Raw genomic sequence first — 46,399 nt, 5'->3', positions numbered from 1 at the left:
TAGGGGCGGCGGCAGCGGCCGGGGCGGGCTCCGTTTGCGGCGCGGCGGGAGTCTGGGCGTAGGCGGCGGTGGCAAGCACGGTGGCCATCAGGGCGGTCATCAGTTTAGTCATCATCGTTTCCTTTTTAAGGTTCAGTTAAGCGAAGTGCAGGTTAAAGGTCCTGCCGACGCCGCTCTGTGCGATACATAACCAAGCTCGACAATTTCCTATCAGTATCACATCGCCGCCCGGCGCGCTTTTATGGCTGTTCCGGCCGCGAATAGAGGTCGATGATGGTGCTGATGGCGTCCTGGCACACGGCGCAGAACTGGTCGCTGCGGTCGAACATCATGCACTGCATCTGCGCCCGGTAGTAGCCGGTCGCTTCGTAATTGGCCCCTTCGTAGGCGCCCACCGCTTGCCGCTTGGGGGCGCGCGAGAACAGCTCTTCTTCATGCGCCAGTTCGCGCTTGAACAGGGCGCTCATTTCCGATTCGGGCCGCTGCTGCGCCCGCAGCGCGAGCCGCTGCTGCTGGATCTGGCGTGAATAGGCTTCGAATTCCGCCTTCGGCCAGGCCGTCGGCAGCGCCGTCCCCGGCGCCACGAACCGCTTCCATTTCACGTTGGCCGGGTCGCGCAGCGCGGTGGCGTTCGGCTCCCACGGTTCGATCCGCGTGCCGCTGGGCCGGTACACGGCCGGCGAGGTGTAGTACTCGTCGGCCAGGCCCGCGAAGTGGTGGCCGAATTCGTGGATGAACAGGTATTTGGCCCAGTCGCTGTTGGCCGCCGCCGTGCTGAACTGGCCGAAGATGCCGCCCCCGCCGTACGTGTCGTTGTTGACGATGATTTCGATGAATTCGTAGGGGGCGTTCTGGGCCAGTTCGCGCAGGGCGCGGTTGTCGGTGGCCAGCACATAGCGCTCGCTGCCGAAAATGTCGTAGCGCGTGCCAAGGCGCGAGGCGTGGTGCACGCCGGTGGAGGGACGCGAGACGCCCGATTCCGGCGTCGGCGCGGCCAGCGCCCAGACGTTGAAGTCGTTGGCCCGTTCGCGGAACGGGGAGACGGAGAACAGCTGCCGCGCCATGCGGCGCGCCGTCGCCTCGAATTTCTTCATCTCGCCGGCCGTGTAGCCATCGCCCAGGATCAGCAGGTCGACCTTGTCCGGCGACGGGCCGCTCACATGGATAGGAATGGGACGCAGGGCCGACGGTTCCTGCTTGCGCACCACGTCCTGTGCGGCCGGGTCCAGCTCCATGCTCCAGGCCAGCGTGAAGGCGTTGTTGTCGTCGCGCTTGAGGATGCGCACCGTGACGGGGTGTGCCGGCTGGGGAAAGCGCACCGATTCCTCGAAACCGCGGCTGGCCTTTTCCGCTTCGCCCGTCGAGCGCCATTCGTTGAACACGGTGGAAAAGCCGCGCGAATAGAACAGCTTGCCGCTGGCCTTGTCCACCACCTCGAACTTGTTGACGCCTCGGTCAGTGTCGTCCACCGTGCGCGCCATGTTGCCCGGCCACGGCAGCGGTTCGATCACCACCCGCTCGATGGCATATTGTTCGGCCGCCGCATTGCCCGTGTGCAGATAGTCGAGCCGCATGGTGGCCGGTGCCGATGCGGCCGACGATGCGGCGGCGGGTGCGGCGGCGGGTGCGGCCGTCACTACGGCCATGGGCGCGCTGCGCGACGCAGCGCCGCCCGTTCCGGCGACGGTGGCATAGGCAGGCAGTGCGCCGGCGCAGGCCAGCGCGGCGCCCAGCAGACGGCGGCGCACGGCGGAACGGGACAGGTGAAACTTCATGGCGGCTCCCAGGTAAGGAATTCAATCGGCAAGTGGGCCGTATTGTAATTCCGTTCCGGGCGCCGGGGCGGCGCAACAGGCGGTCGGCCGGAAGCGGCCGCCCTGCCTATTTGTACTGGTACAGCGGCAGCTGCAAATGAATGGGGCGGATGTCGAGGCGCAGGTTGTAGATCGAGTAGGCCTCGGCCATGGGCGACTGGTAACCCACGCTGTCGGCCGTCTTGGTGAACCGGAACTCGAAGCCCAGGTCCGGCGTGGCCTCGCCCGGCGCGCTCAGGGCCAGGCCCAGCGCCTCCTCCTGGCTGTTGTCGATCAGCTTTTCCATCAGGTCGATCACGGCATTGCTGCCCAGGATGTCGCCGCTGAACACGGGCACCTTCGAATAGGGACGCTTGGGATCGAGCTTGCCGGCTGCCTTGTCGGGCGCGGGCGTATAACGGCGCGAAGCCAGATTGTATTTGTCGCCATGGTCCAGATAGCTGATCACGACGTTCTTGACGTTGAATTCGGCGGCCGCATCGTCCGTGGTGGCGCGCGACAGGTCGATCAGCAGCGCGCCCGTGTAACCGACGATTTCCACTTCGCGCCGGCTGTCGATCACCATGGCCGTGTTCTCGTCCACCCCCAGCCCGATCTGGTAGCCCTTCTTGAGCATGGCGGGAATCATGCGGGCGAAGCGCCCCCGTACCAGCAGGTGCTGGTCGACGAACACGTCGTCGCCGATGAAGCCGAGGCCGGGCGCGATCTCGCGGCCTTCCGTCACGCCCTGCTTGAGCGTGGCCAGTACCGTCTTCGGTTCGTAGAACATGGTGCTGCTCATGATGGCGGCGCCGGCGCTGGTGCCGGCGATGACGCCACCGCGGCGGTACACCTCCCACACCGCTTCCAGCGTGGCGCTGCGCTGGCCGTCCTCGCGCAGCAGGGCGCGGGTGATGCGGGCCTGGTCGCCGCCGGCAAAGAACACACCGCCGGCACGGCGTACGGAATCGGCCAGATTGGCATCGTCGGCGGCCTTGCGGAAGTCGCTGTCGGCCAGCTTGACGGCCACCGGCACCAGGAAGGCATTGGCGCCATACTGGTCCAGACGCCTGATGATGGACAGGCCGGCCTGCTCGGGATAGGCCGAGGCCGACGGGAACACGGCGATGCGGGCCCCCTTGCCGCCGGCCAGCTGCACGATGCGCTGCCAGACCTCGGCGTTGTCGCCCCGCAGGCCGCCGCCGATGATGACCAGCGTGCCCTTGGGTGCAGCCGCCTCGTCGGCGTACAAGTTGCCCGTCGCGCAGCAAAACAGCAGTGCGCTCCCCAGATAAAACAGCAAAGTCTTGAGCACTCGCATATCTTGTCCGATCCAGGAAAACAGGCCGGGCCAGAATGCTCCCGCCTCAGCAGACAATATACCTGATTTGGCGGCGGGGTTTATGAGCGCGCAAATATATCCCCTTTTCCGCTCATGCCCGCAGGCGCAGGATGGCGGCCCGGGCGCCGGCGCCGGGCCGTCCGGGCGCCGTTCGGGGCGCGGGCGGCCCCGATTGTCGCCAAATTCCCCCGCCGCGCGCCCGTATCGGGCCCGATCCGCCCCTATTTATGCTGTGCCGGGCCATCCTTGTTTATAATCAATCAAATCATCCGGTCCACCTAGCCCCTTCTTATCACCATGACAGCACAACTCTCCAAAAAAAGCGAAGCCTGGTCTGCGCGTTTCTCCGAACCGGTCTCCGACCTGGTCAAGCGCTACACCGCCTCGGTCTTCTTCGACAAACGCCTGGCCAAGGCCGACATCCAGGGTTCGCTGGCGCACGCCGAAATGCTGGCCGCCCAGGGCATCATCAGCGCCGCCGACCGCGCCGAAATCGAGCGCGGCATGACCCAGATCGCCCAGGAAATCGAGGCCGGCCAGTTCGAATGGCTGCTGGACCTGGAAGACGTGCACCTCAATATCGAAAAACGCCTGACCGAACTGGTGGGCGACGCCGGCAAGCGGCTGCACACGGGCCGCTCGCGCAACGACCAGGTGGCCACCGACATCCGCCTCTACGTACGCTCGGCCATCGACGACATCCTGGTCCTGCTGGCGGCCCTGCGCGGCGCCCTGACCGACCTGGCCGAAGACCACGCCGACACCATCCTGCCCGGCTTCACCCACATGCAGGTGGCCCAGCCGATCACCTTCGGCCACCACATGCTGGCCTACGTCGAGATGTTCGGACGCGACGCCGAGCGCATGGCCGATTGCCGCAAGCGCGTCAACCGCCTGCCGCTGGGCGCGGCCGCGCTGGCCGGCACCACCTTCCCCATCGACCGCGTGCGCGTGGCCAAGACGCTGGGCTTCGACGACGTCTGCCACAACTCGCTGGACGCCGTCTCGGACCGCGATTTCGCGATCGAATTCACGGCCGCCGCCTCGCTGATCATGACCCACGTGTCGCGCATGTCGGAAGAACTGGTGATCTGGATGAGCCCACGGGTGGGCTTCATCGACATCGCCGACCGCTTCTGCACCGGCTCGTCCATCATGCCGCAGAAGAAGAACCCGGACGTGCCGGAACTGGCGCGCGGCAAGACGGGCCGCGTCTACGGCCACCTGATGGGCCTGTTGACCCTGATGAAAGGCCAGCCGCTGGCCTACAACAAGGACAACCAGGAAGACAAGGAACCGCTGTTCGACACGGTCGATACGGTGGTCGACACGCTGCGCATCTTCGCCGACATGGCCGGCGGCATCAGCGTCAAGCCGGAAGCGATGCGCAGCGCCGCCCTGCAGGGCTACGCCACCGCCACCGACCTGGCCGACTACCTGGTCAAGAAGGGCCTGCCGTTCCGCGACGCGCACGAAGCCGTGGCGCGCGCCGTGCGCGCCTGTGTCGACCAGGGCTGCGACCTGGCCGACCTGTCGCTGGAGCAGCTGCGCGCCTTCTCCGACCTGATCGCCGACGACGTGTTCGCCGTGCTGACGCTGGAAGGTTCGGTGGCCGCGCGCGACCACGTGGGCGGCACGGCCCCCAACCAGGTGCGCGCCGCCATCGCCCGCGTGCGGGCCCAGCTGGCCAAGTAAGCGACAAAACGGCCGCCGCGCGGGGGGGAGGGGGGGCGCCCCGCCCGCCCCGCCGCGCCGGCAGCGCGAGTACGCAGCACGCAGCACGCAAGACATTACCCCGGGCGCCAACGCAGCGCCCGGCCAGCAACGCCTATACCGAAACGAGGAGACCGGAATGTTTATGTCGATATCGCGGGCCATCGACCTGCTCAACGAAAAGATCGCGTCCGCGGTGGCCTATGCGCTGCTGGCGGCCGTCGTCATCTGCACCGTCAACGCCCTGGTGCGCTACATCTTCAACGCCAGCTCCAACGCCTGGCTGGAAATCCAGTGGTACCTGTTCGCGGCCATGTTCATGCTCGCTTCCAGCCACACCCTCAAGCGCGACGAGCATGTGCGCATCGACGTCATCGCCGGCCGCTTCTCCAAGCGCACCCAGGTCTGGATCGACCTGTTCGGCTTTGTGCTGTTCCTGATGCCGATCTCGCTGGTCATCCTGTATTTCGGCGTGCCGTTCGCGCTGGTGTCCATCCACAGCGGCGAGATGTCGAGCAACGCGGGCGGCCTGATCGTGTGGCCGGCCAAGCTGCTGGTGCCGGTCGGCTTCACGCTGATGGTGCTGCAGGGCGTGTCCGAGATCATCAAGCGCATCGCCTTCCTGGCCGGGAAGATCGACGGCCACGAATTTGCCAAGCACGTGGCCACGCCGGAAGAGGAAATCGCGGCCATCAAGGCCGCCAACAAGCTGCAGTAATCCCCCCTACCTATAAGAGAGCGGAACGCGAGACATGGAATTATTCTTGACAGCGAATCTGGCCCCGATCATGTTCGGCGCCCTGGTGATCTTCCTGCTATCGGGCTTCCCGGTGGCGTTTTCCCTGGCCGCCAACGGCCTGTTCTTCGGCCTGGTGGGCATCAAGCTTGGCCTGCTCAACATCGAACTGCTGCAGGCCCTGCCCAACCGCATCTTCGGCATCATGGCCAACGACACGCTGCTGGCCATCCCCTTCTTCACCTTCATGGGGCTGGTACTGGAGCGCTCCGGCATGGCCGAGGACCTGCTCGACACGATAGGCCAGCTGTTCGGCCCCATCCGCGGCGGCGTGGCCTATGCCGTGATCTTCGTGGGCGCCCTGCTGGCCGCCACCACGGGCGTGGTGGCCGCCTCCGTCATTTCCATGGGCCTGATCTCGCTGCCCGTGATGCTGCGCTACGGCTACGACAAGCGCCTGGCCTCGGGCGTGATCGCCGCCTCCGGCACGCTGGCCCAGATCATCCCGCCGTCGCTGGTGCTGATCGTGATGGCCGACCAGCTGGGCCGCTCGGTGGGCGACATGTACAAGGCCGCCTTCGTGCCCGGCCTGCTGCTGACGGTGATGTATGCCGGCTTCGTGCTGCTGATCTCCATCTTCCGGCCCAAGATGGTGCCGGCCCTGCCGCTGGAAGCGCGCAATCTGCGCGAACCGAACGGCGACAGCGGCGCCCGTTCGCTGCTGGCCCTGGTGGTGGGCGCCGTGGCCGCCTCGTTCGCCTTCGCCCGCTACTACGGCGCCGGCCATCCGGCCCTGGCGGCCGATGAACTGGGCATCTTCTCGGCCGGCGTGGGCATCGTCGGTTCGTTCCTGTTCGCGCTGGCCAACCGCCACCTGAAACTGGGCCTGCTGTCGCGCATGGCCGAGCGGGTGGTGTTCGTCATGATCCCGCCGCTGGCCCTGATCTTCCTGGTGCTGGGCACCATCTTCGTCGGCCTGGCCACGCCCACCGAGGGCGGCGGCATGGGCGCCATGGGCGCCATCATCCTGGCCATGCTCAACGGCCGGCTGTCGTGGAGCCTGACGCGCCAGGCCATGGATTCGACCACGCGCCTGGCCTGCTTCGTGATCTTCATCCTGATCGGCTCGACCGTGTTCTCGCTCGTGTTCCGCGGCGTGAACGGCGACCTGTGGGTGGAACACCTGCTCTCGAGCCTGCCCGGCGGCAGCACCGGCTTCCTGATCGTGGTCAACCTGATGTTCTTCCTGCTGGCCTTCTTCCTCGACTTCTTCGAGCTGGCCTTCATCCTGGTGCCGCTGGTGGGCCCGGTGGCCGACAAGCTCGGCATCGACCTGATCTGGTTCGGCGTGCTGCTGGGGGTGAACATGCAGACCTCGTTCATGCACCCGCCGTTCGGTTTCGCCCTGTTCTACCTGCGCTCGGTGGCCTCCAAGGAAGTGAAGACGTCCGACATCTACTGGGGCGCCATCCCGTTCGTGCTGATCCAGATCATCATGGTGGCCCTCATCATCAGCTTCCCGCGCCTGGTCTCGGTCGAGAAGAAGGTCGACATGCACGAGCAGCTGGAACTGAAGCTCGACACCCCGTCCAGCGAGGAGAGCGCGCCGCCGCCCACCGAACAGAAACCGGACGAGGAGGCGCCGCAGCTGAACTTCTCGAGCGACACGGACAAGAAATGATGCGCGACAGCCGCGCCGCGCCCCAGGCCCCGGCCCGCCGGCCGGCCCTCACCTACCGCAAGCCGCAGCTGGGGCGCGACTACTGGGTGGCCGATTACATCCTGCCCAACGCGGACCAAGTGTCGCGCCGCTGTTTCGCCAAGGCGGACTGGGAACTGGGCGCGCCGCACCGCCCCGAGCCGTGGCCCGGCATGCGCAGCGCCGGCGCCCTGCTGCCGGACGAACTGGCGCAGGTGGAAGCGTGGGTGAAACAGGTGACGGGCGCCAAACGGCTGTGGCAGGAGGCCACGCCGCAGGGCAGCACGCTCAATCACAACTACGTGCAGCTGGTGGGCGGCATCGAGTCGGGCGCCCGGCCGCATACGGATTCGACCAGGTTGTGCCGCTACGCGGCCGTGATCTACCTGTCGCCCGCACCGCTGCCGGCGGCCGGCACCTCGTTCTACCGCCTGCGCTACCCGGACGGCACGCTGGGCGGCAACGTGTGCAGCCTGCCGCACGCCAACCTGCGCGAAGCATTGGGCGTGACCAGCCTGCCGCCGCAGGCCTGGCAGGAGGAGCTGCGGGTGGACAATGTCTACAACCGCATCCTGCTGTACCGGGCCAACCTGGTGCACTCGGCCAGCAGCTACTTCGGCTGCGACCATGGCGACAAGCGCATGACGGCCGTGTTCTTCTGGATGGCTTGAGGTCAGGGAACGGTGCCGCGCGCCGCGCGGCCAGCGCCCGGCGGCGCCGGTAGCAAAGCGCTAGCGCAGCCCCGGCCGGGGCGGCGCCACGATCTTCGACAGCACGGAAAACGCGGCTCCCGTCTGCTGCTGCTCGAGCAGCAAGGTCAGCTCCGTATAGGTGCAGATCATGTTGACCAGGCTGATCTTGTCCCACGCCAGCTGCTTGAGCACGGCGTGGTAGATGCCCGGCGTGCGGCATGTTTCCGGATTCAGGTGCAGCGTCACCGCGTTCAGGTGTTCGAGCCGCGCCAGCAGGCGCTCGCCGGCGAACACTTGCTCCACCACGCCGATCAAGGGCCGGCTGCAGATCACCATCACCTCGTTGACGCCGCGCGTGACGGTCACGAAGGCGCCGCGCACCGGTTCCGTCTGCGCCAGCAGCTGGCGGTGGCATTCATGGGTGTGTTCCGAATAGCGGAAGGTGAATTCCGTCAGCTCGGTGCGGGTGGTCAGTTCGCCCGTCTTCTGGGCCAGCACGATCTGGCTCTCGCGCACGGGCGGCAGGCGCTCGGACACGCGCCGCAGCGCCATCACGACGGCCGCCTGGCCGACCGGCTTCCACAGGTCGCTCTCGAGCTGCGGCTGCAGCTGGCGCGCCAGTTCCGATAAATTGATCAGGCCACGGCCCAGCCCTTCGGTCAGAAACGCCGATTCCATGACGATGCGCTCTACTTTGGTAGCTATCGACAGCATAGTGCTCTCCTGCTTGCGTCGCCGCGCCGGCCCGCCGGGCACAGGCCCCGCGACGGCGAACATATCCGCTGAAATGACAGGACGCCGCGCCGCGCCCGGACGGGCGCGCGCAGGGCGCCGGGACTGCGCGCGCGGCGCAGACCGGAATTGGCTATGTGGGAGGGGGCAGCACTGCGCTGGGCACGTTGCGGGACATGCGATAGCGTCTTGCCAGACGTGGGTGAGCAGTCATGTTTTTCTTCCTGTGGTTCCCGATGTGCGCGATGGTGCCGAGGGTCGTGCCCCGCGCTTGTAGTATGCCGGCCGAAACGGTATTCCCGCCGTTGCGACCTAGTGTAAATCGCAATATTAAAATTTCGCAACCTTTACCTCGCGCCAAGACCACCGAAGTGTTGCGTAAGTCACGCATTTAGAGTGTTACACCTATTTCGTGGCGGATTTCACACAAAAACGACCTATCGTGCGCGATTCCCACCCCAAATTGCGGTAAAAGCGGCCGTTGTGATGCTTACAAGAATGTCCCATTTTGAACATTCTTCCCCGCTGCGACCAATTTTCCAAGTTTTTTGACTTGGCCCCGGCGAACGGCATAGTGTGCCCCTGCCCGCTGTTTCCGCCGTACCCAGCGCCGCCCGGCCACCCCGCCGGACGGACGCGGGAAGCGCCGGGCTGGCCACGTTACCCCCGGCCAGGCAACCCTTCAATCGAACGAACAATACCCCATGGAGAAGAGATGAATTTACGTAAGACCCTACTTGCCGCATCCATCGCCGCCCTGCCGGTGGTGGCGTCCACTGCTGCCCAGGCAGCCGGTCCCCTGATGGCAGCGCCCGTCGCCCTGGTCTCTCCACAAGAGAGCGCCAGCCTGGTGGCCAAGCTGAGCGCCAAGGACAGCACGCTGGGCCTGGGTGCGGAGCACAGCTTCCAGATCGCCAGCCAGCATCCGGGCGTGGCCGGCACCAAGATCGTGCGCGTCAACCACACCTACCAAGGCTTGCGCGTGTTCGGTTCCGAAGCCGTGGTCGTGACCAATGCGGCCGGCGACATCGTCAGCCAGTCCGTGTCCGAGCGCCGCCCCGGCGCCCATGTCGCCGACGCGCACGGCCGCGTGGCCATGGCCACGCCGGCCGCGCCCGACCTGACCCCGGCCCTGAGCGGCAGCGACGCCATCGCGCTGGTGGTCAAGCAGGTGGCGCCGCGCGGCATCCACCGCTGGACGCCCACCTCGGAGCTGCTGGTCTACCCCGTGATGAAATCGGTGCGCGTGGCCTCGGCCGTCAACAAGGCTGAATCGGCCCTCAACGCGCTCGACCTGGTGGACGTGATCGACCACTACGAGCTGGCCTACATGGTCCACACCCGCATGGCCGACGGCAACCGCCTGGTCTACCATGACACGGTGGTCAGCGCCAGGACGGGCGCCGTGATCGCCCAGTGGAAGGCGCTGCAGACCGTGGTCGGCACCGGCAACAGCCAGTACAGCGGCTCCGTGCCCATCAACACCACCCTGAGCGGCAGCACCTACTCGATGAAGGATGCCAGCCGCGGCGTGGGCGGCACCTACGGCGGCATGGCCATCACCAACGCCAACCACAGCTCGGCCAACAACCCCAGCCCGGGCAGCATCTACACCAACACCAGCAACACCTGGGGCGACGGCCAGAACTACAGCGGCGGCAGCACCACCAACGCCAACGGCCAGACGGCCGCCGTCGATTCGCTGTGGGGCCTGATGAACACCTACGACGGCATGAAGAACGTGCTGGGCTGGTCCAGCCTGGACGGCAACAACACGGCCACCTACATCGCCGTCCACGTCGACAATTCCTACGACAACGCCTTCTTCGAGCCGGGCTGCAAGTGCATGTACATCGGCGACGGCAGCAGCTTCAAGAGCCTCGACTCGATCGACGTGATCGGCCACGAGATGTCGCACGGCGTGACGGACGCCACCTCCAACCTGACCTACTCGGGCGAGTCGGGCGGCCTGAACGAGTCGAACTCGGACATCGGCGGCGAGATGATCGAAGCCTACGCCCACGGCGGCGGCACCGGCACCGTGGTGCCGGCCACCGGCAACGACTGGATGATGGGCACCGAGATCGCCAAGGATGGCCAGCCGCTGCGCTGGATGTACAAGCCGAGCAAGGACGGCAGCAGCCCGGACGCCTGGAGCAGCACCATCAAGAACCTGGACGTGCACCTGAGCTCTGGCCCCAACAACCGCATGTTCTACTTCCTGTCCCAGGGTTCCAATTCCAGCTCGACGAGCGACTACTACAGCCGCTACCTGGTCAAGAGCCCGGCCGCCATGACTGGCATCGGCAACGACAAGGCGTGGCGCATCTGGTTCAAGGCCAATACCACCAAGTTCACCTCGTCGACCAACTATGCCGACGCGCGCGCCAAGGTGCTCGCTTCGGCCGAGGAACTGTATGGCGTGGGCAGCAAGGAAGCGATCGCCGTGCAGCGCGCCTACGCGGCCATCAACGTGGGCAGCGACGTCGATGAAGTGGGCGGCGGCGGCGCGGTGAGCATCAGCACCCAGCCGGCCAGCATCACGGTGGCGGCCGGTTCGACCGCCTCGTTCGCCGTGGGCGCCAGCGGCGGCACCGCGCCGTACACCTACAAGTGGTTCCGCAACGGCGCCCTGATCAGCGGCGCCAACGCGGCCACCTACAGCTTCACGGCCCAGAGCACGGACAACGGCGCCGTGTTCAACGCCACCGTGACCGACTCCTCGGCCACGCCCGTGACAGCCACTTCCGGCAACGCCACGCTCACCGTCAGCAGCACCGGCGGCACCACCGAGCGCGTCACCAACGGCGGCTTCGAGTCCGGCGTCACGGGCTGGAGCGGCAACACGGGCGACATCGGCTCCTACAGCGGCGAGACGGCCTACGAGGGCACCAAGTTCGCCTGGATGGGCGGTAACGGCAGCGCCGTCACCGAGAAGCTGACCCAGGCCGTGGTGATCCCGTCCACGGCCACCAGCGCCACGCTGAGCTTCGCGCTGCACATCGACACGGCCGAAAGCGGCAGCACCGCCTACGACAAGCTGACGGTGAGCGTGAAGAACAGCGCCGGCACCACGCTCGGCACGCTGGCCACCTACAGCAACGTGAACGCGGCCGCGGGCTACCAGATCCGCAGCTTCAACCTGTTGCCGTACAAGGGCCAGACCGTGACGCTGTCGTTCTCGGAGACGGAAGATTCGTCGCTGCAGACGTCGTTCGTGATCGACAAGGTCAGCGTGCTGACCCAGTAAGCGCCGTAACGGACGGTTCCTCCGGGAGCCGTCCCGCCGCCGGCGGCGCTGTTGTATCGGCGTCGCCGGCCGCAGTGCAACATTGCCTTTTTTGCAGTGCCAGTCTAAGGTAGCGCAGGGCTGCCCCGACTGTTGAGATTTTTTGAATGCGATAGAACCATGCGTACACCGAATTTCCCCGCCGTGCCCTCCCCCTTGCCGTCGGCCGACGTCCGGGCCCGGACCTGAGATGCAGTTCCAGTTGCAGGTGCAAGGCGCCGGCGCGGCGCGCCGCAGCGTGGCGCTGGACGCGGCCAGCGAAGCGGAAGCGATACGGCTGGCGGCCCGCCACGGCTGGCGCGTGCTGGCCATCGCCCCCGGCGGCGGCGCGCACGCCACCGGCACCGCTGGCATGGCTGGCGCGGCCGGCGCGGCCACGGCCCGGCCCCAGCCCTTCCCCCTGCTGCAGTTCAGCCAGGAGCTGTTGGCCCTGCTCGAGGCGGGCCTGAACCTGGGCGAAGCCATGGCCACCTTGCGCAACAAGGAGGAGCGTCCCGGCGCGCGCGCCACGCTGGGCGCCATCGAACGGGCGCTGCAGCAGGGCCAGAGCTTTTCCGACACCCTGGCCGGCTTGCCCGCCATCTTCCCCGACATCTACGTGGCCACCGTGCACGCGGCCGAACGCTCGGGCAACCTGCCCGAAGCGCTGGCCCGCTACGTGGCCTACCAGCTGCAGTTCGACGCCATCCGCAAGAAGCTGGTGTCGGCCGCCATCTACCCGGCCATGCTGCTGGTGGTGGGCACCCTGGTCACCCTGTTCTTGCTGGGCTACGTGGTGCCCAAGTTCAGCGTCGTCTATGAAAGTTCGGGCCGCGAGATCCCGTGGATGTCGCAGCTGCTGCTGGCCTTTGGCCGCGCGCTGGCGGCCCACCCGTGGCTGTGCCTGGGCGCGCTGGGCGGCGCCGTGGCCGGCGTGGCGCTGGGCCTGGGCCACGCGCCGCTGCGCGCGCGCCTGATCCTGGCCGTGCTGCGCCTGCCGGTGCTGGCCGCGCGGGCGGCCGAATTCCGGCTGGCGCGCTGCTACCGCGCCCTGAGCCTGCTGCTGCACGCGGGCATCCCGCTGGCCAAGGCGCTGGCCATGACCAACGCCATGCTGCTGCCGGCCCAGCAGGCGCAGCTGGCCCTGGCGCGGCGCGCCGTCGAACAGGGCTTGCCGTTTTCGGCCGCGCTGGAACAGCACGGCCTGGCCACGCCCGTGGCCCAGTCGCTGCTCAAGGTGGGCGAGAACACGGGCCGCCTGGGCGACATGCTGGAGCGCTCGGCCAAGTTCCACGACGAGCAATTCGCGCGCTGGGTGGACTGGGCCTCGCGCCTGCTCGAGCCGCTGCTGATGACGGTGATCGGGGTGGTGATCGGCGGCGTGGTGGTGCTGATGTACATGCCCATTTTCGAACTGGCCGGGAGCCTGTCATGAACGCCCGCGAAGGCGCCATCCTCGGTCCCGCCCTGCTGCAGGCGGCGCGCGCGGCGGCCATGGAACAGGGCCGGCCCCAGCTGGCCGTGCTGCAGGAACTGGCGGCCCTCACGCCGGAGGAATTCACGCGCCAGCTGGCCGCCCTGTTCTGCTACCCGGCCTGGCCCATGGCCCGGCTGCAGGCGGCCCGTCCCGCCTTCGAGCTGCTGCCCTACACCGATTGCGCCCAGCGCGACTGCGTGCTGCTGCACGAAGCCGGGGCCGATGGCGGCCATGGCGCGCCGGTGCTGGTGATCGCCGACCCGCTGGCCGAGGACGTGCTGCAGTGGGCCGGCTTTGCCGTGGCCGTGCCGTTCACGGTGGCGCTGGCCCACGGCGACGACCTGACGGCCTACCTGGCCCAGCTCGAATCGGCCCAGCAAGCCATGGCCGGCATGCTGGGCGAGGATGGCGCGGGGCCGGGCGCGGACACGGACGTGGAAGACATTTCCCTGATCCGCATCAGCGAGGACAGCAGCCCGGTCGTCAAGCTGGTCAACTCGACCATCTACGACGCGCTCAAGTTCCAGGCCAGCGACATCCACCTCGAATGCGACGTGGCCAGCCTGGTCATCAAGTACCGGGTGGACGGGGTGCTGGTGCAGGCCGGCCAGGTGCAGGGGCTGCAGATGGCCGAGCAGGTGATCTCGCGCATCAAGGTGCTGGCCGACCTCGACATCGCCGAGCGCCGCGTGCCCCAGGACGGGCGCTTCAAGGTGCGGGTCAAGGGCAGCGAGATCGACTTCCGGGTCTCCATCATGCCCAACATCTTCGGCGAGGACGCCGTGCTGCGCCTGCTGGACCGGCGCGCCCTGACCGAGGCGGCGCAAGCGCTGCGGCTGGAAAGCCTGGGCCTGAACGGCGATGCCATCGCCCACATCCGGCGCCTGGCGGCCAAGCCGCACGGCATGCTGCTGGTGACGGGCCCCACCGGCTCGGGCAAGACCACCACGCTGTACGCGGCCCTGACGGAAATTAACACGGGGCGCGACAAGGTGGTCACCATCGAAGACCCGGTCGAATACCGGCTGCCGCGGGTGCTGCAGATTCCCGTCAACGAAAAGAAGGGCCTGACCTTCGCGCGCGGCCTGCGCTCCATCCTGCGCCACGACCCGGACAAGATCATGATCGGCGAGATCCGCGACGACGAGACGGCGCAGATCGCCGTCCAGGCGTCGCTCACGGGCCACCTGGTATTTACCACGGTACACGCCAACAACGTGTTCGACGTGGTGGGCCGCTTCCTGCACATGGGGGTGGACCCGTACAGCTTCGCGGCGGCCCTGAACGGCATCGTGGCCCAGCGCCTGCTGCGCCTGAACTGCGAGCACTGCGCGGTGGACGTGGCGCCGGACCCGCAGGAGCTGCGCGACAGCGGGCTGACGGCGCAGCAGGTGGCAAGCTGGCAGTTCAAGGCCGGCACCGGCTGCGGCCACTGCCGCGGCACCGGCTACAAGGGCCGCAAGGCGGTGGCCGAGGTGCTGGTGCTGAACGACGCCATGCGCGAAATGATCTGCACCCGCGCCCCCGTGGCACGCATGAAGGAGGAGGCGGCGGCCATGGCGTTCCGGCCCGCGCGCGAAGCGGCGCTGGACCTGGTGCGGCAAGGGGAAACGACTTTAACGGAGCTCAATCGTGTCACTTACTGATCGCCTGGGTATGCGCACGCTGCGCCTGCACCTGGCGCCCCAGCAGCTGCTGGCCGTGCTGTGCCGCGGCGGCCGGCCGCAGGCTGCCAGCGCCGTGCGGGTGGCCATCGCCAACCCGGCCGGCCACTGGCAGCCGGCCGTGGACGCGCTGCGCATCTGGCTGGCGCGGCCCGGCCAGCTGGGCGCCGGGCTGGCGCTGGAACTGAGCCTGGCGGGCCGCTGGTGCCAGCTGCTGGTGGCGCCGTGGAGCGACGCCCTGCTCACCGAGGCGGGCGCGGCCCGCTTCCTGCAGACCCAGCTGGCCGCCCTGTACGGCGAAGTGGCGCGCGGCTGGAACGTGGCGGCCGACGACGCCCCCTACGGCCAGCCGCGCCTGGCCTGCGGCATCGACGCGGCCCTGCTGGCCGACCTGCAGGCGGCGGCCGGCCCCCGCTGCCGCGCCATCGAACCGGCCGTCAGCGTGGTGCTGCGCGCGCTGCTGGCGTCGCGCCCGCAGGCGCTGGCCGTGGTGGAAGCGGGCCGGCTGACGCTGGCCGCGCTCGATGGCGGCCGCATCGCCGCCATCGCCTGCCAGCCCTGCGGCACGGGCTGGCATGGCGAACTGGCCCAGGCCTGGCAGCGCTGGACCCTGCGCGCGCCGGAGCTGGCGCAGCTGACCGACATCGCCGTCGTCGACCTGAGCGGGGCCAGCCTGCGCCTGGCCCGCGCGGGCGGCGCCGACGTGCTGCCGCCGCCGTTCCGGCTGGCCGACAGTCCGTTCGGCCCCCTGCCGCCGGCGCACATGCAGGAGGCGGCATGAACTTCATCCGCCGGGTGCGCGCGGCGCGTTCATCCCGTTCTGCCGGCCCTTCTTCGCCACCCGGGTCGCCGCCCGGGTCGCCACCGGGACCGCCATCGGGGCCGCCGTCCGGATCGCCCCTGGACGCATCGCCCGGGTCGCGGCCAGCCACGCCCATGGCGCGCCTGCGCCGCCGACTGGCGCGGCTGCTGCCGCCCGGCGCCGGCCATGTGAGCCGCATCTGCTTCGTGCCCGCGCCCGTGCCCCTGTCGGGCTGGCGTCTGGCCCTGCTGGCGGCCGGCCTGCTGGCGCTGGCGCCGGCCGCCATCAGCTGGAACGCCCGGCAGCAGGCCGTGGCCCGGCTGGAAAGCCAGCTGGCGCAGGCCCGGCCCCGCACCATCACCCGTCCCGCGCGCGCGCCGGCCGAGCAACGCGCGCTGGAGCAGCAGGTGAAGGCCGTGGCGGCCGCCGTGCGCCAGCTCAACCTGCCCGTGGCGCGCCTGATCAAGACCGTGCAGGCGCCGCGCGACGTGCGCGTGGCCCTGCTGGCGCTGGACCTGAACAGCCAGCCGGCCGCCGACGGCGGCGCCGTGCCCGCGGCGCCGGCCGGCGCCCTGAAGATCGCGGCCGAGGCGGAAACCATGCAGGACATGATCAACTACCTGGCCTTCCTCAACCAGCAGCCGCTGTTCCAATCGGTCTACCTGGTCAAGCATGAAATGAACGTGAACGCACCGGATCACCCCTACCGCTTCCAGATGGAGGCCCAATGGCATCAATGACGGCACCCAAGCTGACGCTGGCGCCCAACCTGTCGGCCCGCCTCGCGTGGCAGCTACGGCGCACCGTGCGCCGCACGGGCGTGCCCGCCATCGCGGGCGCGGCCTGCCTGGCGCTGGCCGCGCTGGCGTACTGGCATGGCACGCAACTGGAACAACGCCAGGCGGCGCTGAGCCGCCAGCTGGCCGTTGCCGCGCGCGCCGCCGCCACGCCGGCCGCGCCCGTGGTCACCGAGGCCGACGGCGTGGCCGCGTTCTACGCCTACCTGCCCGGCCACGACACCATTCCCGACCAGCTCGGCGAACTGGCCAGGGTGGCCCAGGCCAGCGGCGTGACGCTGGCCAAGGCCGAATACAAGGCGGAGCAGGACAGCCAGGCATCGTTCCTGCGCTACCAGATCACGCTGCCGGTGCGGGCTGAATTTACCAGCGTGCAGAACTTCATCGTGGGCGCCCTGCAGGCCGTGCCGGCGCTGACGCTCGATTCGGTGGCCTTCAAGCGCGAGCAGATCGAGACCGGCGAGGTGGAAGCGCGCATCCAGTTCGTGCTGCTGGTGCGCCTCGGCGGAGGGCGGCGATGAGGAAGATCGTCCTTGGCGTGGCGGCCGCCGCCACCCTGCTGGCCGCCTGGTTCGCGCCCGACCAGGATGGCGGCGTGGTGGGCCCGGCCGCCGCCACCACGCGCGAACCGGCCGCCGCACCAAGCGCCGACGGCGCAGGTAGCACCGGCCCCACCGTTGCGCCAACCGTGGCCGGTGCGGCGGCCGCTGCCAACGGCGCCCCGGCCACGCAATGGCTGGACCTGCAGATCCACCCGCGCGTGGCCGACGATGAACTGGGCAACCTGTTTGCCAAGCAAAGCTGGCAGCCGGAGGCGCCCAGGAAGGTGCTGCCGCCGCCAGTGGCCGAGGCGCCGCCGGCGCGGTCGGGCGCGGCGACCCAGCCGGGCGGCGCGCCGCCGCTGCCGTTCCAGTTCCTGGGCCGCTTTGTCGAGGATGGCAAGAGCGCCTACTTCCTGCAGGCGGACGGGCGCAACGTGGTGGCCCGCCCCGGCGAAAAGATCGACGACAACTACCTGCTCGAAAGCGCCGCCCACGGCGCGCTCCAATTCATCTACCTGCCGCTCAACGAGCGCCAGTCCTTAGCCGTAGGGGACAACAATTGAACCGTCACACCGCACTCGCCTTCCTGTCCCTGACCGCCCTGCTGTGCGGCTGCGCCGGCAGCCCCAGCTACAAGGAAGGCAACGCCCTGCTGGACGCGGGCCAGATCGACCAGGGCCTCGCCAAGCTGGAACAGGCCGTGCGCGACGACCCGCACAACGCCGAATACCGCATGGTGCTGCTGAACCGCAAACTGAAGCTCGTCAACGCTTACAACAGCCGCGCCGACCTGCAGCGCCAGCAGGGCGATGCGGCCGGCGCCGGGCAAAGCTACCAGCAGGCGCTGGCCATCGATCCGGCCAACAGCGTGGCGCGCCAGGGGCTGGCCGCACTGGCGCAGGACGTGCGTCAGCGCCGCATCATGGCCGAAGCGGAGCAGCTGTTCGCCCGCGGCGGCGACGCCAGCCTGGCCCAGGCCCAGGACGTGCTGCGCCCGCTGCTGCTGGAGCGCCCCAACCAGCGCGACGTGCTGCGCCTGAAAACGCGCATCGCCGACGCCCAGTCCCGGCTGCACCCGGCCGGCGGCCGGCTGGCGGCGGCCTACCGCAAGCCCGTCACCCTGGAATTTCGCGACGCGCCGATACGGGCCGTGTTCGACTTCATCGGCAAGGTCTCGGGCCTGAACTTCGTGTTCGACCGCGACGTCGATCCCAACCTGCGCGCCACCATCTCGGTGCGCGACGCCAGCATCGAACAGGCCATCTCCATGCTGCTGGGCGCCAACGGGCTGGAACAGAGCGTGACGGGCGAGCGCGCCATCACCATCTACCCCAACACGGCACAGAAGGTGAAGGACTACCAGCAGCTGGTGGTGCGCAGCTTCTTCCTGGCCAATTCCGACGTCAAGACGGTGGCCTTCACGCTCAAGACCCTGCTCAAGGCCAGGGACATCGTGACCGACGAGCGGATCGGCATGATCATGATGCGCGACACGCCGGAGATGGTACGCATGGCCGAACGCATCATCGCCGTGCAGGACGTGGCCGACCCCGAAGTGATGCTGGAAGTGGAGGTGCTGGAGGTCAAGCGCACGCGCGGCCAGGAGCTGGGCATACGCTGGCCCGACGGCGCCGGCCTGACCCTGCTCGGCCAGGGCAACAGCCTGCCGGGCAACCTGAAGGTGGCCGACCTGCACCGCATCAACGGCGAGAACATCGCGCTGGGACTGGGCTCGGTGGCCATCAACGCCACCGGCACGGACACCGATAGCAACATCCTGGCCAACCCGCGCATCCGCGTGCGCAACAAGGACAAGGCCAAGGTGCTGATCGGCGACCGGGTGCCCGTCATCACCGTCACCACCAACAACGGCGTGAGCTCGGACAGCGTCAACTACGTGGACGTGGGCCTGAAACTGGACGTGGAACCGAACGTCTACCTGGACGACGAGGTGGCCATCAAGATCAACCTGGAAGTGAGCAGCGTGGTCAAGGAGGTGACCAGCAAGTCCGGCACCCAGGCCTACCAGATCGGCACCCGCAGCGCCGCCACCGTGCTGCGCCTGCACGACGGCGAGACCCAGGTGCTGGCGGGCCTGATCAGCGACGAGGACCGCAAGACGGCCTACAAGGTGCCGGGGCTGGGCGAGGCGCCCGTGCTGGACCGCCTGTTCGGCAGCCAGAAGGACGACAGCACCCGCAGCGAGATCGTGCTGTCGATCACGCCGCACGTGCTGCGCGCCATCCAGCGCCCGGAAATGAGCGCGGCCGAATTCAATTCCGGCACCGAGACCGAGATCGGCGGACGCGGCGCGGCCGGCCTGGTGCTGGCCTCGGCCGGTGCAGTTACAGGCGCAGTTACAGGTACAGGCGCCGGCCAGCCTGCCCTGCCCGCGCGCGCCGCTTCGGCCATGACCGGTGGTTCGCCCATGACGGGCGCCGACGCGCCGCTGGCGCCGCCCACGGAGCCGGCCGCCGCCGGCGCGATGGGCACGGAGCCGGCCGCCGACAACGGCGCCCGTGCGGACGGCGATGGCAACGCCCCGCCGGCGTCGCCGGCCGTCAAGCCGGTGCCGCCGGGCGGCATTCCCTACGCGCCGAAGAAGGGGCAGTGAGCATGGCGGCCCGTCCCCCGCGCCAGCGCGGCTTCACCTTCATCGAGCTGATGATCACGCTCACCATCATGGCCACGCTGGCCACGGTGGCCGTGCCGATGGCGCAGGTGGCCCTGCAGCGCGACAAGGAACGCCAGCTGCGCGCGGCCCTGATCGAGCTGCGCGAGGCGATCGACGCCTACAAGCGGGCCGCCGACAACGGCCGCATCAAGCCGGGTCTGGGCGAATCGGGCTACCCGAAAAAGCTGGAAGAGCTGGTGGAGGGCGTGCCCGACCAGCGCAGCCCGCGCAAGCAGAATATGTACTTCCTGCGCCGCCTGCCGCGCGATCCGTTCGCCCCGCCCGGCACCAGCGCGGCGGCCAGCTGGGCCAAGCGCAGCTACGCCTCGCCGCCGGACAACCCCACCGAGGGCGAGGACGTGTTCGACGTGGCCTCGCGCTCGGACGCGGTGGGCCTGAACGGCGTGCCGCTCAAACAATGGTGACGGCCATGCACAGGCGCGCGCGGGGCGGCTTCACGCTGATCGAACTGCTGGTGGTACTGGCCATCATCTCGTTGCTGCTGACCATCGCCCTGCCGCGCTATTTCGGCTCGGTGGAAAAGTCGAAGGAAGTGGCGCTCAAGGAAAACCTGCAGGTGCTGCGCAGCGGGATCGACAAGTATTACGCCGACAAGGGCGAATACCCGTCCGCGCTGGCCGACCTGGTGGCGCAGCACTACTTCCGCACGGTGCCGCTGGACCCGGTGACGGAATCGTCTTCCACCTGGCAGCTGCTGCCTTCGCCCGACGTGGACAAGCCGGGCGTGGCCGACGTGCGCAGCGGCGCCAAGGGCAATACGCGCGAGGGGGTGCCCTTTGGCCAGCTGTGAACGGCGCCGCGCCAGGCCCGCCCCCGCGCGCGGCTTCGCCTACCTGTGGACGCTGCTGCTGGTGGCCTTCATGGGCGTGGGCCTGACGGTGGCGGGCGACCTGTACGCCACGGCGGCGCGGCGCGACAAGGAACGCGAGCTGCTGTTCGTGGGCCATGAGTTCCGTAACGCCATCGGCCGCTACTACAACGCGGGCGGGCGCAACCAGTATCCGCAGACGCTGGAAGAGCTGCTCAAGGACCCGCGCTTCGCCGGCGCCACGCGCCACCTGCGCCGGCTGTATGCCGATCCCGTCACGGGCAAGGCGGAATGGGCGCCGGTGCTGGTACAGGGCCGCATCGCCGGCGTGCATTCGCTGTCGGCCCAGCAGCCCATCAAGCAGGATCATTTCGAGGACGACGACGCGGGACTGCGGCAGAAGGCCCACTATGCGGACTGGGTGTTTACCTATCCGCACGACCTGTTCATCCCGCCCCAGAACGGCGCCGCCCCCGCGCCCGGCGCCCGGCGCCCGGCCCGCAGGCTCGCCCATGCGGGGAGGATAGAATGGCGGCTTGAGAACCATCCTTTCGCTGCCTGCCAGCGCGCCGCCATGAGCCTGACCATTTCCCGTATCCTGCACGCCGGCTATGTTTTCGAATGCGGCGCCACGCGCATCGCCTTCGATACCATCTTCGAAAATCCGTTCAGCCGCAACTGCCACGCCTTTCCCGACGTACGCTTCGACCTGGAGCAGATCCGCCGGCAGCGCTTCGACGCCGTCTTCATTTCGCACTTCCACGACGACCACTGTTCGCTCGAAAGCCTGGACCTGCTGGACCGCGACACGCCGCTCTACCTCTACTGCCTGTTCGACGAACTGTTCGCCATGCTGCGGGAGCTGGGCTTTCGCCACGTGCATGCGCTGCGGCTCAACGTGCCGGTGACCGTGGGGACGATGGAGGTGATCCCGCGCGAGGCGCTCGACGCCGACGTCGATGCCATGTTCCAGGTCCGGGCCGAAGGGCTGAATGTGCTCAACGTGGTCGACGCCTGGATCGCCCCCGTCACGCTGGCCGAACTGGCGCAGGACGCGCCGTGGGATATGGTGCTGTGGCCGTTCCAGACCATGCGCGAGGTGGAGGTGCTGATGCCGTCCCGGGCCGAGATCGATCCGGTGGAGATTCCCGCCGAGTGGCTCGAGCAGCTGCGGGTACTCAAGCCCCGCTACGTCGTGCCCAGTTCCTGCCAGTTCCAGCAGGAGCCGTGGTCGTGGTACAACCGGGCCTTCTTCCCGCTCACCTACCGGCTGTTCGGGCAGGCGGTGGCGGCGGCGCTGCCGCAGGCGCAGGTGGTGCGCCTCGATCCGTCCGTGTCGGTGACGCTGGACGCGCGCGCGCTGGTGCCCGCGGCGCCGCTGCCGTGGGTGATCCCGGTGGGTGAACAGAACGTCGATTACCAGTACGACGGCCATGCTGCGCCGCCCTCCACGGCCGACATCGCACGCCATTTCGCGCCGCTCACGGCGCAGCAGGCGCAATCGGTGCTCGACTATTGCCGCGCGGGCTTGCTGGAAAAGTATGCGGGGATGGAGCTGCCGGAGGACAGCTATTTCGAGCAGGCGCGCGTCTGGCGCCTGTCGCTGTACGACCACGCGGGCGCCGTCACGCAGTTCCGCTACCGGGTAGAGAAAGACAGCATCGCGCTGCTGCCGGACGACGATGCCAGTCCGCTGGGCTGGACCACGGAAGTGCCGCTGGCCAAATGCCATGCGGCACTGGCACTGGGCGAGTCGCTCACGTCGATGTACCTGCGCATCAACGACACCGTGTTCGACGCGGCCACCGAGGCGGAGATCCAGACGGCGGAGCTGGTGGACGATCCCCTGATCCGCTGCCTGTTCAACGACGCCTTCGGCGCCTATCAGGCCGCCCAGTTGCGCCGGCTGCAGGAGCGCGGCGCGAGCTGAACGCTTGGGAGTCGTTCAAAAATTTACTTCTCGACGAAGGCCCGTTCCACCACGTAGCTGCCCTGGTTGTTCATGTTGCCTTCGGTAAAGCCCTTGGCTTTGAGCATGGCCGACAGGTCGTGCAGCATCGCAGGGTTGCCGCAAATCATCACGCGGTCCTGTTCCGGGTCCAGCTGGTCCAGGCCGAATTCGGCCGCCAGCGCGCCCGTCTCCAGCAGCTCGGGGATGCGGCCGGAGCGCACGAACGGTTCGCGGCTGGCCACGGGGCAGTAGATCAGCTTGTCCTTGATCAGCTCGCCCAGGTATTCATGGTCGTGCAGCTCGGCCTCGATGAATTCCTTGTAGCCGAATTCGCTCACGAAGCGCACGCCGTGCACCAGCACGATGTGCTCGTAGTCGTCGTAGTACTCGGGGTCGCGGATGATGCTCATGAACGGCGCAAGGCCCGTGCCGGTGCTCAGCAGGTACAGGTTGCGGCCCGGTTTCAGGTTATCCTTGATCAGCGTGCCGGTCGGCTTCTTGCCCACCAGGACAGTGTCGCCCACCTTCAGGTGCTGCAGGCGCGACGTCAGGGGACCGTTCGGCACCTTGATGCTGTAGAACTCCAGGTCCTCGTCGTAGTGGGGGCTCACGATGCTGTAGGCGCGCACCAGCGGACGGCCTTCCACTTCCAGCCCCATCATCACAAACTGGCCGGACAGGAAACGCAGACCCGCGCTGCGCGTGGTTTTAAAGCTGAACAGCGTTTCGTTCCAGTGGTGGACCTGGGTCACAGTTTCGGAGTAGTAGTTGGGGTAATTGGCAGTGGTCATACAGGTAGGGATGGCAAGTTGACGGAGATGCATCTTTGGCAAGGCGCGCGGGCGCCAGAGGGGCAATTGTACATCTTCCACTACATGCTTGCATTTTGGGCGCCCGCCGGCGGCCGGTTCGGCGGCCGGAACTGCTATCATCGGCGCAGCGCAGACACACTGATCCGCGCTGCCACGGAACCACAACTGGAGACCAACATGACCATAGGCGGCAACACCATCGAACAAGCACTGGCCACCCTGTCCGACATGACGGCGGGCGCCGTCCCGATCGGCCCGGACGAGCACCGGCAACGCATCCTGAAGGCGCAAGCGCACATGCGCGACCGCGGCATCGCGGCCATCTACCTCAACGCCGGCGCCAACCTGACCTACTTCACCGGCACCCGCTGGTCGGCCAGCGAACGGATGGTGGGCGCCATCCTGCCGGCCCATGGCGCGCTCGAATACATCGCCCCCGCCTTCGAGGAAAGCACGCTCAAGGACTTCATGCTGGTCGAAGGCCACGTCAACTGCTGGCAGGAGCATGAAAGCCCGTACCGCCTGTTCATCGCCACCCTGCAGCGCATGGGCATAGGCGCGGACGCGGACCGCCCGCCCCGCATCGGCATGTGCGAAAGCGCCGCCTACTTCATCGCCGACGGCATCGCCCCGCTGGCGGCCGGCTACACCCTGGAGAACGCCCGCAGCGTGACGGCCTGGTGCCGCAGCCGCAAGTCGGCCAATGAAATCGCCCTGATGCAGCGCGCCAAGGACATGACGCTGGCCGTGCACGTGGCCACCGCCAGCATGCTGCGCGAGGGCATCACGACGGTGGAAGTGGAGGAATTCATCCAGCGCGCGCACCGCAAGGTGGGCGCCTCCGGCTCCTATTTCTGCATCGTGCTGTTCGGCGAGGCGACCGCCTATCCGCATGGGGTAAGCTACGTGCAGACCCTCAAGCAGGGCGACACGGTGCTGATCGACACCGGCTGCAAGCTGCACAACTACATCTCCGACATCACCCGCACCTATGTGTTCGGCCAGCCCAGCGAACGCCAGCGGGCCGTGTGGAACAGCGAGCAGAAGGCGCAACTGGCCGCCTTCAACGCGGCGCAGCTGGGCGTGCCGTGCGAGGACGTGGACCGCGCCGCGCGCCGCGCGCTGGAGGAGGATGGCTACGGTCCCGGCTACAAGCTGCCCGGCCTGCCCCACCGCACCGGCCACGGCATCGGTCTCGACATCCACGAGTGGCCCTACCTGGTGGGCGGCGACGAGACGGCACTGGACGTGGGCATGTGCTTCTCGAACGAACCCATGATCTGCATCCCCGGCGAATTCGGCGTGCGCCATGAAGACCACTTCTACATGACGGAGCACGGTCCAAAATGGTTCACGCAACCGGCCTACAGCATCGACGACCCGTTCCGCCTGCAGCGCAAATAACCGTCGCCCGCTACGGCGCCGCCTTGCCGCCGAACGGCTGCGGCGCCAGCGAACGCAGATAGGCCGTCAGCGCGCGCACGTCGGCGTCGCTGATGTTGCGGTACCAGTCGAAAGCCATGGGCGGCTTGTAGTGGGCGCCCTTGCGGTCGGTGCCGGTGCGCAGCGCCTGGGCGATCTGGGCGTCGCTCCATCCCTTGAGCCCCGTCTCGTGCGGCGTCAGGTTGCGCGACGTGCTCTCGCCCCACGGCCCCTTGAACACCTGCCCGCCCGCGCCCGGGTGCGCCATGTCGAGCATGCCGTCGGGCTGGCGCGGCGTGTGGCACTCCAGGCAGTGGCCGATATTGGCCAGGTACTGGCCGTAGCGCAGCGTATCGCTGGCCGGCGGCGCCTTGACCCGCCCCACGGGCGGTCCCCAGGCCGGCGGCAGCGGCATATGGTAGACGGACCTGGCAACCTGGTTGGCCACCGGCGGCTGCGCCCGCAGCCAGGCCACGATGGCCGCCAGGTCCTGGTCCGACAGTTTGCTGTAGTAGGTCACGGGCATGGGCGGGCCGATCAGGCTGCCGTCCGGCCGGATGCCTTCGCGGATCGCCCGGCCCAGCTGGGCGTCGCTCCAGGCGCCGATGCCGGTGGCCCGGTCGGGGGTGATGTTGGCCGCATAGGCCTGGAACGCGGGCTCGTCGAACAGCCGGCCGCCGGCCAGCCCGCGCGCGGCGATCACGGCACCCTGCTCGTCGCGTACGGCATGACAGTTGCCGCAGGCCACTACCCCTTCCATCAGGTATTTTCCACGCGCAAGCAGCGCGCCCGGTGGCGCCGCCAGCGCGCCCTGCACTGCACACCACGCCGCCATGGCGGCCAGCCACGTCTTGCCCATGCTATCCCCCGTTTCGTGGAATGAACAAGCTGACCATGCTGCCACGATTGCCGGCGCGCGACAAGCAGCGTGCGGCATGCCCGCAACAGACCTGGCGGCGCGGGCGCCCCCGGCGCGCTCTGAGCGAAGTCAAAGCAAGGCGACACTGCGCTTGCATGGGGGCCAAAAATGCAGGCAAAAAACGGGCGCGGTGCTATAGTCATCAAGGATGATGCGCCCTGCCGGGCCCGCCGGACCGCGCGGCGCACCCGCTCCCCCGACTCCCCATGGCAACGACCGACGCTCACGGCTTTGCGCGCTACGGCTGGCTCACCGCCGGCCTGTCGCTGCTGTTTTGCGCCACCTTCTGGCCCTATGTGTGGAGCGAAAAACAGATCGGCCGCGCCAACGAGGTACGCCATGACAGCATGTTGCTGGCGGCGGAACTGCGCCAGACGTCGGACGACCTGAGCCACATGGCGCGCAGCTATGTGGCCACCGGCGAACCGGCCTTTCGCCGCCATTACGACGCCATCCTCGCCATCCGCGACGGCAAGCGCCCCCGACCGCTCGACTACCATGTCGTCTACTGGGACCTGGTGCCGGCCGACGGCCGCCCGCCGCGCGCCGACGGCCCGGCCGTGGCACTGCTCGAGCTGATGCGCCGGGCCGGCATGACGGCGCCCGAACTGGCGCTGCTGCAGCAATCGAAGACCAATTCCGACCGCCTGGCGGCCATCGAGCACGCAGCCATGGCGCTGGCCGGGCCGGGCGCGGACGCGGCGGCGCGGGCCCAGGCCAGCCGCATGCTCAACGACGCCGCCTACCACCAGGCCAAGGCTGCCGTCATGCGCCCCATCATGCAGTTCCAGTTCCAGCTCGAGCAGCGCACCGGGGCCAGCGTGCGGGACGCCGAGCGGCACGCGCGGTGGACCCGCCTGCTCTTCCTGCTGGCCGGCGCGCTGGTGGTGGCGCTGCTGCTGCGGGTGCTGCGGGTGTTGCGCAACACGCTGGGCGCCACCGTCGGGGTGCTGCATGCCAGCATCGCGCGGCTGGGCGGGGGCGATTTCACCACCCCGATCGCGGTCATCCCGGGGCTGGAAGACAGCGTCCAGGGCTGGCTGGCCGCCACCCGCGCCTCGCTGGCCGCCAGCGACGCGCACCGCGCCAAGGCCGAGCAGCAGGTGCGCTTCCTGGCCCATTTCGATCCGCTCACCGGCCTGCTCAACCGCACCCGCATGAGCGAACTGGCGCCGCTGGCGTTTGCCGCCGCGGGCCGGGCCGCCCACCCGGTGGCGCTGCTGTTCCTCGACCTGGACAACTTCAAGGACATCAACGATGCGCTGGCCCACAGCGTGGGCGACGCCGTGCTGGCCGAACTGGCGCACCGGCTGCGCGCCCAGCTGAGTCCACAGGACCTGGCCTGCCGTCTGGGCGGCGACGAATTCATCCTGCTGCTGTGCGGCGTAGACGCGGCCGAAGCGACCACGCGGGCGCAGCGGCTGCTGGCCGCCGTCGCCGCCCCTTGCCGCATCGAGCAGTACGACCTGAACCTGTCGGCATCGATCGGGGTGGCCATCTATCCCGACGACGGCGCCGACCTGGACCTGTTGCTGCAGCGGGCCGACATGGCCATGTACAGCGCCAAGCACGCCGGCCGCAACGGCTACCGGCTGTTCGCGCCGCGGATGCAGGAACAGTTCGCGCGCCAGCTGCAGCTGGTGGGCGCGCTGCGCCAGGCGCTCGGCAGCGACCAGCTGCAGGTGGTGTACCAGCCGCAGGTGGCGCTGCACAGCGGTGCCGTGGTGGGCGCGGAAGCGCTGCTGCGCTGGCAACATCCCGAGCTGGGCGCCGTGGCGCCGGTCGAATTCATTCCGGCGGCCGAACACAGTGGCCTGATCCTGCCGCTGGGCGAATGGGTGCTGCGCCAGGCCGCGCGCCAGGCGCGCGCCTGGATCGACGAGGGCCTGCCGCCGCTGAAGGTGGCCGTCAACCTGTCGGCGGTGCAGTTCCGCCATCCCGACCTGCCGGAACTGGTCAGCCGCATCCTGCGCGAGGAGCGGCTGGCGCCCGAATACCTGGAACTGGAGTTGACGGAAGGGGTGGCCATGCACGATCCCCATGGCGCCGTGCTCACCATGAACAGCCTGCACGAGCGGGGCGTGCGCATGTCGATCGACGACTTCGGCACCGGCTTCTCGTCGCTCAGCTACCTCAAGCAGTTCAAGATCTACAAGCTCAAGATCGACCGTTCGTTCGTGCGCGACATCGACAGCAATCCGGAAGACCAGGCCATCGTGGCGGCCATCGTCAGCATGGCGCGCGGCCTGGGCCTGAGCACCATCTCGGAAGGGGTGGAAACGGAACAGCAGCTGGCCCTGCTGCGCGAACAGGGTTGCGACGAAATCCAGGGTTACTACTACAGCCGGCCGCTGACGGCCGAGCGCTTTGCAAGCTTCGTGCGCGCGCGCCTGTGAGGCGGGCGGGCCTGGCCCGGTCCGCGCTCGCAGGCGCGCCGCTCAGCCGCGCTTCATCACCAGCGTCAGGATGTCGTAGCTGGCCACCAGCTCCTCGTGCTGGTTGGTCACCTGCACGTCCCACGCCACCACACCCTGGCCCACGCCCTTGTCGTCGGTGCGGTTGCGGTCCACCTTGCGCTTGCAGGTCAGGCGCGCGCGGATGGTGTCGCCGATCGCCACCGGCGTGATGAAGCGCAGGTTGTCGAGGCCATAGTTGGCCAGCACCGGCCCCGGCGCCGGCGACACGAACAGCCCGGCCGCCGCCGACAGCACGAAGTAGCCGTGCGCGATGCGCTTGCCGAACTGGGTGTCGCGCGCGGCGATCTCGTCGAAGTGCATGTAGAAGTAGTCGCCCGACACGCCGCCGAAGTTGACGATATCGGCTTCGCTCACGGTACGGCGGTGGGTCAGCAGCGAGTCGCCCGTCTGCAGATCCTCGAAATACTTGCGGAACGGGTGCTGCTCGCTCTCGCGCACGGCCGCGCCGCGCACATATTCGCCCGTGACGGCGGCCAGCATGGTGGGCGAGCCCTGGATCGCGGCGCGCTGCAGGAAGTGGCGCACGGCGCGGATGCCGCCCAGTTCCTCGCCGCCGCCGGCCCGGCCCGGACCGCCGTGCTTGAGCTGCGGCAGGGGCGAGCCGTGGCCGGTGGAGTCGACGGCCGCCTCGCGCTCCAGGATCAGCACCCGGCCGTGCGAGGCGGCCGCCACCGGCACGGCATACGCCGCCGTGCGCGGGTCCTTGGTCACCAGCGTCGACACCAGGCTGCCCTTGCCGCGCGCGGCCAGCGCCAGCGCTTCGTCCATGCCGTCGTAGGCGATGATGGTGCTGACAGGACCGAATGCTTCCACGTCGTGCACGGCGTCGTTGCGCAGGCCGTCGCGGCACAACAGCAGGGTGGGCGCGAAGAAGGCGCCGTCGGCCACGCCCTCGCCCACCGGCTGGAAGCCGTCGCCGGCGCCGAACACGATCTCGTTGCCCCGGGCCAGCAGGGCCACCCGCTCGGCCACGTCGCGCTGCTGGTCCTTCGAGGCCAGCGCGCCCATGCGCACGCCCTCGACGGACGGGTCGCCCACGCGGACCTTGGCCAGCCGTTCGCGCAGGCGCTCGCCCACGGCCTGCACCTGCTGCCGCGGCACGATGATGCGGCGGATGGCCGTGCACTTCTGGCCCGCCTTGCCCGTCATCTCGCGCGCCACTTCCTTGACGAACAGGTCGAACTCGGGATCGTCCGGCGTCACGTCCGGCGCCAGGATGGCGCAGTTGAGCGAGTCCGCCTCGGCCGTGAAGGGCACCGAGTTGGCCACCAGGTTGGGGGTCACGCGCAGGCGCGCGGCCGTGTCGGCCGACCCGGTGAAGGTCACCACGTCGGCGCCCGTCAGGCGCTCCAGCAGGTCGCCCGTACCGCCGATCACCAGCTGCAGCGCACCTTCCGGCAGCAAACCCGATTCATGCATCATGCGCACCACGGCCTCGGTCAGGTAGCTGGTGGCCGTGGCCGGCTTGCCGATGCAGGGCATGGCGGCCAGGAAGCTGGGCGCGAACTTTTCCAGCAAGCCCCAGATGGGGAAGTTGAAGGCGTTGATGTGCACCGCCAGGCCGCCACGCGGCACCAGGATGTGGGTGCCGGCGAAGCCGCCGTTCTTGCCCAGCGCCATGGCCGGCCCTTCGTGCAGCACGTTCGACGACGGCAGCTCGCGGCTGCCCATGCTGGCGTAGGCAAACAGGGTGCCGGTGCCGCCCTCGATATCGACCCAGCTGTCGGCGCGGGTGGCGCCGGTCAGGTGCGAGATGGCGTACAGCTCTTCCTTGCGGCTGGCCAGGTACAGCGCCAGCGCCTTCAGGCGCGCGGCGCGCTGCTGGAAGTCCATCGCCATCAGGGCCGGCACGCCGGTGCGGCGGGCGTAGGTTACCGCTTCGTCGAAGTCGATCCGCTCGGCGTGGGTGTGGTAGATCACGGCATTGGTCAGGGCGCTGTGCAGCGGCACGGCCGCCTCGGCGCCGAGCCAGCGGCCGCCGATCAGGCTTTGCAGGGTAGTGGTGTGGGCCATACTGGGGTCTCCGTTATTTGGTACAGGTTAGTTCGATGTGCGTTGGCGCCGCGCGCAAGCGTCAGGGCGCCGTGTTCTTGTGCAGGTGCAGCGGCAGCGACGTTTCCCACTCGATGCGCTTGCGGCCGGGCTCCACCTGGGTCAGCGCCTCCACCTCGCGCATGGTCTGCATCGAGCGCACGGCCAGTTCCTGGTACTGCGCCGTGCCGTCGCTCTTCCAGCGGATCTCGTCGTCGCTCAGGGTGCGCAGCACGCGCGCGGGCGAGCCCACGGCCATGCTGCGCGGCGGCACCACCATGCCGGCCTTGACGAAGGCCATGGCCGCCACGATGCTGTCGGCGCCCACTTCGGCCTTGTCCATCACCACCGCGTTCATGCCCACCAGCGCGTTGCGCCCGATGCGGCAGCCGTGCAGCACGGCGCCGTGGCCGATGTGGCCGTCCGCCTCCACCACCGTGTCGCAGCCGGGAAAGCCGTGCATGACGCAGGTGTCCTGCAGGTTGGCGCCCTCCTCCAGGATCAGGCGGCCGAAGTCGCCCCGCAGCGCCGCCAGCGGCCCGATGTAGCAACGGGGTCCGACGATCACGTCGCCGATCAGCACCGCGCTCGGATGCACGTAGGCGGTCGGATGGACCACCGGCGTGACGCCATTGATTTCGTAGACTTTGACCATGCCGCCGCTCCCCTGCGCCTTACACGCGTTCGATAATGAGGGCGATGCCCTGGCCCACGCCGATGCACATGGTGCACAGGCCATAGCGCCCGCCCGTCCGTTCCAGCTGGTTGAGCGCCGCCAGCACCAGCCGCGCGCCGGATGCGCCCAGCGGATGGCCGATGGCGATGGCGCCGCCGTTCGGATTCACATGGGGCGCGTCGTCGGCCAATCCGAGGTCGCGCGTGACGGCCAGGCCCTGGGCGGCGAACGCCTCGTTCAGTTCGATCACGTCCATCTGGCCGATGGTCAGCCCGGTCTGCGCCAGCACCTTCCTGGTGGCCGGCGATGGGCCAAAGCCCATGATGCGCGGCGCCAGGCCGGCCGTGGCCATGCCCACCACGCGGGCCCGCTGCTTCAGGCCGTACTGCGCAGCGGCGGCGGCCGAGGCCAGCAGGATGGCGCAGGCGCCGTCGTTCACGCCCGAAGCGTTGCCGGCGGTGACGCTGCCGTCCGGCCGGACCACGCCTTTCAGCTTGGCCAGCATGGCGAGCGTGGTGTCGGGACGGGGATGTTCGTCCGTGTCCATAATTTTTGACTCGCCCGCCGCCGCTGCGCGTCGGCTTTGTGCCAGCGTGACGGGCACGATCTCGTCGAGGAACACGCCGGCCGCGTGGGCGGCGGCCCAGCGCTGCTGGCTGCGCACGGCGAAGGCATCCTGGTCGGCGCGGCTGATGTTGAATTCATTGGCCACGTTCTCGGCCGTCTCGGGCATGCTGTCGATGCCGTAGCGGGCCTTCATCAGCGGGTTGACGAAGCGCCAGCCGATGGTGGTGTCCTCGATCTTGGCCGCGCGCGAAAAGGCGCTGTCGGCCTTGCCCATCACAAACGGGGCGCGCGTCATGCTCTCGACGCCGCCGGCGATCACCAACTGCGCCTCGCCGGCCTTGATGGCGCGGGCCGCGATGCCCACCGCGTCCAGGCTGGAGCCGCACAGGCGGTTGATGGTGTTGGCCGGCACCTCCACCGGCAGGCCGGCCAGCAGCGCGGCCATGCGGCCCACGTTGCGGTTGTCCTCGCCGGCGCCGTTGGCGCAGCCGTAGTAGACGTCGTCCACGGCGCTCCAGTCGACGCCGGGGTTGCGCGCCATCAGGGCGGCGATGGGCAGCGCGGCCAGGTCGTCGGCGCGCACGCCGGCCAGGGCGCCGCCGTAGCGGCCGAAGGGGGTGCGGATGGCGTCACAGATAAAAGCGTCGTTCACTTGGGCTCCTCAATAGGATGGATAGGGGATGGATAGGCGATGGGGATAGCGTTCGGATCGGGCATGCGGCGGCGCGTCACGGCTTGGGGCGCTTGTCGACCACGCGCTTGGCCTTGCCCGTCAGCGTGCGTTCGATGCTGTTGGCCGCCAGCAGGCGCACCTTGGTGCTCACGCCCACGTAGGTCTTGATGTGGTGTTCCAGTTCGCGCGACAGCGCTTCCGTCTCCAGCTCCGTCAGCCGGCCCGACACTTCAGGGCGCAGCTCGCCGATCACGTCCAGCTTGTCCAGGTGGCCCTCGCGCGACACCACCAGCTGGTACACGGGCGCCAGCTTGGGCATCTTGAGCACCAGTTCCTCGATCTGGCTGGGGAACACGTTCACGCCGCGGATGATCAGCATGTCGTCCGAGCGGCCCGTGATCTTGCCGATGCGGCGCATGGAGCGCGAGGTGGGCGGCAGCAGGCGCGTGAGGTCGCGCGTGCGGTAGCGGATCACGGGCAGCGCTTCCTTGGTCAGCGAGGTGAATACCAGCTCGCCGTCGCTGCCGTCGGGCAGCACCTCGCCCGTGTCCGGGTCGATGATCTCGGGATAGAAATGGTCTTCCCAGATCACGGGACCGTCCTTGCTCTCGATGCACTCGCTGGCCACGCCCGGGCCCATCACTTCGGACAGGCCATAGATGTCGACCGCGTCGATGCCGGCGCGGCGTTCGATCTCGGTGCGCATGGCGTCGGTCCACGGTTCGGCGCCGAAGATGCCGACCTTGAGCGAGCTGGCCGCCGCGTCCAGGCCCTGGCGCTGGAATTCCTCGACGATGTTGAGCATGTAGGACGGCGTGACCATGATGATGGACGGCTTGAAGTCCTGGATCAGCTGCACCTGCTTTTCGGTCTGGCCGCCGGACATGGGGATGACGGTGCAGCCGAGCCGCTCGGCGCCGTAGTGCGCGCCCAGCCCGCCCGTGAACAGGCCGTAGCCGTAGGCGATGTGCACCATGTCGCCGCGCCGGCCGCCGGCCGCGCGGATCGAGCGCGCCACCACGCCGGCCCAGGTGTCGATGTCGTTCTGGGTGTAGCCCACCACGGTCGGCTTGCCGGTGGTGCCGCTGGAGGCGTGCACCCGCACCACCCGCTCCTGCGGCACGGCGAACATGCCGAACGGGTAGTTCTCGCGCAGCTCCTTCTTGCCCGTGAACGGGAAGCGGGCCAGGTCGGCCAGCGTCTTCAGGTCGTCCGGGTGGACCCCGGCCGCGTCGAACGCGGCCTTGTAGTGCGGTACGTTGTCGTAGGCGTGGCGCAGCGACCATTGCAGCCGTTGCAGCTGCAGCGCCTGCAGTTCATCCTTGCTGGCGCGTTCGATCGGCTCCAGATCGTCGGGGCCGGGAATACGGTTTACCATTGCTCTCTCCTCGAGGGCGCCTGGGCGCCCTTGCTGCAATTTGCGGCGGATCAGCCCAGTGACGGCGGTTGTGGCGGCTGCGGCACCACTTCGCCGCTCACGCGGTGCGACTTGCCGCGCATGAGCGCCAGCACCCGCCCGCCCTGGTCGCTGACCCGGATGTCGTAGACCCCGCTCTTGCCGGCCAGCGCCTGCTCCACCGCTTCCGCGGTCAGCACGTCGCCCAGCCGGCCCGGGGCCAGGTATTCGATCGTGCAGCCCGCGCCCACCGTGTTTTGGTTGTGGCTGTTGCACGCAAACGCGAAGGCGCTGTCGGCCAACGCGAAGATAAAGCCGCCGTGGCAAGTCTGGTGCCCGTTCAGCATATCGTCCCGTACCGGCATGCTCATGCGCGCATAGCCGGGACGGATGGAATCGAGTGTCATGCCCAGCGCCTGGCTGGCGCGGTCGCGCGCGAACATGGCGGCGCCGGCTGCTTCGGCCAGCGCCTGCGCCTGCGCCGCCGCCAGTTCCGGCGTCAGCGCGGCCCGCTGGACATGGGTGTCCTTGAGGATGTCCTTATGCATGGATGGCCACTCCCGCCGCCTGCCGGCGGCGCAGCAGCGGCGACACGCGGTAGCGGTCCTCGCCGTAGCCGGCGGCCAGGTGCTGCAGCACGGTGACGACGTGGTCCACGCCCACGGCGTCGGCCCAGGCCAGCGGGCCGCGCGGATAGTTCACGCCCTTCTGCATGGCGATGTCGGCCGCCTGCGCGCTGCACACGCCCTGGTGCACGGCGTCGGCCGCTTCGTTGGCCAGCATGGCCACGGTGCGCATCACGGCCAGCCCCGGCACATCATCGAGCCGGGTGACGGTAAAGCCGGCCGCCTGGAACAGGCCGACGACGGCGTTGAAGGCGGCGGGGCTGCACTGGTCGGCGCAGGCCACGGCGACGCGTTTGGTCGTCGCATAATCGAGCACCAGGTCGAACAGCACCGTGTCGGGATGGCGGTTGTCGCGCGCGCGGGCGGTGGCCGTGCGGCCGTCCGTCAGGTAGACGGCGGCGCCGTTGCAGTGGAAGGCCGGCGCCTCGCCGCCGCCGTGGCCCTCCGGCGCATGACGCTGCGCCACGGCGATGCCGGCAGCCTGCAGGCGGGCCGCCATGGCCTCGGTCGCGGCGCAGTGCGCGCCCGGTTCGGCCGCATAGCTCACGTACTCAGGCCGGGGCTGCGGCGCCTCGGCGCGCGGCTGCGGCGCAGCCGCGCCCTCGCCGTAGGGATAGCAACCGCGGCCCGACTTGCGGCCCAGGAAGCCGGCGTTGACCAGTTCCTGCTGCTGCACGGACGGCGTGAAGCGGGGATCGTTGAAATAAGCCTGGAACACGGACTGGGTGACGGAAAAATTCACGTCATGCCCGATCAGGTCCATCAGCTCGAAAGGCCCCATGCGAAAGCCGCCCGCCTCGCGCAGCACGGCGTCGATGGTGGCCGCGTCGGCGGCCTGCTCGTTGAGCAGGCGCCAGCCTTCCGCATAGAACGGACGGGCCACCCGGTTGACGATGAAGCCCGGCGTGGATTTCGCGTGCACCGGGCTCTTGCCCCAGGCGGCGGCCGTATCGAACACGGTGGCCGCCACGGCAGCGTCCGTGGCCAGGCCGCTCACCACTTCCACCAGCGCCATCAGCGGCACGGGATTGAAGAAGTGCATGCCCACCAGGCGCTGCGGCCGGCGCAACGGAGCGGCGATGGCCGTGACGGAAATGGACGAGGTATTGGTGGCCAGGATGCAGTCGTCGCCGACGATGGCTTCCAGCTGCGTGAACAGGGCACGCTTGGCGTCCAGGTCTTCCACGATGGCTTCCACCACCAGGCCGGCGTCGGCCACGTCGGCCAGCGCGGCGGCGGCCTGCAGGCGGGCGCCGGCGGCGGCCGCATCGGCCGCGCTCATGCGCTCCTTGTCCACCAGCTTGTTGAACATGCCGATGATGCCGGCGATGGCCTTGGCCACGGCTTCCGGCCGGGCGTCGTACAGCTTGACGGTGTAGCCGGCGGCGGCCGCCACCTGGGCGATGCCGCTGCCCATGGCGCCGCTGCCGATCACGGCCACTATGCGCGAAGTCGAAAGGGCCGCCATGCTTAACGCCCCTGGAATTGCGGGGCGCGCTTGGCCATGAAGGCGGCCACGCCCTCGCGGTAGTCGTCGCTGTTACCGAGTTCGCTCATCATGCCGCATTCGAGCGTGAGCTGCTGCTGCAAGGTGTTGGCGGGGCTGGCGTACAGCGCCTGCTTGGTGAAGGCCAGGCCCTTGGTGGGCGCGCTGGCGAAGTGCTTGGCCATGGCGGCCGTCTGCTGCGCCAGTTCCTCGTCCGGCACGCACTTCCAGATCAGGCCCCAGGCTTCGGCCTGTTCGGCGCTGAGCTTTTCGCCCAGCATGGCCATGCCCATGGCGCGCGCCGTACCCACCAGCCGCGGCAGGAAATAGGTGCCGCCCGTGTCCGGGATCAGGCCCAGCTTGCAGAACAGTTCCACGAAGCTGGCCGATTTGGCCGCCAGCACGATGTCGCAGGCCAGCGCCAGGTTGGCGCCGGCGCCGGCGGCCACGCCGTTGACGGCGCAGATCACGGGCATGGGCAGCGCGCGCAGCGACAGCACCAGCGGCGCGTAGTTCTTCTCCACCGAGTCGCCCAGGTCGACGGCCCGCGCGCCCGGCTCCACGGCGCGGTCCGACAAATCCTGGCCGGCACAGAAACCGCGTCCGGCGCCCGTCAGCACGAACACGCGCACGCTCTTGTCGCCGTTGACGCGGTGCATCGCGTGGCGCACTTCGTCATGCATGGCCTGGGTGAAGCTATTGAGCTTGTCCGGGCGGTTCAGGGTGAGCTGGGCTATGCCGTCTTTGATCTCGAACAGGATATTTTCGTAGTTCATGGCGTCTCGCGGTTGGTTGTTCTGTGGATGTCGTTTATTCGGCCTGGTCGAAATCGACCACCAGCTTGTCCGTCACGGGGAAGCTCTGGCAGCTCAGCACGAAACCGCGCGCGATCTCGTAGTCTTCCAGCGCGTAGTTGGCGTCCATGTCGACCTTGCCGTCCACCACCTTGCAGCGGCAGGTGGAGCACACTCCGCCCTTGCAGGAGTAGCGCATGTCGATGCCGGCCCGCAGGCCCGCGTCCAGCACCGACTCCTTGTCTTTGTCCATGGTGAAGGTGGTGTGGTTGCCGTCCATGATGACGGTCACTTCCGTCTCGTGGCGCGCGGCAGCCGGGTCCAGCGCGCGCGGCTTGTGCTGGTGCTTGGGGATGCTGGCGGCGAACAGCTCGATCTTGATGTGCGCCTTGGGCATGCCCGCTTCCTGCAGCGCTTCCGACACGCCGTGCATCATGTCCTCCGGGCCGCAGATGAAGGCCACGTCGTAGTCCCTGATGTCTATCCAGTGCTGCAGGAACTGCTGGCACTTTTGCTTGGTGATGCGGCCGTTGAACAGGTCAATGTCCTGCTGCTCGCGGCTCATCACGTAGGCCAGGTTGAGGCGTTCCAGGTAGAGGTCCTTGAGGTCCGTCAGCTCCTCCTTGAAGATCACGGACGAGGAGGCGCGGTTGCCGTAGAACAGGGTGAAGCTGCTGCCCGGTTCGGCCATCAGCGTGGTCTTGATGATGGACAGGATGGGCGTGATGCCGCTGCCGGCCGCAAAAGCCACGTAGCGGCGCCGGCTCTGCGGATCGAGCGGCACGTTGAAGTGGCCCATGGGCGGCATCACGTCCAGCGTGGCGCCGGCCTTGAGCGTTTCGTTGGCCCAGCTGGAGAACAGGCCGCCGGGGGTGCGCTTGATGGCCACGCGCAGCGTGCCGTCCTGCACCGCCGAGCAGATCGAATAGGAGCGGCGCACGTCCTCGCCGTTGATGTGGGTGCGCAGCGTGAGGTGCTGGCCCTGCTGGAACGCGAAGCTGTCCTGCAGTTCCGGCGGCACGGCGAAGGTGACGGCGATGGTGTCGCGCGTTTCGTTGCGCACCTGCGATACGGACAGCGGATAGAATTTGCTCATGGTGGTCAGTGGCACTTGAAGTAGTCGAAAGGCTCGCGGCAGTCCAGGCACTTGTAGAGCGCCTTGCACGGCGTGGAGCCGAACTGGCTGGTGAGTTCCGTATGGGTGGAGCCGCACTGCGGACAGGCGACAATCGGTTGCGCGCCCAAGCCCGGCAAGGCTCCCCGCTTGACGCTGTTTCTGACGCCAGGGTCGCGCAGGCCGCTGATGTCGATCGCCTGCTGCACGGGCGGCGCGATGCCGTAGCCGCGCAGCTTGGCCTTTCCCGACTCGCTCATCCAGTCCGTGGTCCAGGCCGGCGACAGCTGGTTGACCAGCCGCACTTCGGCCACGCCGTGCACATGCAGCACCCCGGTGACGGCGTCGGCGATCACCTGCATGGCGGGGCAGCCGGAATAGGTGGGCGTGATGGTGACGGTGCAGGCACCGTCGGCGGCCACTTCGACCGCGCGCACGACGCCCAGGTCCACCACCGAGATCACGGGGATCTCAGGGTCGGCCACCTCGGCCAGCCAGGCCCACACTTGTTCGGCGGTGACGGCGGCGGCTTGCATCTACCACTCCGCGCCGGGATAGGCGCGCTGCAGGAACTGCATCTCGGCCAGCAGGTAGCCCAGGTGTTCGCTGTGCACGCCCTGCTTGCCGCCCTTCTGCATCCAGGCGTCCGGCGCCGGCATCACGAGCGTGGCCTCGGCGAAGATGGCGGCCACGTGCTCCAGCCACTGGACCCGCAGCGGTTCGGCGGCCGGCGCCACGCCGGCGGCCACCATGGCCAGGTCGACGGCGTCGTAGTTGAACATCTCGCCCGTGTACATCCACAGCGCGTCGGCCGCGGCCTGGGTCTTGGCGTGGCTCTCGGCGGTGCCGTCGCCCAGGCGCACCACCAGGTCGCCGCTGCGGCGCAGGTGGTAGGTCACTTCCTTGAGCGACTTTTCCGCGATGCCGGCGATGCGCGCGTCCGACGACCTGGTCAGCGCGCCGATCAGGAAGTAATGCCAGGTGTCGAAGTAGAACTGGCGCATCATGGTGTCGGCGTAGTTGCCGTTGCGCTGCTCCACCAGCAGGCAATTGCGGAACTGGTGCGCGTCGCGGTGGAAGGCCAGGCGGTCCTCGTCGCGGCCCGCCCCTTCCAGTTCGCCCGCGTAGCTGAACCACAAACGGGTCTGGCCCAGCAGGTCGAGCGAGACGTTGGTGAGGGCCATATCCTCTTCCAGCGCCGGGCCCTTGCCGCACAATTCGGAGAGGCGCTGGCTCAGCACCAGGGCGTTGTCGCCCAGGCGCAGCAGGTAGTCGAACTTGTTGTCATCCACGTTGTGCGCTCCCGCTTACAGGTTCTTGACTTCTTCCGGCATGGGGAAGAAGGTCGGGTGGCGATATACCTTGCTGTTGGAAGGCTCGAACAGGGCGCCCTTGTCGGACGGGCTGCTGGCGACGATGTCGGCCGCGCGCACCACCCAGATGCTCACGCCCTCGTTGCGGCGGGTGTAGACGTCGCGCGCGTTGTTGACCGCCATCTCGGCGTCGGAAGCGTGCAGGCTGCCCACGTGCTTGTGCGCCAGGCCGTGCTGGCTGCGGATAAACACTTCCCACAATGGCCACTCTTTGCTCATTTCATTCTCCTCTGTTTAATCGTTCCCGCGCGGGCGGGCATGTCGCTGGCTGCGGGCCGCCGGCTGATAACCGCCCGGTGCCCGGTGCCTGCTGCGAACGATGGTGGCGCAGCAGCAGCGGCGCAGCGCCAGCATGACGGCACTTAAGCGGCCGCTTTGACGGTGGCGTGCTTGTCGGCGTAGGCCGTCAGCGCATCGCGGAACCACTGGCCATCCTCGTAGGCCTTGACGCGGGTGGCCAGGCGTTCGCGGTTGCAGGGGCCGTTGCCCTTCAGGACGGCCTGGAACTCGCTCCAGTCGATTTCGCCGAATTCGTAGTGGCCCGTTTCGGCATTGAACTTCAGGTCCGGATCGGGAATGGTCAGGCCCAGGTATTCGGCCTGGGGTACGGTCTGGTCCACCATGCGCTGGCGCAGTTCGTCGTTGGAGAACAGCTTGATGCGCCACTGGGCCGACTGCGCGCTGTTGACCGACTCCGCGTCCGACGGGCCGAACATCATCAGCGACGGCCACCACCAGCGGTTGAGCGCATCCTGCGCCATGGCCTTCTGCTCCGGCGTGCCCTTGGCCAGCGACATCATGATGTCGTAGCCCTGGCGGGCGTGGAACGACTCTTCCTTGCAGACGCGGATCATGGCCCGCGAGTACGGGCCGTAGGAGCAGCGGCACAGGGGAATCTGGTTGATGATGGCCGAGCCGTCCACCAGCCATCCGATGGCGCCCATGTCGGCCCACGACAGCGTGGGGTAATTGAAGATGCTCGAATACTTGGCCTTGCCCGCGTGCAGGGCGGCCAGCAGGTCGTCGCGCGACACGCCCAGCGTTTCGGCCGCGCTGTACAGGTACAGGCCGTGGCCCGCCTCGTCCTGGATCTTGGCCAGCAGGATGGACTTGCGCTTGAGCGTGGGGGCGCGCGTCACCCAGTTGCCTTCGGGTAGCTGGCCGACGATTTCGGAGTGGGCGTGCTGGGAGATCTGGCGCACCAGCGTCTTGCGGTAGGCGTCCGGCATCCAGTCCTTGGCCTCGATCTTGACCCCGGCGTCGATGCGCTCCTGGAAGGCGCGTTCCTCCGCGCCCATGTCATCAAGGTTGCGAACTTGCTTCAGGCCGGTTTCTACCATCTGTGCGTACATGATCGATCTCCAAGTGCGAAGAATTCATCATACGATACGTAATTTTGTTTGGCTACGTTTTTTTTGAGTCACATTAAAATTTCGTATCTTGTCATCTGCAAGTATCAAAATAATGCTGCGCCCAAGCCGGGGCAAAGTAAACTGCTGCCTGGATTGAATCATTAAAATTGCGGAAATAGATCTTGCCCATGACGACTACGATGACCTGCAACGACTGGATAGCCCAATTCCTGGCCACCGATCCGCCCCGCTCCAAGTCGCTGGTGGTGACCATCTTCGGCGACGCCATCGTGCCCCACGGCGGCATGGTGTGGCTGGGCAGCTTGATCAATCTGCTGGAGCCGTTCGGCGTCAACGACCGGCTGCTGCGCACCTCCGTGTTCCGGCTGGCGCAGGAAGGCTGGCTGGGCGCGCAGCGCGACGGCCGCCGCAGTTCCTACGCCATTCCGGCCGACGCCATGGCCCGCTTCAGCCGCGCCTACCGCCGCATTTATGCCCCGCTGCAGACGCACTGGGACGGCAACTGGACCCTGTTATTGAGCGCCGGCGGCAACATCACGCCGGCCGAACGGGGGGCCTTGCGCAAGGAACTGTTGTGGCAAGGCTACAGTATGATCGCGCCCGGCATCTTCGGTCATCCGGCCGCCGAGGCCGACGTGCTGGAAGAGTTGCTGGGCCGGGTGGGCGTGCAAGGCAAGCTGTACGTGTGCCGCGCCAGCACCCTGCCGCAGGTCAGCGCGCGCCCGCTGAGCGACCTGGTGGCCGAAGGCTGGGACTTGTCCGACGTGGAGGCGGGCTACGGCAAATTCATGACGCAGTTCGCGCCGCTGCTGGACTTGCTGCGCGCGCAGCCAGCCATCACCACGACGCAGGCGTTTGTCGTGCGCAGCCTGCTGATCCACGCTTATCGCCGCGTGCAACTGCACGATCCCCAGCTGCCGGTGGAATTGCTGCCGGTCCCGTGGCCGGGGGCCCAGGCCTATGAACTGGCGCGCGACATCTACCGGCTCGTGTTCGCCGAGGCCGAACAGTTCATCATGGCCACCCTGCGCCGCGAGGACGAGGGCGCGCCCGAGGCCGACGACAGCTTCTACCAGCGTTTCGGCGGGCTGCGCTAAGCCGCGCCACCGGCGGCATACATGGGGGTAGTGCGATTTTTCCCGGTTTTTCTAAACCATAGGATTCCATACTAATTCGCTCTCGACGCCACTATTTCATCCTGTTTTTGCCTGATGGCTTCACTATTCCTTACTAAAACCTACTAGACGCTATAGCGCCGCCTAGTACGTTTTAGTATTGCCGCCAAAGTCATTTTAGTAAGCGATAGTGCGATCCCGCGTGCTTCCGCACCGCATAGCGTCATCTAGAAAAAGCCCGTCCCGGCGGTCCCACCACCCCTGCACCCGCGTTTTGGCTTGACTAGAATAAAATTCTAGAACAATATTCTAGCCATGAAGACACCCGACGCCACCGCCCTTCCGCTCGACCGCAAAAGCGCCATCCTGGCCGCCGCCCTGGCCGTATTCGCCGAAAGAGGCATCGAAGCGGCCACCATCGACGACATCCGCCAGCGCAGCCAGGCCTCGGTGGGCAGCATCTACCACCACTTCGGCACCAAGGAAAACATCGCCGCCGCCCTGTTCGCGCAAGGGCTGGACGACTACTGGACCCGGCTGCTGGCCGGCGTGCGCGACGCCGGTGACGCGCGCGCGGCCATCCACACCCTGCTGGCCACCCACCTGGACTGGATCGCGACGCGGCCCGAGCTGGCGCGCTTCCTGTTCGCCCGGCGACAGGCCGTGAGCCCCGCCCATGAACAGGCGATCCGCCAGCAGACGGGCGAGCACTTCAAGACCATGCTGGCCCTGCTCAAACCCTGGTTCCAGCAAGGGATATTGCGCCGGGTCGCGCCCGAGCTGTACGCCCCGCTGCTGCTCGGTCCCGCGCAGGAGCTGGCGCGCCACTGGCTGGGCGGACGGCTGCAGCACGACCCGCGCGACGCCATCGCAGAACTGAGCGCCGCCGCCTGGCGCAGCCTGGCCACGGACGCCGCACTGGCCGCCACCCTTTCCGGCACTGACCACGCCGACCACCAGGAGCCCCGCGCATGACACGCACCCGCCACACCCTCGCCGCCCATGACGGCCACGCCCTGACGGCCTACTGCCACGAGCCGGCGCACGCGGCCCGCGCCCACCTCGTGATCGGCCCCGCGATGGCCGTACCGCAATCGTTCTACGCCGACTTCGCCGCCTTCCTGGCCGGCCAGGGCTACCGGGTATGGACCTTCGACTACCGGGGCATGGGCGAATCGCGGCGCGGCCCGCGGCGCGCCTGCAGTGCCAACATCACGGACTGGATCACGCAGGATTACGACGCCGTGCTGCACCACGCCAGCGCCGCGCGGGACGGCCTGCCCCTGTTCGTGCTCGGCCACAGCCTGGGCGGGCAGACGGTGCCGCTGCTGCCATCGATCGACAAGGTGAGCGGCGTGATCAACATCGCCGTCGGCAGCGGCGCGCTGCGCCACAACCAGCCCGGCGTGCGCCGCATGGCCCCGCTGCTGTGGCACGTGTTCACGCCCCTGCTGTGTCCCGTGTTCGGCTACTTCCCCGGCACCCGCATCGGCGTGGTGGGCGACATCCCGCGCCGCGCCATGTACCAGTGGCGGCGCTGGTGCCTGCAGCCGGAATACCTGCTGCAGGGCGAGCCGGGCGCGCGCGACGCGTATGCGCGCGTGCGCCTGCCCGTGCTGGGCCTGACGTTCAGTGATGATGAGCTGCTGCTGGAAGCGGGATCGAAGATGCTGCACGACGCCTACCGCGACGCCGAAGTCGACTACCGCGTGCTGAGCCCCGGCCAGTTCGGCCTGAAACGCATCGGCCACTTCGGCTTTTTCCGGCGCGAGCAGGAAACCATCCTGTGGCCGCTGGTCAGCGACTGGCTGGGGCAGCGTTGCGCCGCCGCGGCGCTCAGATCAGCGGTTTGACGTTGATACAGGCACCGCTATTTCTGCACCACCTGCTTGGCGCCGGCCAATAAATCGTTGCCCAGTTTCTCCAGCTGCTGCACCTGGATCTGCATCGAGTCGAGGATGGCGACGTTGAAGATGAACTCGGCCGGCGTGGTGTAGCCGGGGAAGCGGATGATTTTCAGCAGTTCGTGCATGCTGGTGCCCTTGCCCAGATGGGCCAGCGCGTCGCTGAGCGCGGTGATTTTTTTCTCCAACTCCTTGACGTGGTTATCGCTTTTGTAGTCCATGGCAATCTCCTGGTGAGTGGAGCCGCGCGGGATCGCGTGGCCTCTACCAACTTAGCAAAGCCGGAGCGACAATGTTAGGGAAAGTTCAATTGTGCGCGACTTGCAAGTCGCGGGGGAACGGGCCGCCGGCAAGCGCCCGGCGGGCGGGCCGGACCGCGCATGGGGCGCGGGCGGCCCGCGGCGCGGCTACTTGCGGCCCATGCTGATCAGATAGTTCTGCATGGTCGCTTCGGCCACCGAGGCCCACTGGTTCTGGTCCTGGCGGAAGCGCTTCCACGGTTCGTAGATCTTCTTGAATTTGGCATTCTTGGCCGCCTCCTCCTCCATCACCTGCTGGGTGACCTTGTAGGCTTCGTCCATGATCTCCTTGGCGAAGGTGTGCAGCTTGACGCCGCCCTTGAGCAGGCGCGCCAGCGCGGCCGGGTTCTTGGCGTCGTACTCGGCCTGCATCACCACGTGGCACTCATAGCTGGCCGCCTCGATGGCGGCCTGGTATTCCTTGGGCAGCTTGTCCCACTCCTTGTGGTTGATGTAGAACGACAGCTGCGGCCCCGCCTCCCACCAGCCCGGCGCGTAGTAGTGCGGCGCCACGCGCGACAGGCCCAGTTTCTCGTCGTCGTACGGCCCCACCCACTCGGCCGCGTCGATGGTGCCCTTTTCCAGCGCCGCGTACAGGTCGCCGGCCGGGATCTGCTGCGGCACCACGCCCATGCGCTCCATCACGCGGCCGGCGAAACCGGCCACCCGCATCTTCAAGCCCTTCATGTCGGCCACGGAGCGGATTTCCTTGCGGTAAAAGCCGCCCATCTGGGTGCCCGTGTTACCGGCCATGAAGTTGACGATGCCGTAGCCCTTGAAGAATTCGCGCATCAGTTCGCGCCCGCCGCCCTGGTCGTACCAGGCCGTCTGCTGGCGCGACGTGAGGCCGAACGGCACCGCGCAGTCGAACGCGAACGTGGGGTCCTTGCCGAAGTAATAGTAGGACGGCGTGTGGCCCATCTCCACCGTGCCGGCCTGCACCGCGTCGAGTACCTGGAAGCCGGGCACGATTTCACCGGCCGCGAAATTGCGGATCACGAATTTGCCGCCCGTGAGCTCGGCCACCCGTTTGGTGAACTTGTCGCAGGCGCCGAAGATGGTGTCGAGCGTCTTGGGGAAGCTGGACGTGAGGCGCCAGCTGACGGCGGGCAGGCTTTGCGCCAGGGCCGGCGCGGCCAGCGCGGCGGCCGTGGCGCCGGCGGCGGATTTGGTCAGGAAGGAACGACGCTGCATGGACTGGACTCCAGATTAAGGTTTCGTTGAAACAACAAGCGGGCCGTTCAGTGTAGAACCATCTTGCCAGACGGGCAATCGGGCGCCCCCCGTTTGCGGGCCGCAGCAGGCCAAAATCAGGCCAAAGCTAGTATCATTGCGACAATTGCGCCACAAGTGCAGTCAACCACCACTCTGAATTCAACAGGACTTTCGTAATGCCTATCAAAATCAGCCATCAATTCGATGCCGGCGCGATCGACGTGCTGCGCGCGGACGACCCGTCCGCCATCGAGCTCAATATCCGCAAGGACTCGCACGCCGCCATCACCCAGTGGTTCTACTTTCGCGTGCAAGGCGCGCGCGAGAGCACGCTCACCATGCGCTTCCTGAACGCCGGCCAGAGCGCCTATCCGGACGGCTGGAAGGATTACGAGGCCGTGGCCAGCTACGACCGCGAAACGTGGTTCCGCGTGCCCACCAGCTTCGACGGCCAGGTGATGACGATCGAGCACACGCCGGACCACGACAGCGTGTACTACGCCTACTTCGAACCCTACTCGTGGGAACGCCACCTGGCCCTGCTCGACAGCGCGCAATTGTCGCCGCTGGTGCAGCTGGTGGACCTGGGCAGCACCGTCGACGGCCGCGACCTCAATATGCTGGTGATCGGCAACCCGGCCGCCGAGAAAAAGGTATGGGTCATCGCCCGCCAGCATCCGGGCGAGACGATGGCCGAATGGTTCGTCGAAGGCATGGTGGAAGCGCTGCTGGACCCGGCCAACCCGTTCGGCCGCCAGTGCCTGACGGAAGCGGAGTTCTACGTGGTGCCGAACATGAATCCGGACGGTTCCGTGCGCGGCAACCTGCGCACCAACGCGGCCGGCGCCAACCTGAACCGCGAGTGGATGACGCCGACCATGGCGCGCAGCCCGGAAGTGTTCCTGGTGCGCGAAAAGATGCACGAAGTCGGTTGCGACCTGTTCCTCGACGTCCACGGCGACGAAGGTCTGCCCTATGTGTTCGTGGCCGGCAGCGAATCGCTGCCCGGGTTCACGGCCGGGCAGGCGGCGGCCCAGCAGCAGTTCATCGCCGACTTCAAGGTCGCCAGCCCGGACTTCCAGGACGAGCACGGCTACGGCGCCACCCCCTTCACGGCCGAGACGCTGACCATGGGATCGCCCTACGTCACCCACGCCTTCGGCTGCCTGTCGCTGACGCTGGAAATGCCGTTCAAGGACAACGCCAACGACCCCGACCCTGAAGCGGGCTGGAGTGGCGCCCGCAGCGCCGAGCTGGGCAAGTCCATCCTGCAACCCGTGCTGCAAGCCCTGCGCGCCCAGTAATTCCATCCAGCGGGGTCAGTTCCGGCATCAAGACACAGACTCAACCGCAAGCGTTCTTGCGGCTGAGCCAGTGCCTGAATGCCGGAACTGCCGCCCCCGGCCAGTAGACCCC

40 protein-coding genes are annotated in these 46,399 nt (G+C 68.0%); 21 read left to right on the top strand and 19 right to left on the bottom strand.

The features are described 5' to 3' along the window. Positions 1 to 239 precede the first annotated feature (239 nt). Positions 240 to 1,646, bottom strand: a complete 1,407-nt coding sequence (locus AC3WOS_RS23815; protein ID WP_492719174.1) for an IgA Peptidase M64 — start codon at positions 1,644 to 1,646, stop codon at positions 240 to 242. A 235-nt stretch (positions 1,647 to 1,881) separates the two neighbouring features. Then, positions 1,882 to 3,114 (bottom strand): cyanophycinase, encoded by a 1,233-nt coding sequence (locus AC3WOS_RS23810; RefSeq protein WP_492719168.1) that lies wholly within the window; start codon positions 3,112 to 3,114, stop codon positions 1,882 to 1,884. A gap of 318 nt (positions 3,115 to 3,432) precedes the next feature. Between AC3WOS_RS23810 and argH the strand changes: the two genes are divergently transcribed. The 4 genes from argH (at position 3,433) to AC3WOS_RS23790 (ending at position 7,954) form a co-directional block, all read left to right on the top strand. Further along, positions 3,433 to 4,830 carry an argininosuccinate lyase gene (gene argH / locus AC3WOS_RS23805; protein WP_492719166.1) on the top strand — a complete coding sequence of 466 codons (1,398 nt, stop codon included), beginning with the start codon at positions 3,433 to 3,435 and terminating at the stop codon, positions 4,828 to 4,830. 163 nt (positions 4,831 to 4,993) lie between these two features. Then, positions 4,994 to 5,566, top strand: a complete 573-nt coding sequence (locus AC3WOS_RS23800; protein WP_492719172.1) for a TRAP transporter small permease subunit — start codon at positions 4,994 to 4,996, stop codon at positions 5,564 to 5,566. Positions 5,567 to 5,600: 34 nt separating this feature from the next. Further along, positions 5,601 to 7,265 (top strand): TRAP transporter large permease, encoded by a 1,665-nt coding sequence (locus AC3WOS_RS23795; RefSeq protein WP_492719164.1) that lies wholly within the window; start codon positions 5,601 to 5,603, stop codon positions 7,263 to 7,265. Next, positions 7,262 to 7,954 (top strand): DUF6445 family protein, encoded by a 693-nt coding sequence (locus AC3WOS_RS23790; protein WP_492719162.1) that lies wholly within the window; start codon positions 7,262 to 7,264, stop codon positions 7,952 to 7,954. The genes AC3WOS_RS23795 and AC3WOS_RS23790 overlap by 4 nt, the downstream gene beginning before the upstream one ends. A gap of 60 nt (positions 7,955 to 8,014) precedes the next feature. On the opposite strand, the gene AC3WOS_RS23785 is transcribed toward AC3WOS_RS23790, so the two are convergent. Beyond that, entirely contained in the window at positions 8,015 to 8,689 is a 675-nt protein-coding gene (locus AC3WOS_RS23785; protein ID WP_492719160.1) for a hypothetical protein, read from the bottom strand. Positions 8,690 to 9,422: 733 nt separating this feature from the next. Between AC3WOS_RS23785 and AC3WOS_RS23780 the strand changes: the two genes are divergently transcribed. The 11 genes from AC3WOS_RS23780 (at position 9,423) to AC3WOS_RS23730 (ending at position 22,690) form a co-directional block, all read left to right on the top strand. Next, a complete protein-coding gene (locus tag AC3WOS_RS23780; protein WP_492719158.1) occupies positions 9,423 to 11,957 on the top strand; it encodes a M4 family metallopeptidase in 2,535 nt (844 codons plus the stop codon). Positions 11,958 to 12,186: 229 nt separating this feature from the next. Continuing rightward, positions 12,187 to 13,410, top strand: coding sequence for a type II secretion system F family protein (locus AC3WOS_RS23775; RefSeq protein WP_492719156.1), 1,224 nt, complete (start codon positions 12,187 to 12,189; stop codon positions 13,408 to 13,410). Beyond that, positions 13,407 to 15,098, top strand: coding sequence for a GspE/PulE family protein (locus AC3WOS_RS23770; RefSeq protein ID WP_492719154.1), 1,692 nt, complete (start codon positions 13,407 to 13,409; stop codon positions 15,096 to 15,098). The genes AC3WOS_RS23775 and AC3WOS_RS23770 overlap by 4 nt, the downstream gene beginning before the upstream one ends. Then, entirely contained in the window at positions 15,085 to 15,897 is an 813-nt protein-coding gene (locus AC3WOS_RS23765; RefSeq protein ID WP_492719152.1) for a hypothetical protein, read from the top strand. The genes AC3WOS_RS23770 and AC3WOS_RS23765 overlap by 14 nt, the downstream gene beginning before the upstream one ends. 155 nt (positions 15,898 to 16,052) lie before the next feature. Further along, complete coding sequence (locus AC3WOS_RS23760; RefSeq protein WP_492719150.1) at positions 16,053 to 16,658, top strand: hypothetical protein; 606 nt, start codon at positions 16,053 to 16,055, stop codon at positions 16,656 to 16,658. Further along, a complete protein-coding gene (locus AC3WOS_RS23755; RefSeq protein ID WP_492719148.1) occupies positions 16,646 to 17,236 on the top strand; it encodes a hypothetical protein in 591 nt (196 codons plus the stop codon). The genes AC3WOS_RS23760 and AC3WOS_RS23755 overlap by 13 nt, the downstream gene beginning before the upstream one ends. Continuing rightward, a complete protein-coding gene (locus AC3WOS_RS23750) occupies positions 17,233 to 17,820 on the top strand; it encodes a hypothetical protein (RefSeq protein ID WP_492719146.1) in 588 nt (195 codons plus the stop codon). Before AC3WOS_RS23755 ends, AC3WOS_RS23750 begins: the two co-directional genes overlap by 4 nt. Beyond that, positions 17,817 to 19,871: a secretin GspD/PilQ domain-containing protein gene (locus tag AC3WOS_RS23745; protein ID WP_492719144.1), complete on the top strand. Its 2,055-nt coding sequence runs from the start codon at positions 17,817 to 17,819 to the stop codon at positions 19,869 to 19,871. The genes AC3WOS_RS23750 and AC3WOS_RS23745 overlap by 4 nt, the downstream gene beginning before the upstream one ends. Before the next feature lie 2 nt (positions 19,872 to 19,873). Next, positions 19,874 to 20,356, top strand: a complete 483-nt coding sequence (locus tag AC3WOS_RS23740) for a type II secretion system protein (RefSeq protein WP_492719142.1) — start codon at positions 19,874 to 19,876, stop codon at positions 20,354 to 20,356. Between the two features lie 5 nt (positions 20,357 to 20,361). Further along, on the top strand, positions 20,362 to 20,742 hold the full coding sequence (locus AC3WOS_RS23735; protein ID WP_492719141.1) for a type II secretion system protein: 381 nt from the start codon (positions 20,362 to 20,364) through the stop codon (positions 20,740 to 20,742). After that, positions 20,729 to 22,690 (top strand): MBL fold metallo-hydrolase, encoded by a 1,962-nt coding sequence (locus tag AC3WOS_RS23730; protein WP_492719140.1) that lies wholly within the window; start codon positions 20,729 to 20,731, stop codon positions 22,688 to 22,690. Before AC3WOS_RS23735 ends, AC3WOS_RS23730 begins: the two co-directional genes overlap by 14 nt. 23 nt (positions 22,691 to 22,713) lie before the next feature. On the opposite strand, the gene AC3WOS_RS23725 is transcribed toward AC3WOS_RS23730, so the two are convergent. Continuing rightward, complete coding sequence (locus tag AC3WOS_RS23725) at positions 22,714 to 23,502, bottom strand: ferredoxin--NADP reductase (RefSeq protein ID WP_492719139.1); 789 nt, start codon at positions 23,500 to 23,502, stop codon at positions 22,714 to 22,716. A 198-nt stretch (positions 23,503 to 23,700) separates the two neighbouring features. On the opposite strand from AC3WOS_RS23725, the gene AC3WOS_RS23720 reads away from it, so the two are divergent. Continuing rightward, the gene (locus tag AC3WOS_RS23720) at positions 23,701 to 24,927 is read left to right on the top strand and encodes a M24 family metallopeptidase (RefSeq protein ID WP_492719138.1); all 1,227 of its coding nucleotides are present in this window, start codon (positions 23,701 to 23,703) and stop codon (positions 24,925 to 24,927) included. 10 nt (positions 24,928 to 24,937) lie between these two features. Here AC3WOS_RS23720 and AC3WOS_RS23715 read toward each other — a convergent pair whose 3' ends face one another. Beyond that, on the bottom strand, positions 24,938 to 25,804 hold the full coding sequence (locus tag AC3WOS_RS23715; RefSeq protein ID WP_492719136.1) for a c-type cytochrome: 867 nt from the start codon (positions 25,802 to 25,804) through the stop codon (positions 24,938 to 24,940). A gap of 266 nt (positions 25,805 to 26,070) precedes the next feature. On the opposite strand from AC3WOS_RS23715, the gene AC3WOS_RS23710 reads away from it, so the two are divergent. Further along, on the top strand, positions 26,071 to 28,260 hold the full coding sequence (locus tag AC3WOS_RS23710; RefSeq protein ID WP_492719135.1) for a putative bifunctional diguanylate cyclase/phosphodiesterase: 2,190 nt from the start codon (positions 26,071 to 26,073) through the stop codon (positions 28,258 to 28,260). A 42-nt stretch (positions 28,261 to 28,302) separates the two neighbouring features. Here the strand turns inward: AC3WOS_RS23710 and paaZ are convergent, their stop codons facing one another. The 12 genes from paaZ to paaA all read right to left on the bottom strand — a co-directional run bounded on the left by paaZ (position 28,303) and on the right by paaA (position 40,429). Next, a complete protein-coding gene (gene paaZ / locus AC3WOS_RS23705) occupies positions 28,303 to 30,354 on the bottom strand; it encodes a phenylacetic acid degradation bifunctional protein PaaZ (RefSeq protein ID WP_492719133.1) in 2,052 nt (683 codons plus the stop codon). 61 nt (positions 30,355 to 30,415) lie between these two features. Beyond that, on the bottom strand, positions 30,416 to 31,027 hold the full coding sequence (paaY, locus tag AC3WOS_RS23700) for a phenylacetic acid degradation protein PaaY (protein WP_492719132.1): 612 nt from the start codon (positions 31,025 to 31,027) through the stop codon (positions 30,416 to 30,418). A gap of 19 nt (positions 31,028 to 31,046) precedes the next feature. Then, positions 31,047 to 32,267 carry a 3-oxoadipyl-CoA thiolase gene (gene pcaF / locus AC3WOS_RS23695; RefSeq protein ID WP_492719131.1) on the bottom strand — a complete coding sequence of 407 codons (1,221 nt, stop codon included), beginning with the start codon at positions 32,265 to 32,267 and terminating at the stop codon, positions 31,047 to 31,049. Between the two features lie 76 nt (positions 32,268 to 32,343). Next, positions 32,344 to 33,666 carry a phenylacetate--CoA ligase PaaK gene (gene paaK / locus AC3WOS_RS23690; RefSeq protein ID WP_492719130.1) on the bottom strand — a complete coding sequence of 441 codons (1,323 nt, stop codon included), beginning with the start codon at positions 33,664 to 33,666 and terminating at the stop codon, positions 32,344 to 32,346. Positions 33,667 to 33,716: 50 nt separating this feature from the next. Then, complete coding sequence (gene paaI / locus AC3WOS_RS23685; protein WP_492719170.1) at positions 33,717 to 34,127, bottom strand: hydroxyphenylacetyl-CoA thioesterase PaaI; 411 nt, start codon at positions 34,125 to 34,127, stop codon at positions 33,717 to 33,719. 97 nt (positions 34,128 to 34,224) lie between these two features. Further along, a complete protein-coding gene (gene paaH / locus AC3WOS_RS23680; RefSeq protein ID WP_492719128.1) occupies positions 34,225 to 35,778 on the bottom strand; it encodes a 3-hydroxyacyl-CoA dehydrogenase PaaH in 1,554 nt (517 codons plus the stop codon). Between the two features lie 2 nt (positions 35,779 to 35,780). Beyond that, positions 35,781 to 36,572, bottom strand: coding sequence for a 2-(1,2-epoxy-1,2-dihydrophenyl)acetyl-CoA isomerase PaaG (gene paaG / locus AC3WOS_RS23675; protein WP_492719127.1), 792 nt, complete (start codon positions 36,570 to 36,572; stop codon positions 35,781 to 35,783). A gap of 34 nt (positions 36,573 to 36,606) precedes the next feature. Continuing rightward, positions 36,607 to 37,686 (bottom strand): 1,2-phenylacetyl-CoA epoxidase subunit PaaE, encoded by a 1,080-nt coding sequence (paaE, locus tag AC3WOS_RS23670; protein WP_492719126.1) that lies wholly within the window; start codon positions 37,684 to 37,686, stop codon positions 36,607 to 36,609. A gap of 5 nt (positions 37,687 to 37,691) precedes the next feature. Beyond that, positions 37,692 to 38,240: a 1,2-phenylacetyl-CoA epoxidase subunit PaaD gene (gene paaD / locus AC3WOS_RS23665; RefSeq protein ID WP_492719125.1), complete on the bottom strand. Its 549-nt coding sequence runs from the start codon at positions 38,238 to 38,240 to the stop codon at positions 37,692 to 37,694. Continuing rightward, a complete protein-coding gene (paaC, locus tag AC3WOS_RS23660; protein WP_492719124.1) occupies positions 38,241 to 38,996 on the bottom strand; it encodes a 1,2-phenylacetyl-CoA epoxidase subunit PaaC in 756 nt (251 codons plus the stop codon). Between the two features lie 15 nt (positions 38,997 to 39,011). Further along, the gene (gene paaB, locus AC3WOS_RS23655; protein ID WP_492719122.1) at positions 39,012 to 39,296 is read right to left on the bottom strand and encodes a 1,2-phenylacetyl-CoA epoxidase subunit PaaB; all 285 of its coding nucleotides are present in this window, start codon (positions 39,294 to 39,296) and stop codon (positions 39,012 to 39,014) included. A 143-nt stretch (positions 39,297 to 39,439) separates the two neighbouring features. Next, on the bottom strand, positions 39,440 to 40,429 hold the full coding sequence (gene paaA, locus AC3WOS_RS23650; protein ID WP_492719120.1) for a 1,2-phenylacetyl-CoA epoxidase subunit PaaA: 990 nt from the start codon (positions 40,427 to 40,429) through the stop codon (positions 39,440 to 39,442). 188 nt (positions 40,430 to 40,617) lie between these two features. Between paaA and paaX the strand changes: the two genes are divergently transcribed. From paaX to AC3WOS_RS23635, 3 genes are all read left to right on the top strand, one after another. Next, complete coding sequence (gene paaX, locus AC3WOS_RS23645; RefSeq protein WP_492719118.1) at positions 40,618 to 41,547, top strand: phenylacetic acid degradation operon negative regulatory protein PaaX; 930 nt, start codon at positions 40,618 to 40,620, stop codon at positions 41,545 to 41,547. A gap of 333 nt (positions 41,548 to 41,880) precedes the next feature. Beyond that, positions 41,881 to 42,540 (top strand): TetR/AcrR family transcriptional regulator, encoded by a 660-nt coding sequence (locus AC3WOS_RS23640; protein WP_492719116.1) that lies wholly within the window; start codon positions 41,881 to 41,883, stop codon positions 42,538 to 42,540. Next, positions 42,537 to 43,418 (top strand): alpha/beta hydrolase family protein, encoded by an 882-nt coding sequence (locus AC3WOS_RS23635; protein WP_492719115.1) that lies wholly within the window; start codon positions 42,537 to 42,539, stop codon positions 43,416 to 43,418. Before AC3WOS_RS23640 ends, AC3WOS_RS23635 begins: the two co-directional genes overlap by 4 nt. 17 nt (positions 43,419 to 43,435) lie before the next feature. Here the strand turns inward: AC3WOS_RS23635 and AC3WOS_RS23630 are convergent, their stop codons facing one another. Together AC3WOS_RS23630 and AC3WOS_RS23625 are read right to left on the bottom strand one after the other, a co-directional pair. Continuing rightward, positions 43,436 to 43,690, bottom strand: coding sequence for a hypothetical protein (locus tag AC3WOS_RS23630; protein WP_492719113.1), 255 nt, complete (start codon positions 43,688 to 43,690; stop codon positions 43,436 to 43,438). A 186-nt stretch (positions 43,691 to 43,876) separates the two neighbouring features. Beyond that, the gene (locus AC3WOS_RS23625; protein ID WP_492719112.1) at positions 43,877 to 44,962 is read right to left on the bottom strand and encodes a TRAP transporter substrate-binding protein; all 1,086 of its coding nucleotides are present in this window, start codon (positions 44,960 to 44,962) and stop codon (positions 43,877 to 43,879) included. 197 nt (positions 44,963 to 45,159) lie between these two features. Here AC3WOS_RS23625 and AC3WOS_RS23620 point away from each other — a divergent pair, with 197 nt between their 5' ends. Continuing rightward, positions 45,160 to 46,287 carry a M14 family metallopeptidase gene (locus tag AC3WOS_RS23620; RefSeq protein WP_492719110.1) on the top strand — a complete coding sequence of 376 codons (1,128 nt, stop codon included), beginning with the start codon at positions 45,160 to 45,162 and terminating at the stop codon, positions 46,285 to 46,287. Positions 46,288 to 46,399: the final 112 nt, after the last annotated feature.

Source organism: Rugamonas sp. FW305-51 (assembly GCF_058786935.1).
Note: the sequence above shows the minus strand (reverse complement) of the source record. Positions and strands in the feature narration are given on the sequence as shown.

Excerpts from the sequence above, each read along its gene's own strand:
- AC3WOS_RS23710 (WP_492719135.1), top strand. The coding sequence starts at position 26,071 with ATGGCAACGACCGACGCTCACGGCTTTGCGCGCTACGGCTGGCTCACC.
- AC3WOS_RS23725 (WP_492719139.1), bottom strand. The coding sequence starts at position 23,502 with ATGACCACTGCCAATTACCCCAACTACTACTCCGAAACTGTGACCCAG.
- AC3WOS_RS23750 (WP_492719146.1), top strand. The coding sequence starts at position 17,233 with ATGAGGAAGATCGTCCTTGGCGTGGCGGCCGCCGCCACCCTGCTGGCC.
- AC3WOS_RS23735 (WP_492719141.1), top strand. The coding sequence starts at position 20,362 with ATGCACAGGCGCGCGCGGGGCGGCTTCACGCTGATCGAACTGCTGGTG.
- paaX (WP_492719118.1), top strand. The coding sequence starts at position 40,618 with ATGACGACTACGATGACCTGCAACGACTGGATAGCCCAATTCCTGGCC.
- paaH (WP_492719128.1), bottom strand. The coding sequence starts at position 35,778 with ATGGCGGCCCTTTCGACTTCGCGCATAGTGGCCGTGATCGGCAGCGGC.
- AC3WOS_RS23810 (WP_492719168.1), bottom strand. The coding sequence starts at position 3,114 with ATGCGAGTGCTCAAGACTTTGCTGTTTTATCTGGGGAGCGCACTGCTG.
- paaI (WP_492719170.1), bottom strand. The coding sequence starts at position 34,127 with ATGTTCGCGCGCGACCGCGCCAGCCAGGCGCTGGGCATGACACTCGAT.
- AC3WOS_RS23625 (WP_492719112.1), bottom strand. The coding sequence starts at position 44,962 with ATGCAGCGTCGTTCCTTCCTGACCAAATCCGCCGCCGGCGCCACGGCC.
- paaG (WP_492719127.1), bottom strand. The coding sequence starts at position 36,572 with ATGAACTACGAAAATATCCTGTTCGAGATCAAAGACGGCATAGCCCAG.
- AC3WOS_RS23780 (WP_492719158.1), top strand. The coding sequence starts at position 9,423 with ATGAATTTACGTAAGACCCTACTTGCCGCATCCATCGCCGCCCTGCCG.
- AC3WOS_RS23740 (WP_492719142.1), top strand. The coding sequence starts at position 19,874 with ATGGCGGCCCGTCCCCCGCGCCAGCGCGGCTTCACCTTCATCGAGCTG.
- AC3WOS_RS23785 (WP_492719160.1), bottom strand. The coding sequence starts at position 8,689 with ATGCTGTCGATAGCTACCAAAGTAGAGCGCATCGTCATGGAATCGGCG.
- paaA (WP_492719120.1), bottom strand. The coding sequence starts at position 40,429 with ATGTACGCACAGATGGTAGAAACCGGCCTGAAGCAAGTTCGCAACCTT.
- AC3WOS_RS23755 (WP_492719148.1), top strand. The coding sequence starts at position 16,646 with ATGGCATCAATGACGGCACCCAAGCTGACGCTGGCGCCCAACCTGTCG.
- AC3WOS_RS23770 (WP_492719154.1), top strand. The coding sequence starts at position 13,407 with ATGAACGCCCGCGAAGGCGCCATCCTCGGTCCCGCCCTGCTGCAGGCG.
- AC3WOS_RS23620 (WP_492719110.1), top strand. The coding sequence starts at position 45,160 with ATGCCTATCAAAATCAGCCATCAATTCGATGCCGGCGCGATCGACGTG.
- AC3WOS_RS23760 (WP_492719150.1), top strand. The coding sequence starts at position 16,053 with ATGGCGCGCCTGCGCCGCCGACTGGCGCGGCTGCTGCCGCCCGGCGCC.
- paaZ (WP_492719133.1), bottom strand. The coding sequence starts at position 30,354 with ATGGCCCACACCACTACCCTGCAAAGCCTGATCGGCGGCCGCTGGCTC.
- AC3WOS_RS23795 (WP_492719164.1), top strand. The coding sequence starts at position 5,601 with ATGGAATTATTCTTGACAGCGAATCTGGCCCCGATCATGTTCGGCGCC.
- AC3WOS_RS23630 (WP_492719113.1), bottom strand. The coding sequence starts at position 43,690 with ATGGACTACAAAAGCGATAACCACGTCAAGGAGTTGGAGAAAAAAATC.
- paaE (WP_492719126.1), bottom strand. The coding sequence starts at position 37,686 with ATGAGCAAATTCTATCCGCTGTCCGTATCGCAGGTGCGCAACGAAACG.
- AC3WOS_RS23640 (WP_492719116.1), top strand. The coding sequence starts at position 41,881 with ATGAAGACACCCGACGCCACCGCCCTTCCGCTCGACCGCAAAAGCGCC.
- paaB (WP_492719122.1), bottom strand. The coding sequence starts at position 39,296 with ATGAGCAAAGAGTGGCCATTGTGGGAAGTGTTTATCCGCAGCCAGCAC.
- AC3WOS_RS23720 (WP_492719138.1), top strand. The coding sequence starts at position 23,701 with ATGACCATAGGCGGCAACACCATCGAACAAGCACTGGCCACCCTGTCC.
- AC3WOS_RS23775 (WP_492719156.1), top strand. The coding sequence starts at position 12,187 with ATGCAGTTCCAGTTGCAGGTGCAAGGCGCCGGCGCGGCGCGCCGCAGC.
- AC3WOS_RS23815 (WP_492719174.1), bottom strand. The coding sequence starts at position 1,646 with ATGGCCGTAGTGACGGCCGCACCCGCCGCCGCACCCGCCGCCGCATCG.
- paaY (WP_492719132.1), bottom strand. The coding sequence starts at position 31,027 with ATGGTCAAAGTCTACGAAATCAATGGCGTCACGCCGGTGGTCCATCCG.
- AC3WOS_RS23635 (WP_492719115.1), top strand. The coding sequence starts at position 42,537 with ATGACACGCACCCGCCACACCCTCGCCGCCCATGACGGCCACGCCCTG.
- argH (WP_492719166.1), top strand. The coding sequence starts at position 3,433 with ATGACAGCACAACTCTCCAAAAAAAGCGAAGCCTGGTCTGCGCGTTTC.
- paaD (WP_492719125.1), bottom strand. The coding sequence starts at position 38,240 with ATGCAAGCCGCCGCCGTCACCGCCGAACAAGTGTGGGCCTGGCTGGCC.
- paaK (WP_492719130.1), bottom strand. The coding sequence starts at position 33,666 with ATGGTAAACCGTATTCCCGGCCCCGACGATCTGGAGCCGATCGAACGC.
- AC3WOS_RS23715 (WP_492719136.1), bottom strand. The coding sequence starts at position 25,804 with ATGGGCAAGACGTGGCTGGCCGCCATGGCGGCGTGGTGTGCAGTGCAG.
- AC3WOS_RS23790 (WP_492719162.1), top strand. The coding sequence starts at position 7,262 with ATGATGCGCGACAGCCGCGCCGCGCCCCAGGCCCCGGCCCGCCGGCCG.
- AC3WOS_RS23800 (WP_492719172.1), top strand. The coding sequence starts at position 4,994 with ATGTCGATATCGCGGGCCATCGACCTGCTCAACGAAAAGATCGCGTCC.